The organism is Spiroplasma taiwanense CT-1 (genome assembly GCF_000439435.1).
Lineage (GTDB): Bacteria > Bacillota_I > Bacilli_A > Mycoplasmatales > Mycoplasmataceae > Spiroplasma_A > Spiroplasma_A taiwanense.
On sequence record NC_021846.1, the window covers coordinates 230,687 to 288,357 of the forward strand.

A 57,671-nucleotide genomic window follows, 5' to 3' on the forward strand; every position below is an offset into this window, starting at 1 on the left:
CATTGCAAAAAATTTAGAAATTTATCATTTGGATCCGTTAATAGGTCAAGGTTTACCTATTTGATTACCAAATGGGGCTATTCTTAAACAAGAAATAAAAAAATATTTAATGGAAAAAGAATTTGAATATGATTTTATTCAAATTGAAACTCCTGTAATTGGAACAACAGAACTGTATAAAATGTCAGGGCATTGGGATCACTACAGAGATGAAATGTTTGCACCAATGGTTTTACCAAAAGAGGAAATGGTTTTAAAACCAATGAGTTGTCCTCATCACATTTCAGTTTATAAATATAAACAAAGAAGTTACAGAGATTTACCATTGAGATTTGCGGAGCATGCTACTCAACATAGATATGAATCATCAGGGAGTTTAACAGGAATTGAGAGAGTTAGATCAATGGAATTAACTGATGCTCATATTTTTGTAAGACCAGATCAAATTAAAGAAGAATTTATAAGATGTTTTAATTTAATTAGTGAAGTTTTAAAGACATTTGATATTAAAGTAAGTTATCTGTCTCTTTCTTTAAGAGATCCAAAAGATAAGACAAAGTACTTTAATGATGAAAAAATGTGAAATAATGCAGAAACAGAATTGGAAAATGTTTTAAAAGAATTTAATATCGAGTATAAAAAAATGATTGGTGAAGCAGCATTTTATGGCCCAAAATTAGATATTCAAGCAATTACAGCATTGGGGCATGAAATTACAATTTCAACAATTCAATTAGATTTTCTTTTACCTCAAAAATTTGATATTTCTTATATTGATAAAAATGGTAATGAAGCAAGACCGATTATGATACATAGAGGTCTTGCAAGTACTTATGAAAGATTTATAGCTATTTTATTGGAGCAAACATTAGGTATTTTGCCATTATGATGTACACCTGTTCAAATAGAAATTATACCTGTAAATATATTTAAAAACTCGAAATATTCTAATGAAATAAGAGAAGAATTTAAAAAATATTTTATTAGATCACATATTGATAATAGAGATGAAAGACTAAGTTATAGAATAAGGGAAGCACAAATTAAAAAAATTCCTTTCCAATTAGTAATTGGAGATAATGAAGAAGAAACAAAATCAGTTACATATAGGAAATATGGTTCAGATGAGCAAATTAATGTTAGTTTAGATGAATTCCTAGAAATAATTAGGGAAAAAATAAAACAAAAAATTTATAATTAGTGAATTGAACAGGAGTTTTATCAATGAATAATAACAAAATAAAAAAAATTGAAGAAGAAATTAAAAAATTAAAAGAATTTGATTATAGTTTAATAGAGGCTGAGCATTCATTTATGGTGAATGGAACATTAGGTGGGTTTAAATCAGCAGTACAGAAATTAGAATATACTTTTTTCAAACAAATTTTATTAGGAATTATGAGTGGTGTAATTATTGGGTTTGGGTATATTGCTTGTATTACAGCAATGGTTTCATTACCTGAATCTTGAAATACATTTGGAATAGTATTACTGGGTTTTATTTTTCCGGGTTGTATTATTTTGATAACTTTTTTAGGAGGAGGATTATTTACTAGTCATGTTTTTAGTACGATACCTGTATTAAAGAAATGTGCAAGTAGTAATGCCTATTTTAAAGGTATTTTTGGAGTATTATTGGGAAATATTTTAGGAACATTAGTTTTTGTATTAATTTTTGCAGGAGCTGGAGGTTTACAAAATATTGATAAGGGTTCACTTGCAAATAAAGTATACGATATGGCAATGCATAAACTTTATTTAGTAACTGATGAGATTTCTACAAAAAAATCAATTACTGCTGTAAGTGTTATCTTAACAATTGGGATTGGAATTTGTAGTGGAATTTTATGTAATATCATGGTTTGTGCAACGTTACCATTAACAAATTCTACAAAAAATCCTGTTGCAGTATTTTTATTCTTAATTTTTCCAATTGCATATTTTGCAATTGGTGGTTTTCAACATGGGCCCGCTAATACTTTCTTTTTGTGAATGATGCTTGTTGAAATAATTTTTAGGCCAGATATGCAATTTGGAGAAAATAACATTTCACCTGAATTTATTCATTTTATTTTATTTATATTTTTAAGTACAATTCCTACTTTAATTGGTAATTGAATTGGAGGAGCAATTTTTCTTCCAGGAATTTTATATTTGATAAACAGTAAATATACTTCACTTTTATTTAAAAAAATGAAACTTGAATATTTAGAAAAACAATTATTGATAAAAAATAGTCAACTAAAAACTGGTGAAAATAAAAATAAGAAAATAAATGTATAGGAGATAATTATGTTAAAATTTGTTAAAAAAATAAGTAGAGGCAAATGCAAAGAGTTTAAAAAATTTTGTTAACAAATTTAATAGTTAAATCTTTAGTTTTAGTTCTTAAATAAATTCAGTAATTTATAATATTTTTAATGTAAAAAGCATAAATTATATCAATAGAATGTGAGAATATAAAAAGTGTCAAATAAAAACAATAACAATCATTTTACTAAAAAAAACATAAAGAAAAAACAATTTAACAAAAAATACCAACATCATTTACAAATTTATTTATGGTTTTGGTATTCATCATGATATTGTCATGAATTCTGCACTATAGTGGCTTAACTACTGAAGTTGTTGTAAATAATGAAACTACTACTGAAAAAATTAGAGCTATTGGAATAATTGATTTATTTGTTTCAATCTTTAAGGGATTTGAAGATAAAGTACAAATTATAGTATTTGTTAATGTCAATTGGTGCATTTATTTTTATTGTTATGAAATCAAAGGCATTAGATGCAATGACTCAAAAAATTGCATGAAAATTTAAAGAAAAAACTATTTGGGCAATTCCAATAATTATTGTTTTTTTAAGTTTTTGTGGATCTGCATATGGGATGGCAGAGGAAGCATTAGGATTTCATATGATTGTAATTCCACTTATGTTGGTTGCAGGCTTTGATTCATTTACAGCAATTTTAACAGTATTGTTGGGAGGTGGAATTGGACCAATGCTAGCTACTTTTGATCCTTTTCTAATTTTTACAGCAGTAGATGCATCAAATGCAGCAATTGGAAGTGAAGTTGTTACATCAACAGATGGATTAATTTTTAGAGCAATTTCATGAGTTTTAATAACAACTTTTACATCTGCATATGTAATGACTTATGCTTATAAGGTTAAAAAAAACCCTGAAAGATCATATACTTTTTCTACTTTAGAAGAAGATAAAAAATTTTTCTTAAAAGAGCAAGTAGAAAAAGTTGAATTAACAAAAAAAGAATAGCAATTAATATTATTTTTTTGTCACTATTTCTAATTATGATTGCATATCTTTTTCCATGGGATACTTTATTTAATCTTAATGGAAGTAGTTCATTTTAAGGTATTGGAAATTGAATTAATCAAAATATTCCATTTTTAACTGGTTTAGTTCCAGAAATGGGGATTGGTGGATTAACTGAAGTATCTGGTTTTTTCTTAATTGGTTCATTAATTGTTGCAATAATTAATTGACAAGGTGAGGAAAACTTTGTAAAAGATATGCTTGAAGGTGCAAAAGATATTGTGGGAGTTGGATTTATAATTTCAATTGCAGGAGCAATTACAATTCTTTTAAAAGAAACTTATATACAATCTTTAATGTTAAATGCAAGGCCTACACAAAATGGAAGTAGCTCTATGAATCCATTTTTGTTTATATTAATGACATTCTTTATATTTTTACCTTTATCTTTTGCTTTACCTTCAACTTCTGGATTTTCTTATGCAGTATTTCCTGTTTGAGGACCACTTGCAAACACTGTGGTTACATCAACTGGTGTAAGCATGGTATCAGGAAGTATCACAGCTTTTGCTTTTGCTAATGGAATGGCAAATATGATATCACCAGCATCAGGAATTGTTGTTGGAGCAGCACAAATTGGAAGAACGAGTTATGCAAATATTATGAAAGGAACTTGAAAATTTCATATATCACTTTTAGCAATTAATATTATTTTATTATTAGTTGGAACAAGTATGAATTATATTAATAATATTAAATTCTTTTAAAAAATATCCTTGTAAAGGATATTTTTTAGTTGTATTATAAAGTTAATAAGCCCTACTTGGGCTTTTAATTTTAGGGAGCAACTTTTATGAAGAGGAAAAAATTTCAAAGTGATAAAGCATTTTCAAAGAAAAAATTTATTGATTCACTACTAACAATTTTTGAAGGAATTAAAAAATTTCCAATAACATTTTTAGGACTATTTTTTTTTATTATATTTGATTCATTGCTTTTTTCTTCAACTGCTGTAATTGTCAATAAAATGATTTCAAATATTCAAAATACAGGAGGTCAATTTTTTTTGGATTTAAAAATGACTTGAGAAAGTTGAGCATATTTTGGATTAGTTTTATTTATTGCATTAATAGTTTTTGAATATTTTACTAATTTATTCTCAGGGCTTTTTTCAAGAAAAATGGAAGTCTATTTAAGAATAAGAGCATTAAGAAAATTAATAGAAATTGATATAAGTTATTATTCTAAAACTCAAATTGGTTTAATTATGTCAAGAATTATGACAGATAGTCAAGGAGTTGGAGACGCATTTAATGAATTTCTACTAAATTTTATTTATACATTAGTTAGTTTAATATCAACTCTAATTGTTTTATATTTGATTGATGTTAAGTTAGCTTCAATAATTTTAGGTTTATTTATTTTTATGGTATTTGTAGTTTGATTTTTATTTTTACATTATAGAAGAGCAATAATATATTCTGTTGATGAAAAACAGGCAATTGATGCAGATATTACAGATAGGTTAATTAATATTAGAGCAATAAAAGCAGTAGGTGCAGAAAATAAAGAAGTTTTTAGAAATGCAGAATTACATAAAAAATATGACGAAAAGTTAAGAAAAGTTATTGGCTGGCAATCAATTTTAAGTTTTTTTAGTAATACTTTTGCTTGAACAATGCCTACAATTGTGATTATTTCAGCTGTATTAATATATAATGACATTAATCCTGCAGAATTATCTGTTTTAATTATTTCTTTTTCATCAGCTTGCTACAATATTTTATATTCAATTTTGAGTCTACCAATGTGTATGAGAGGACTTACAAAATTATCAAATTGTGTAATGAGATTAAATTATATTAATAATGCAAAATCATTGATTGAATTTAAAAAAACTGGAACAGAAATTGAAAAAATAGACACAGTTGAATTTAAAAAACTAAGTTTTTCATATCCTGAATCTCCTTCAAAATTAATTTTGCCTGAAATTAATTTTATTTTTGAAAAGGGTAAAAGTTATGCATTTGTTGGAGAAACTGGTGTTGGTAAATCAACAATAGCAAAACTTATATTAAGATTTTATGATCCAACTCATGGTAGTGTTTTAATAAATGGAATTGATTTAAAAACATTAAAAATGTCAAATTATTTAGGCCATGTTGGTTATATTGAACAAGAGCCACAGATTTTATTTGGAACTGTTATGCAAAATATAAAATATGCAAGTTTTCAAAAAACTGATCAAAGTGCAATAGAAGCTTCTAAAAAGGCCAAACTTCATGACTATATAATGTCATTACCAGATAAATATGATACAATTTTAGGGGAACGTGGTTTTATGTTAAGTGGAGGGCAAAAACAACGTCTAGTAATTGCAAGGTTTTTTTTAAAAAATCCTGAATTACTAATTTTAGATGAGGCTACTAGTGCTTTGGATAATGTAATTGAAAAAGAAATTCAAGCTGAATTAGATGAATTAATGATTGGAAGAACAACAATTATTATTGCACATAGATTAAGTACTATAAAAAATGTGAATCAAATAATAGTATTGGATAAAAAAGGCATTGTTCAAACTGGTAGTTTTCAAGAGCTCAAAGAAATTTCCGGAAGATTTCAAAAATTATATAAAATAGGCTTAATGAAATAGAAGAAATTTATGGAAAAAATAAATTTAGAAGAAGTCTCTATGTTTATTATATCAAGTGCTGGAATTGCAAAATCAAATGCAATTTTAGCAATTAAAGCTGCAAAAAAACTTGAATTTGAGAAAGCAGAGGAATTATTAAAAATAGCAGAGCAGGAAATGATTAATGCACACCATGCACACTTTGAAGTAGTTAGTCGTGAAGCAACAGGTAAACAATTGGACTTTAAACTTCTTTTTGTACATGCAGAAGATCAATTTTTAACAACTCAAGCAATGATTGATTTAAGCAAAGAAATGATTGAAATGTATAAAATTGTACATAAAAAATAGAATTTAAATTTTGGGAGGGTTATGAATATGGCAAAAGTTTTTGCAATAGATTTGGGTGCGACTTCAGCAAAATGTGCATTTTTTATAGATGATGAAGTTGTTGCAAATTTTAATTATGATACTACAAGAAGAGAAAACTTATTGGAAAATATAGCAAAAAAAGCAACAGAAATTGCTAAGGAAAATAATATTATAATGGATGAAGTTGATTTTGTTGGAATTGCAGTTTGTGGAATTGTTGATAATTTAAAGGGTTCAGTAGTTTATTCTGCAAATTTGGGTTGAAAAGATTATCCTACAAGAGAAGAATTAAAGAGAATATTTAAAAATGAAAACATTGTTGTTTTAAATGATGCAAAGTCTGCAACTTATGGTGAATGAAGCAAAGGATTAAAAGAAGAACCAGATTCAATGGCTTTATTTACAATTGGAACAGGAGTTGGAGGAGGAGCAATTTTTAACAGAAAATTGGTTTTTGGGGATAATACTGGTTTTCCAAGTGAGCCTGGTCATGGAGGAGGATTTCAAGATGAGGTTCAATGTATTTGTGGATTAAAAGGTTGTATTGAACCTGTTTCTTCAGCAACTGGAATTGAAAAAAAATTAAATGAAGTGGCAAAAAACTCAACAGGAAAATTAGGTAAAGTATACAATGAACTTAATAGAGTTATTCATATTAAAGATATAGCATTTTTAGTTCAAGAAAATGATTCAGAAGTAATGGAAATTTTTAATAGTTGTCTTGAACCACTTGCAAAATGTATTTCTGTTTTAATTCATTTTTTTGATATTTCTATGATTGTAATTGGAGGAGGTCCTTCAAATTTAGGAGATCCACTAATTAAAATTATTAGGGAAAAATTAAAAAATTATGTTTTACCAGAATTTTACAAAAGATTGAATTTAAGAAAAGCAATTTTAGGAGATTTGGTTGGAGCATGAGGAGTTTATCAATATGGAAAAAATTACCTATTAAAAAAATAATAAATATAACAATAAACATATATTTATTTGTAATCTAAATAAGCGAGTTAATTCTCGCTTTTTATATTTGCAGAAATTTTATTCAGACTTTTAAAGTATAGAAAATAATTATTTATATGTCTTATTTTTTATTTTTATTTAAAAAATATCAAAAACATATAAAATTATAAAAAGGTGTGCTTCTATGAAAAAATACTATCTTTAATTAGCGCAATATCATTATCAATTTTTGCTACTGTACAAACACTTTTTGTAGTAGGATGTGAAAAAAAATATTCAACTCAAATTCAAGAAATTTTAAAAAAAGATGTAGAGGGTTTAACTGGTGAAAAATATTTTGAACAAGTTGATACAGAAACTTTTTCATTACAATTAAATCCAAATATTTATGAAAATAGAGAAAAATTGAATTTAATTATTGAAGAGAGTTTAATTTTGTATGAAGAAGTATCAACATATTTTAATTCATCAATTTCTTAAGATATTTTGGATTGAAAGTATCTAGTCTGAGATGATAGAGTTGGTTATGGTCAAGTTTTAAAAATAATGACGTATGAAGCAGAACAAAATTTTTTAAATTTTTTAGGAGATATAATTATTACTCCAGAATTTCAATTAAATACTGCTAAATTAGCAGTTTTAAAAAATAATTATAAATATATTCAAAAATGAATAATAGATACAAGTGCTGTTCCAATTGCAGAAGAAAATTTAAATTTGTAAAAGTAAAGGAAATGGCTAATGTAATAAATAATGATTATTTTGTTCCATTTTTTAAATTTATTCAATTAGAAAAAGTAAAAAGTCATGGTGTTTCTAGAACATCGATTATTTTTGATACAAACCTCAATAAATATTTAAAAGTTGGTATACACAGTGTTTCTGAATTTGCAAGTATTAACAAGTTTATAGATGAAAATAATAATAGCTATGAAATTTTGGATCAAGATGACGAAGATGAAACTACAAAAATAAGAAATAGTTTAGCTCAAATAATTAATAATTTTGAAATGTCTATAATTTATATGTATGGATTTAATTTGGAGGAAATTTTATAATTATGAAAAAATATGAAAAGTTTTCAGAAATTTTTAATCTTTATAATTCATTAAATATATATAAAAATTTAATGAAAGATTTAAAGAAGGAAGTTAATAGTGCAAAATCCGAATTACATAATAAAAAGGTTAAACTTAAAGAAATTAAGCCAATTTTTAATAAAATTGAAAAAGATAAGTTGAAGGAATTAAATACTTCATTAAATATTTCATTATTAAATGCTAAATATTCAAAAACAAATATTAATCAATTATATGAAGATTTTAATAATGATAAAGAAAAATTAAAAAATGAATATATTAAAAAAAAACAAAAAAGAATTGAAAAAACTATGTCAGAAATTGAAATGATAAAGGTTAAAAATAAAACATTATTACAACAATGAAAAGAGATAAAATTAAAAATTAAATCTACAAAAATTGAAATTAAAGATAAATGAAATTCTTTTGAGAACTTAAGATTAACAGAAGAAGTTAAATTAAAAGAAAACTTAAATATTACAAAAAAAGAAGTTCAAAAAAAATAATTGAATTAAAAAATGAATTTAAAAATAAAGAAAGAGAAATTTTTACTAAATGAGAAGAACAAAATACATCAGTTAATAATTATGTTTCAATTCTTAAAAAACAAAAAAGAAAAAAATTAAAATCTTTTAAAAAGGATATTGAGGAAAAATTTTTTGAATTATCTTTAGAGTTAAATTCTTTAAAAATTGAGTATAAAAAGAAAATTTCATTGCAAAAATTAAAAGTAAAAAATGAAAAACTGGAATTAAGATACAATAAAGGTAAAGCAGAGCCTATATCATTTGATGTAATTATTAATCAAGTAATTTATGGTTCTGGTAAATTATCTAATTGAAAATTTATGATAGCTTTAAAAAATGGATTTTTTTCACTTATGCCCTTAGTTATTGTTGGAGCAGTTTTTATATTAATTAATAATATTTTACTTAGTGCGGGAAATGGAGGTATTTTTAATTTTATTAGTTTAACAATAGATCAACTTGATATTTTAAATAAATTTAAAAATATTGGTAGTTATATTTGGAATGGTACTTATGCTTTCTTTGCTTTTTTATTATCAGGAGCAATTGCTTTTCATTTAGCTCCTTATTACAAAGTAAGTCAATGATCTACAGCAGTTGTTGCAATGAGTTCATTTTTAATTATGAATCCAACTTTTTGAGGAGACTTAGGAGTTTTTGGAACAACAGGAATGTTTACTGCAATAGTAATATCTTTTTTATCAACAATTTTATATGGAAATTTATCAAAAAATGAGAAATTGAAAATTAAAATGCCTGACTCTGTTCCAGAAGGTGTTGCAAAATCATTTAATGTTTTAATTCCATATGCAATAACTTTTTCAATATTTGGTTTAGTGGCTTTTGGAATTTCAGAAATTGGTGATTTAGTTGGTGCAATTCAAGTTGGAAAAAATTCAGTAACATTTTCAAGTATTAATGGTTTAATAGTTGTTTTAATTCAAAAACCACTTGTAAATGTTGTTTCTGGATTTGGTGGAATGATAGTAATTGTTTTTGTTTGACAATTATTATGATTCTTAGGAATTCACGCAGGGGGTATTTTGTCTCCAATAATTGAACCTATTCAACTTGACGGTTTAACTCAAAATCAGCAAGCACTAGCAGAGGGTGCAAACCCTGAATATGTTTTTACAAATTCATTCATGAATAATTTTATTCACATTGGAGGTACTGGGGGAACTATAACATTAATTATTGCAATTTTTGTTTTCTCAAAAAGAGGAGATTATAGAACAATGGCAAAAATGATAATAATTCCAGCCTTATTTTGTGTAAATAAACCATCAATAGTTGCTTACCTATTGTACTAAATCCAATATTATTTATTCCTTTTATTATTGGACCATTGCTTGCAGGAATGTTTGCTTATTTTGCAACAATTACTGGAATGATGGAGTATTCAAGTGTTGTTGTTCCTTGAACAACACCACCAATATTAGGTGGTTTATTAGCAACAAAAGATATTTGAGGTGGAATTGTTGTTGACATAAATATGGCAATACTATTTGGTTGTTATTCACCATTTGTTTTATTAGCAAATAAAATTGAACAAAAAGAATTATTATCTAAATTTACAAAAACACAAAATATTGAAGAAAAAAGTATTAATAGAAGTATTTTAAATTAGAAGGAGATTAATATATGAAAAGAATATTATTAGCTTGTAATGCAGAAATGAGCACATCAATTTTACTTAAAAAAATGCAAGATTATATTTTCGAAGATGATTTGGATTTAGAAGTAAAAGCAGTTTCAATTAATGAAGCAAAGTTGATTGGAAATGAATGAAATATAGTTTTAATTGGACCACAAGTGGCTTTTGAGTTGGATGAATTGAAAAGTGTTTTAAATGTACCTGTCTTTGTTATTGATCAAGATGATTATGCAAAAGCAAATGGTAAAGCTTTATTAACTTTTGCCTCAGAAAATTGGAAATAAAAAAATCTCTTTAAAAGAGATTTTTTTATTGTTAAAATTAATTAAAGAGGTATTTTATGAATAAAAAAATTGGTATTTCAATTTATCCAGAGCAATCTTCATTTAAAGAAGATAAAAAATATTTGGATTTTGCAAAATCTTTAGGGTATGAATTTGTTTTTACAAGTATATTACATTTTGTTGGTACAGAAAAAGAAAAAGAAAAGGCTAATATGGTATTAAAGCCTTTAAAATATGCAAAGGAAATAGGTTTTTACACAATTTTAGATGTTGAATATAAATCAATGAAATTAATTGAAATATCTGTAAATGATTTATCAAAATGTATCCAATATGGTATTGATTGTTTAAGATTAGACTCACCAAGTTTACCTGCAGAAATTTCTAATATTACGCATAATAAATATAAAATAAATATACAACTAAATATGTCCAATAATGATAATTTAATTACAAATGTTATGGATTATCAACCTATAAAAAATAGATTGAGTGGTTGTCATAATTTTTATCCATTAGAATATACTGCTTTACCATTTGATTTTTTTACAGAAGCTAATCAAAAATATTTAAAATATAATATTGAAACATCTGCTTTTGTTGGAAGTCATTTTGGAGAAATGACAACAGCTATTGGTTGAAAAGAATTACCAACTTTAGAAGAACAAAGAAATATTCCTATTTCTTCTCAAGCAAAAATTTTATTTTATTCTATTCTAATCAAATTGATAATGTTTTGATTGGTAATGCATATGCAACAGAAGAAGAATTAAAAAAACTTGCCCAAATTAACAGATATGAAATAACTTTTGATTTAAATATTGAAAAAAATTTGACAAAAGAAGAGATAGATATTTTACAATTTGAACATTATAGAAGAAAAGATATAACAAAATTTTTTATTAGATCTACTTTTTCAAGAGTTGCTTTTAAGAATTCACAAATTCCATTAAAGAATGGAAAAAAAATTTTTAATAAAGGAGATGTTGTTATTATTAATGACAATGATCAAAAATATAAGAGTGAATGTCATATAATTTTAAAAGATGGATTTGAAGATAAAAATTCAAAATATAATTATGTTGGTAAAATTGAAAGTTATGAAAATAGATTAATTGATTTTATAAAACCATGAAGTTATTTTAGATTTAGAATAGGAAAGTAATTATGCTTATATTAACAGAAACTACAAGTGTATCATCATGACTATTATTAACATTTGGAATTTTAGGACTACTATTAGGTATTTTTTCAACAATTTTTTTTCTTAGATTTAGAAAGAAAAAAAATTTTGAAAGAGATTCTTTTAATGTAACTCCAGGCAAATATAAATTTTTTAGATTTTGACAATTTTATGAAATTTTTACATTAGCAGCTGTGGGTTATCTTGCAGCACTAATTTTATTACCAATTGCAATAGAACAACTAATCTAAATATTATTTTTATATTGGAAAAATATTTTATAATTTCAAAAAAACCTGGAAATTATTTTTTTTTGTAAAAATAAAATTGTACTTTTATCACTCTAGAAAGGTTCTAAAAAATGGCTGAAGCAAAAGTAAACTTAGATAATTCACTATCTAAGAAAAAAGTAAAATTTTCAAAAAACAACTCAGCTGGGCCAAACACGTGAAGTAGATTTTTAACTCTTCTTCAAGAATTAGGAAAAACATTACAATTTCCTATAGTTGTTTTACCTTTTGCAGCAATTCTAAATCGTTTTGGTGCTTTGGAAATATCTCTTGCAGATGAAGGTTCAGTGGGTTATTGAATTTCATTAATTATTCAAAAACCAGGTTCAATTCCATTTGATAATTTACCATTATTATTTGCAATTGGTTGTGCATTTGGTCTTGCAAAAGACCATAGAGGTGAAGTTGCGTTAGTTGCAGTAATCTTTTATCTTTTAATTGCAGCCTTAACAGGTGAAGGAACTTTACCATAAATCATTTCTGGTAAAGTTATGACATTTAAAGATACAGGGGGCGAAGCATTTTCTGAATTAATTTACGTACCAGTATATGGTGATGATGGAAAAACTATTACAGGGGTAAACTATGTTTTAAATATTGGTGTCTTAGGGGGAATTGTGGCTGGATGTATGTCTGCATATTTTTACAATAAACTCAAAGATATAAAATTGCCAACAGCTTTTTTTTTTTTTTTTGGAGGAAGAAGATTTGTACCAATGGTTGCATTAGCAGCATCAATACCAATGGCTTTTGGTTTTTCAATAGTATGACCTTGAATTCAATTTGGTCTAATTAAATTTGGTACAGCTGTAGCTGATCCTACAAATCCAGCGTTAGCAATACCTGGTACAACAATTTATTCTATTCTAAATAGATTGTTATTACCATTTGGATTACATCAAATAATGAATACATTCTTTTGATTTCAAATGCTAGTAAGTGGTTTTAAAACAGATCCAATTACAGGTAATTATGGTGAATGAATAACAGTAAATGGAGATATTAATGCATTTACAGATGGTGTTTCTACATCAGGGTTATTTCAAGCTGGTTTTTTTCCAAATCCATTATGATTGCTTCTATTAGCAGCACTTGCAGGAGTAACATACTACTTTATTTTCTATGTTGTTATTAAAAAATTAAATCTACCAACACTTGGAAGAAAAGTAAATACTTCTGGACAAGTGGGAGAATTAAATAAGGTAAAAATTTCTGAGTCTGCAAATAAAAAAATAAAAGTTAATAAATTTGAAAATATGGCAATAGAAATTATTGATGCAATTGGCAAAGAAAATTTTGTATCTATAGATAATTGTGCAACTAGATTAAGATTAATTCTTAAAGATAATTCAACAATTGATGATAAAAAAATAAAAGCAGCTGGAACATTTGGAATAAAACGATTGGGAACTGAAAGTTTACAAATTGTTATTGGTCCTGATGTAGAACATGTTGCAAATGAAATGAGAAAATTATTAATTTAATAAATATATAAAAAATGAAATGATAATAACATTTCATTTTTAAAATAAAGAAGAAAATATTAAGGCTTTTAATTTTGAAAAGGATACGGATTGAATTTTTACATTTTGTAAAACTTGTTGAGATTTTAAAAAATTTGTTTTCCAAAAGCAATAAATTTTGAAGCTAAAATTGATTATCAAGGAATTTGTACAAGTTGCAGTGAAGAACAAAGAATAAATTTAAAGGAGGCAAGAGATTATTATGATCATTTAAATGATCATAATAATTAAATAAAATGAATAATTGACCTTTATGAATTATTTTAATAGTATTAGTTATTATTTTAATTTTATATTTTATAATTCCATGAAATAAAATTTATAAAAAGAAAAATGAAAAACAGTCGTTAATAAATGAACCAAAAGAGTATATTAATAAAAATAATAAAATTATTAAAAGACAAAAATTTTAGAACCAATTGAAAATGAAAAAAACAGACCTTTATTAGGCATTTATAATTGATTTGAAAAAAAAGAAGCTTTAAGAGTAAAAACATTAGTTTATGTACAATCAGAAGAAGAATCATGTGATTTATGTATACCCTTTGAAGGTGAAGTATTATCACTTGAACAATACGATAATAAATATATAACAATGAGTGAAGCAATATCAAAAGGTTATCATCATATTGGTTGTAAACATATTGATTTAGATTTTTTCCCAGGGACAACAATAATTGAAAAAAATGAATTTAGTGAGGATATTCAGAAAAAAAATCACAATAAAGTATTAGGTTTATATAAACTGGAAAATGAAATTAGAAATCTTAAATATGAGTTTGATAATATGAAAAAAACTAAGGATATTCCATTTAAAATTGAAAAAAAAGAAAATGAAATTATTAGATATTGTTTAAAAAATAATTTATTAAGAAATTTTGAAAGACAAAATCCTTATATTAAATATATAGACAAATTTAGATAAATATAAAATAAATTTGGTTCATATATTTTTATATATAATAAAGAAGCAAAGATAAAAAAATATACAGAAAAATTTATTTGTTATCGAGAACTTACTACTTAAAATAATATTACTTTGAAAACAAAATTATTGTAGTAAAAACATTTTTTTATATATTAGGAGGGTAGAGTGAATATTATTAATATAGAAATATATTAAAAAAATTTTGAGATAAAGTTGTATTAAATAATTTAAATTTAAAGTTTATTTTAAATAATATTTATGAACTATTAGATAATAATAGAACTGGAAAGAAAACTTTAACAAAAAATATTTTTCCTAAACTTGAAAATAAAAATGGAATAATCTCATATAATGATTTGTCGTAAAAAAAGATAAAATATAAAGAATGATTTTATTTTCAGAAAATGATGATTTCCATTTAAATATAACTGAAAACAATATTTAGAATATAATGAAAATTAATCTACTTTCAAAAAAAATTTGAAAGTAGATTAAAAAATTATTAAAGAAATTGTAAAAATAAATCATTTTTATAATAAAAAGATAACAAAATTATCTTCAGGTCAAAAAAATTACTTACTTTATCACTTTATATAATTTTAAAACAAAAGTATTTTTTTTTATTTTGATGAATCAACAACAAATGTTGATATCAAAATAAAAAAATTTTATTAAATGTTATAAAAGAATTAAAGGACACAGAAACTACAAAGTAGTAATTACTCACTTAATTGAAGAAATTAAAGATATTTTAGATCAAAGTAAAATAATTTACAATAGTCAGTTTGATAGTGAAGAAGAAAAATATCTTTATTATTTGATATGCATACATTAAGTAGTAAAACAATAATTTTGATATTAAAGAGTATATAAAAATGAAAAAAAGTTTATATAGTGTTTGGAATTTATTTTCTACTTTTTTTAGTTTTGATATAAAAAATAAAAAAGTAATAATTTTTTCGTCTTTTTTAATTTTATCTACTTTAATTATGAATGTAATTTGATTAATTATTTTAAATATGAAAATCTTATCTACACAATTATATTTATGATCAATATTTTTCAAATATTAAATTTAATTTTTTAGTTTATATATTTCTTCTAAAATATTTATGTTTTTTTCAGAAATAATTATATTTATTTTAGAAAAAAGATATGATTATAAATTAATTTGAATCTACATTTCAAAAATATTATGTGATTATTTTATTACCTTTTTATTTAATAAGTTTAATAGTATCTTTTATATTTTATTTTAGTATTTCAAAAATTGAATATGACATTTCAATTTATCAAAATTATGTTTCTGTACAGGGATAATATTTTTTAATAATATTTTTAATTCCAATTATATTAATATTTTGAGATTTATTTTCAAAAGGAAATTTGACAATTATCTTATCAACTCTATTTAGGTCCTGAGATTGGTGATTGAAGTAATGCTATTAAATATAATGAATATTATAAAATAGCAATTAAGTAATGTATTCTACATTACTTATGATCAAATTTCATATTTTAGTAATAAAACAGTTAAATTTAAAAAACCAACCCAAATTTTACTAGAAAATATAGAAATTAAAGATAAATTTTCAAAGTTAAATGTAACTTATTTTAAATGCTTTAAATAATTTTATAGTTAAAAAAAACTTATAATATGAAAAAATCAACAAAAAGATAATTTTAAAATTAATAAATGTGGAAATAATATATTTTATTAAATTTACTGTTTTTTATATTATCATTTTCCTTAATTTAGTAAATATTTGTTAAACTTATTATTTAATTTTATATAAATATTAAAAATAATGTACTTTTTTAATAAAAATGTATTATAATAATTTTGGTTTAAAGAAAGAAGCACATGCTCACCGTTACTTTTAGGAATCGGTATTAAAACTTATTTTAAATTTTTATTATTTAATAAAATAAAATAATCTTTTAAGTGTGCTACTAGTCTTTTAACGGCACACTTTTTATTTTGGAGGACAAATGGCGGAAAATAAAAACATAAAAACAGAATTTGTAAATAAAGAAATAAGAGCAAAACAAATTCTAATAATAAAAGAAGATGGTGAAAAAATTGGACCATTAAATAAATTTGATGCTTTAAAATTAGCTGAAGAAAATAATCTAGATTTATTACAAGTTGGTATTCAAGATAATTCTACAGTTATTGCAAAAATGTTAGATCATGGAAAATTTAAATATGAACAGAAACGTAAACAAAGAGAAAATAAGAAAAATCAAGTTAAAGTAGAAAATAAAGAAATTCGTTTAACAGTTGGTATTGGTGAACATGATTTAGACACAAAAGCAAGAAAAGCAAGAGAATTCTTAGAAGCTGGAGATAGAGTTAAAATTTCTTTAAAATTTAAAGGAAGAGAAATTGTTTATCAAGAATTTGGTAAAGTAACTCTAGATAATTTCTTTGCAAAAATTGAAGATATTGCAAAGATTGAAAAGGAAGCCAAGTTAAATACACGTTTTTTAGATATGTATGTAGTGCCTAAAAAAGGATAATAGTTGGAGGAAAATTTATGCCAAAAATGAAGACAAAAAGCTCATTAGCAAAAAGAGTTAAAAAAAATGGTGCTGGTAAATTAAAAAGAGGTCAAGCTTATAGATCACACTTAGCACAAAATAAAACAACAAAACAAAAAAGACATTTAAAAAAGGCAACTTTTGTATCTGCAGGAGATATGAAACGTCTAAAAGGATTATTACAAAATTAATAAGGAGTAGAACACTATGGCAAGAGTAAAATTTGGTAAAGTAACAAGAGCAAGAAGAAAGCGTTGAATTAAACGTGCAAAAGGTTACTATGGAACTAAAAAGACAAATTTCAAAAAAGCACATGAACAAGTAGTACGTTCTATGGCTTATGCATTTGTAGGACGTAAATTGAAGAAACGTGATTTTAGAAAATTATGAATTATTCGTATAAATGCAGCAGTTAGACCATTAGGATTAAGTTATTCAAAGTTTATGAATGGTTTAAAACTTGCAGGAATTGAAATAAATAGAAAAATGCTTTCTGAATTAGCAATTCACGAACCAAAACAGTTTGAAGCATTAGTTGAAACATCAAAAAAATCATTAGATAGCAAAAAATAATAAATAAAGTTAAAAAATCTACACACTATTTGAATGTGTAGATTTTTTTAATATAATAATTAAAAGAGGTTTTTTATGGCAAAAATTTTAGATAATAATGAAATAGAATTTTCATCAATTGATATTGAATCGGCTTGAAATAATTCACCAAAGCTAATTAATAAAGAAATTGATCAATTTAGAATGTGTTTTATATGTAAATTTATAATGAATAAAAAAGATTTTAATAATGGAGAATTTGGATGAGTAGTTGATTTTGTAAATTTAAAAAAAATTACTTTTGAGACAAGTAATTTTATAGCAATCCATTCTGTTTGTTTAGACTTAAGGCCAAATGAAAATTGTAGTAAAGTTTTAAAAAAAGTAAATTCAATTAAATGAGCATTTAATGAAGAAAATAACTAATTATTTTCTCTTATAGTTTAATCCAGTTAAATTCAAAACCTTAGTTAATTTTTTTCTTGCAATATTTTGTGCTTTTTGAGCTCCATCTTCTAATCATTTATCTATTTCTTCAGAATTTAATAATTTATTATACTTTATTTGAATTTTTTCAAGTAATTCTACAACAACTTCGGTCACTTTTTCTTTTAAAAACCCATAATCCTTATTTTTAAAAATTTCTTCAGCAGTTTCCAAGTTAATATTTTTTAGAGAAGCAAAAATTGTAATTAAATTACTAATTCCTGGTTTTTTTTCGGTATCAAATTTAATAACATTTTCTGAATCTGTTACTGCTGACTTAATTTTATTTTTTACTTCATTAATATTATCAAGAAGTCCAATAAAACTTTTGGGATTATTTGACGATTTTGACATTTTTTTTTCAGGATTTTGTAAATCCATAATTTTAGAACCAATTTTTGGAGTATATTCTTCTGGAATTGTAAACATTTCTCCATATTTATTATTCATTCTTTCAGCAATATTTCTTGCTAATTCAATATGTTGTTTTTGGTCTTTTCCTACTGGTACAAATTGTGCGTCATATAATAAAATATCTGCAGCCATTAATGCTGGATAAACTAATAAACCTGTTGGTATAAATTGTGTACCGTTATCTAATTTTAAATTATTTGTTTTATCTTTAAATTGAGTCATTCTTTGCAATTCACCTAAAGTTGTATTGCAAGTAAGTATTCAACCTAGTTCGGTATGTTCTAACACATCACTTTGAACAAAAACAGTAGCTTTTGATGGCTCTATGCCACACGCAAAATAAAGTGCAACCATACTTTTAATATTTTTTCTTAAGATTTCTTTTTCAATTGGTTTTGTAATACCATGAAGATTTGCAACAAAAATATACATTTCAAACTCATCTTGTAAGGCAACAAAGTTTTTCATTGCCCCAATATAATTTCCTAATGTCATCGTACCAGTTGTTGTTATTCCAGAAACCATTCTTTTTTTATCTGACATATTTTAACTCCTTAATTTACAAGTAATATTATACAATTTTTATTTATTTTTAAATAAAAAATAAGTAAAATAAAATTATGTTAAAGGTGGAGTAGTTATGCTTTCATTTAATATAGTTAAAAATGATTATAAAACCACAATTCAATCAATTTCTGATTTTAAAGATAAATTAATTAAAAGAGGTTGAATTTTAAAAGAAAAAAATCCTCAGTTCGTTTTTATTTTTGGTGGAGATGGAACTTTTTTAAAAGCAATTTCCTTATATAAAAAACAAATTGATGATGTTTTTTTTGTACCCTTTAAATCTGGAGGAATTGGTTATTATACTAATAAAAATAGAATTGATGAATTTGATTTAACATTAGATTTAATAGAAAATAATACTTTTTCAATTGATAAATTTGAATTATTGGAAGTTCAAAATAATGGAGATAGTTATTTAGTTGCAAATGAATTAAAAATTTTAAATGAAAAATCAGCGCTTTATATTGAAATATTCATTAATGATGAATTTTTAGAAAAATTTCATGGAACTGGACTTGTAATTTCAACTTCAAATGGAAGTACAGGTTATATGAAATCAGCTGGAGGAGCAATAATTTTACCAAAAAATAGTAAAATTTTTCAAATGCAAGAATTAATTCCAGTTAGTACAAATAAATTTAGAACTTTAAATGCTCCTTTAATTTTAAATGATAGTCATTTTTTAACTTTAAAATTGGAAGAGAAATCAAAAGAAATAATGATTATTGATACTATTGAAGTACCGATTATTGATAAGTATATAAGTATAAAAGTTTCAAATAAAATTATTAAAGTAATAACAAGTTTAGAAGGTAAAAAAAATAGTAAAGTTGAAATATTAAGAGATATCTTTATTAAAGATAAGGAAATTATTGAATAATGGTAACAACAGTTTTAATATTAGTTGCTATTTTATTTGTTGTTTGTTCAATAACTTTATTAATCTATATTTCAACTAGAAAAATTGTAATTCAAAAAAACTCATTAGATAAGTTAGAAAACATTCCTTCAGTTTTTACTTTTAAAAATATAGTCAAAGCTTTAGGTGGTTTTGAAAATATAGTAGAAGTTAAAGATAAAAAAGTAAAAATAGTTGTTCTTTCTTTAATCAATAAAAAACATTTAAAAATTTTGGGAATTAAATGAACTTTAGAAGAAGATTTTATTTTAATGTCTGTAACTGGTTTTAATTTAAATTTATTTTTATTAAAACTTGAAAGAGAACTAAAAAATTTTAAATAATATTAAAAAACAACTTTCAATTTAAAAGTTGTTTTTATTTTTACTTTATCTTTTTATAGTATTTATAAACACCACCAGATAAAGTTCTTGCATTATAACCATGATCTAATAAGAATTGTGCAGTTTGCCCACTTCTATTTCCGGCATTACATACTGTAATAATTGGTTTATTATTTGGATTAAATTTTTCCAAATAATAATCATAATTTGAGATAAAATCACTATATTCAATATTTGTAGCTCAACTAAAATGTGGTAAAGTTTGAAATTCTCTTTTTGTTCTTACATCAAGTGTAAAGACTTCCTCTTTTATTTCAAAATATTCTTCTGGTTGGATATCCATTTTTTCACTTCTTTCATTCAAGTTTATTTTATAGTTAATTCACTTTTTTTAAAAGAATTTTTAAATATTTCTTATCTAAATTACTTTTTTTTTGGAATTAAATAAATTATAATAAAAAAGTAATTAATTCTGATTTAATCATGACCTTTTAAGAATGATTGAAAAATAAATATAATTAGATAATATTTTTGAAAAAGATAGGAGAAATAATATGGCAGAAATTAAATTTATGGCCCTTGGTGGTCAAGACGAAAGAGGAAAAAATATTTTTATTATCAATATTAATGAAGAACTATTCATATTTGACGCAGGTATTAAATTTCCAGAAAAAAGTGTTTTGGGAATTGATGTAATAATACCTAGTTTTGAATATTTAAAAAGTAATGTTAAAAAAATTAAGGGAATATTTTTATCAAATCCAAGCTCAAATAATGCAGGTGCTATTAGTTATATTCTGCGTGAAATGGATATACCAGTTTATTGCAATGAACTAACATCAACATTATTGAAGTATAGAAATTTGAAATATAGAATTAAAAATAGAGATAATAATTTTAAAATTATTAATGATAAAGATATTATAAAATTTGGAAATATTAGTATTGAAGCATTTAGAACAACTGCAAGTTTTCCAGAATCATATGGATATGCAGTTCATACTACTGATGGAACTATTGTTTATGTTGGTGATTATATAATTGATGGTAATGAACAAGCAAACTTTTCAACAGATATGAAGCATTTAACACAAATTTCAAAAAAAGGCGTATTAACTTTAATTAGTGATGCAGAATATGCTTCCAGAATAGGTTATACTGTACCAAATCATAAAATTGAAAAATATATTTCAGCTCCAATGAAAGATAAAAAAAGAAGATTAATTATTGGAATGTTTGAAGAGGATGTTTTTAAATTATTTGAAATAATTAAACAAGCAAAACAAAATGAAAGAAAAATTGCAATTTATGGAAAAACAATTGTAAAAGTTGTTGAATCAAAAATTATTCAACAAAGTATACAAATTAGTAAAGATGATATTTTTTCTCTTGAAGAATTTATGAAGTCAAATGATGGAATATTATTAATTACTGGAGCTGGAGACTTATTATACTCAAGACTTGCAAAAATAACAGCAGGAAATGATGAAATAATAGAATTTACTGAAAACGATACTATAATTTTGGCAACTCCCCCTGCAGCTGGTGTTGAAAAAAGACATGCAGAAATTTTAGATGAACTTGCAAGAAGTAATGCAAAATTAATTTCTTTAAGTGATAGAAATATTTGATCAATGAGAGCAAGTTATGAAGACATTAAATTAATGACAAGGATTATGAAACCTAAAAGTTTTATTCCAATTAAAGGTTTATATAAAGACTTTTTAAATGCTGAAAGAGCAGCAATTGAAGCAGGAGTTTCAAAAGAACATATTCAATTAATAAATAATGGTCAAGTATTAAAAATTTCCAATTCTGGAAAATTAGTAATTTCAACAGAAGTTGTTAAAACTGCTGATGTATATGTTGATGGTATTGGAGTTGGGGATATTGGAGCTGTAGTTTTAAATGAAAGAAAGCAACTAGCAACTGATGGCGCTGTTATTATTGGAGCAAACATTAATGAAAAAACTAAGGATTTAATTTCATTAATTGATATTCAAATGCGTGGAGTAATTTATATAACTGATGAAAATCCAATTTTTAAACTTATGCAAAAATATATTGTAGATATTCTTGAAAAACATAAATTGCAAATAAAAGAAAATCCAAAATCATTTGATATTAATATTATTAAAAAGGAAATTATTTCAAAAATAAGAACTACTTTAAAACAAGAAACAGGTAAACAACCAATAGTGCTTGTAGTTATCAATGAAATAGGTAGTTTTGCTTATCAACCAAAGAATAATAAAATAAAAAACTCATAGTAACTAAAATAACTATGAGTTTTTTAAATATATGTAAATAAAGTAAAATATATATTAAAATCATAAAGTAAGGCAATAAAAATAAGGTGATAATATGAACGATTATAATGGGCAAAATAATAATTCAAAAGATAATGATAGAACTATTGCTTTTACTGTCCAAAAAAAAGAAAGAAAAGCAGATTCAATTTCTTGAATAGTAACAGCATTAATTTTATTTTTTATTAATGTTATGTCAGTAGGAAGAATAACAATTGTTGGACAATTCATTGACGATATTTTATTTACATTACCATTTGGTTGATTTAAATATTTTTTATATCTACTTTTTTTTATTTTGGATTTCTCTATTTATTTTGGGATCAAATTTAATCCTAAAAAAAGATTTATTGCAATGGTAATTATTACCTGATTTGTAATGTGTTGATTGATAAGTTCGATACTTTTTATTGTAGCAAATTTAACAAATTCAACTGATTTTAATATTGAAAATGTTTGGTCAAATTCAATTTTAAAAGATTCAATAGTTTCTTATGTTAATAATTGATATTCACATTCACTTTGAAAAACTACAGGTGATTTTATAATTGCTGCTCCTGAAAGTTATTTTACTTTATGAGCAGGTGGAGGTATGATTGGGACAGTATTGGCAGGAATATCTTCATATACTTCAATTTATGGAGGACTAGTAATTTGTCTTTTTTTCTTTTTTATAAATATGTTATGAATTTTTACAGGAGATCCATTTTTTATATTTAAACCAAAGAACAAAAGAATTGGTAAAAGGTTAAGAATTTTATCTTTAAAACAAAAAAATCCACTTTTATATCAAAATCAAAAAAGACATAATAATTATAAGAGTATTTTTAAAATTATAAATGTGAGTGATGATGATACTTTCGATGAAAAACAAATTTTAGCATCAATGAAGGAATCAGATATTACAATTGAATTACCAAGTTATAATAAACATTATAACTATAATATTTATGATGATGTAAAAGAAGATTTTTATCATGATAATTTTGAATCAAATTTTTTTGATGAAAATCAATTTAGTAATGATCACCAAAATCAAAGTTTAAATAATTCTAACTTGGATTTTTATAACCAAAATAAAGGCTATATTGAAAGTAATAGAGGATTTAGTAAAGTAACAGAATTTGATCATGATCAAAAAATATATGAAGCTCAAGAAAGAGTTGCCAATAATTTACAGAAACAAGAAAGCCAAAATTATGTTCCAAGAAGATCTCGATTATTTGAAAATGATTTACCTGCAGAAAGTAAATATGGACAAATTAGTACTGAGGAGGCAAGAAAGGAATTTGAAAAGGAATCTTCTGTTACACCTTTTGGTGCAAATGGTAAAACACAAGAAATTATTTCTTCAAAATTAAATAAAGATAAGAAAAATTCAACTTTAAATAATCAAATTACATTGGAGCAATTTATTAATGAAGTTGAGCAAGAAAAACAATTAGAAAAAAGATATGAAAATTTTCAAGATTATACTTCACCAATGCAAGATAATTTTGCAAAAACTATTATTAATAATTCAAATAATAATTTTTATTCACGAAGTCAAAATAATAGAACCATTGAAGTTAATACTTCAAAAGCAATTGAAAAAGAACAATATGTTAATCTTGGTTATCAACTTCCATCAATTGATATATTAAATCCTGATTTAAATAATGAAAAAGATCAAATTGAGTTAAAAACACAAGCTGATTTAAAAGCAACAACAATTACAAATACTTTTAATCAATTTGGTGTAAAAGCAACCGTTAATCATATGAATATTGGACCAAGTGTAACTAAATTTGAAATTCTTCCAGCACCTGGTACAAAAGTTAATAGTATTACTTCACTAGAAAATGACTTAAAATTAGCTCTTGCAAATCAAAATGTTAGAATTGAAGCACCAATTCAAGGGAAAGCTGCAGTTGGAATTGAAGTTCCAAATGATAAATCCTTAGTGGTACCTTTAAGAAGTGTTATAGAGAAAACTCCAATTCAAAAAATGAATTCAAAGTTATTATTTGCAATTGGTAAAACAGTTACAGGAGATTTACTATTTGGAGAATTGGATAAAATGCCTCACTTATTAGTTGCTGGTTCAACAGGGAGTGGAAAATCTGTTATGATTAATGGAATTATTTCATCAATTTTAATGAGAGCAAAACCACATGAAGTAAAATTTTTAATGGTAGATCCAAAAAAAGTGGAATTATCAATTTATTCTTCAATTCCACATTTACTAGCTCCAGTAATAAGTGATATGAATATTGCAAATAATGCACTTAAAAAAGTAATTAATGAAATGGAAAGACGTTATGCATTATTTACTCAACATAGTGTAAAAAATATTGACGGATATAATTCAAAACAAAAAAAACCTTCAACTAAATTGCCCTATTATGTAATTATTATTGATGAATTGGCAGATTTGATGATGACAGCAAATAAAAGAGATGTTGAAGATTCAATTATGAGATTAACTCAAATGGCTAGAGCAGCAGGTATACATTTAATTGTGGCAACTCAAAGACCCTCAACAGACGTTTTAACTGGTGTTATTAAGTCAAATATTCCAACGAGAATAGCTTTTGCTGTTGCTTCATCAATTGATTCTAGAACAATTTTGGATTCAACAGGAGCTGAAAAATTAATTGGAAGAGGAGATTTATTATATATGCCACCTGGAAGTTCTTCATTAACAAGGGCACAAGGAGCATATATTAGTGATGATGAAATTGAAAAATTAGTTAAATATTGTTCAAATCAACAACAACAAATTTTTGATGAAGAATTTATGAGATCAAATGATGAAATTCAAAATAATTACACTCAATCAGGCAATAAAGATTCAATGTTGGAAGAAATAAAATTATTTGTAATAAAAGAACAAAAAGCATCAACTAGTTTAATTCAAAGAAGATTTAGTATTGGGTATAATCGTGCAGCAAAAATTATTGATGAATTAGAAGAAAATGGAGTTATTGGTCCTCAAAATGGTGCAAAGCCAAGAGAAGTTTTTATTAAAAATGAAGACATTTATTAAAATCAGTTCTTAACTGATTTTTATTTTTAAAATACCATATATAATTAAATATAAGGAAATAGATTCAAATGGAAGAAATAATTAGTAATTTGCCACAAAAACCTGGGTGTTATTTATTTAAGAATAAATTGAATAAAATAATTTATGTTGGTAAAGCCAAAAATCTTAAAAAAAGAATATTGAGTTATTTTAATAAGGCTCATAATTTTAAAACAACAAAATTAGTAAGAGAAATTTTTGATTTAGAAGTAATAATTACTGATAATGAAAAAGAGTCTTTAATTTTGGAACAAAATTTAATTAAAAAATATAAACCGCGATATAATATTGTTTTAAATGATGATAAAAAATACCCATATATAGCAATTACAAATCAAAAAGATCCAACGTATATTTATACTAGAAATTTTGATGAAAAAAACTTAATTTCTTTTGGTCCACTTCCAGATGGAACTAGTGCAAGAAATATTTTAAAAGCACTTGAAAGAATTTATCCTTTGAGGAGATGCAAGGGGAATTTAAAAAAACCTTGCATTCATTATCATATTGAGCAATGCTCTGGTGCTTGTTTTAAAAATGTAGATAAGAAATACTATGATAATCAAATAGAAAAAATTAAGAATGTATTTGAAATTAAAAATGATGAATTTAAAAAGAAATTGGAAGAAAAAATGTTTATTGCTGCTGAAAATTTACAATTTGAAGAAGCACAAAGAATAAAAGAAATTATTAATCATTTAGATTTTTCAATAACACAACAGTTTGTTGATTTTAATGATAATTTAAATAGAGATATCTTTAACTATTATGAGTTTGAAAAAAAATTATGTTTTGCTGTATTATTTTATAGAAGTGGTAAATTAATAATGAAAGATCAAATCGTTTTAGAAAATGAAAATAATCAAATAATTGAATTATTTGAAAGTTTTGTTACACAAATTTACTCTAAAAATATGCTTCCTGATTATATTGTTATTCCAGAAATATTTAAAGAGAGCTCTCTAAAACTATTATTTTTTGACAAATTAACTTTTGAAGATACTATAGTAAATAAAAATTTATTGCAATTGGCAAAACAAAATGCTGAGGAATATTTAAAGCAAAATCAAATATATAAAAATCAAATTTCATTAACTAGAGATGAATTACTTGAAAAATTACAAAAAACTTTAAACTTAAAAACTTACCCATATCATATTGAAATGTTTGATGTTGCAAATATTTTAGATGAATTTGTAACTGGAGCTATGGTAGTATTTAAAGGTGGGCAACCAAGTTTTAATGATTTTAGAAAATATAATATTGCAATTGATCATGCAAGTGATTATCATAGAATGCAAAATATGATTTATAGACGATATCAAAAAGACTTAAACAATTTTTCAAATTTACCAGATTTAATAATAATGGATGGTGGAAAAATTCAAATTTCAGCAGCTAAATCACAATTAGAACTATTGGATTTAAATATTGAAATAATTGGTTTAGTTAAAAATGAAAAACATAAAACAGATTATATTTTGAATTCTAATTTAGAAGAAGTAAGACTAGAAAAAAATGATGAGATATTTAAATTTTTAGAATTAATTCAAAATAGAGTTCATAATTTTGCAATTACGGGTTTTAGAAATAGACAAGCAAAAGCAATTATAAATGATGAACTCATTACTATTCCTGGAATTGGTAAAAAAACGATTGAAAAAATAAATGAAGCTTTTCCAAATAGAAAAGACTTATTTAATGCAAAAAAAGAAGAACTTGGGAAAATTATTAAAAATAATGAAGTTTTATCAAATTTAATTAATTATTTTAATTTAAAAGAATAATTTTATTTTTTTATATAAAATAACTAATGAAAAATAAAGGAAAAAAAATGTATTTAAGAAAAGCAACAATTCAAGATTTTAAAAAAGTTATTGAATTATTAAATAAATCTATAAATTTATTAAAAAGTGAAAATATTGATCAATGACAAGATAATATGCCAAATGAGGATACTTTTAAAGAAGATATTGAAAAACAAAGATTATACGTTTTAGTTTTTGATGGTCAAGTTGTTGGTATGGCAACAATTCATGAAGAAATTGAAGAGAGTTATGAAAATTTAAATTCTGGTAAGTGAATTAATGATGATAGATATGCAACAATTCATAGATTTTCAGTTGATACTGATTTTTCTGGTAAAAAATTTGGGAACTTTTTATTTGCATGTTTAATTTCAGTGGCAGTAAGTAAAGGTTTTAAAACTATAAAAATAGATACACATAAAGATAATTTAAGAATGCAGTATTTGATTCAAAAAAATGATTTTAAATATTGTGGTAATTTTTATATTGATGGAGTAAATGATGAAAAAAATTTTAGATTAGCTTATCAATGAGTAATTTAAAATTATTTTTAATAATTATAAACATTTTTTTTTATTTATTTTTATATATAAACAATGTATAATAACAAAGTTAAATAAAGGGGACAATTATGACAGATAAAGATATTATTTTAACAGCAGAAGGTCTTCAAGAACTAAAAGATGAACTTACTCATTTAATTAATGTTATTCGTCCACAAGTTATTGAAGAACTTGTTGAGGCAAGAGCACAAGGTGATTTGTCGGAAAATGCAGATTATGATGCAGCAAGAAATAGGCAAGCAGAAGTTGAGGCAAGAATTAAAGAAGTAGAAGCAATGCTTTCAAAAGCAAAATTAATTGAAGATAATAAATCAAAAACTAAAGAAGTTAAAATAGGTAGTCAAGTTACTTTTACTAGTCACAAATCTAAAAATGATATGACAATTAAAATAGTTGGTGCTATTGAAGCAGACCCGTTTGAAAATAAGATTTCTAATGAATCACCATTGGCAAAAGCAATGATGGGAAAAATTGAGGGTGACTCAGTAGAAGTTAGAGAATTAAAAGAACCTTATAAAATAACACTTAAAGAAATTAAGTAGGACCTAATAATTTAAATTAGGTTTTTTATATATTTGGAGATAAAATTATGAAAATACAAAAAACTTTTAGAAATCAATTATCAACAATTTATTTGGTAGGAACTCCAATTGGTAATTTAGAGGATGTTTCAACAAGAGTGATTAAAACTTTAAACGAATCTGATGTTATTTATTGTGAAGATACCCGTGTAAGTTTAAAACTTTTTGAGAAACTTAATATTAAGAAAAAACTTAAATCCTTGCATAAATTTAATGAATTATTAATGGTAAATGAAATTTTAAATGATATTAAAATATATAATAAAATTTCAATAATTAGTGATGCAGGCGTGCCTTGCATTTCAGATCCGGGGGCTTTAGTTATTTCAAAAATATTAAATTCTAATGTTGATTTAAATATAACTTCAATTAATTGTGGTCCAGCATATATTCATGCTATTGTTTCATCTGGTTTTGTTGCCTCACAAAATTTATTTTTAGGCTTTTTAGATAAAAAAAATATTCAAAAAAACTTAGTAAATTACTTGAATAATTTTAAAAATTCCAATATTTTAATAACTTTTTATGAATCAGTTCATAGAATTGAATCTTCTTTAAATTTATTATCAACAATTCTTGAAGATGATACAAATATTGTTATTGCAAAGGAATTGACAAAAATTAATGAAGAGTACATAAGAGGAGAAATTATTGACGTTTGCAAATATATTTCAAGTACAAAATTTACTAAAAAGGGAGAATTTTGCATTATTATTAATCCAAATTATAAATTAAAAAATGAAATTGAGATTGATATGAAAAAAATTATTTTTGAAGTAAATAAATTAATTTTGGAGAAATATAGTAAAAAAGATGCAATTAAAATTATTTCAAAAAAATATAGTATTAATAAAAATGAATTAACAAAAATTTTTTATAAATAATTTAACTTTTTAATAAATTTATCGATTATTTTGTTGGAGGTAAATATGGAAAAATTAAATAATAAACAAAAAAGAGAAATAATTGGTGGAAAGGGTGTTACAGGTTCTTTACTTGGTGGCATTGCTGATATTGTTAAACAAACAGGTGGTTTTTTACAAATATGTTTGGAGCTATATCAACGACAGTTTTTGCAAATAAAATGAAGAATAAAAGTGATAAATTTGAATTAAGCATTGGAGATTCTACTTTAAAAGTAGATAATTCTGTTTCAAATAAAACAAAAATTGATTCTAAGAGTTCTTATAATATTATTGATTTAATTTAAAAAAATGTATTTTTTTATCATATTTGTTATAAAATTATTTAGGTTGCTAGTTTCAACCGCTCTTTTGTATGTTACAAAGAAGTTTAAAACTCACATACAAGGCGAGTCTAGACTGGAGGAAAAGAAATGTTTGCAATTATAAAGACTGGTGGAAAACAAATTAAAGTTTCATCAGGAGATGAAATTTATATTGAAAAAGTTTCTGTAGAAGAAGGAAAAGAAGTTATTTTTAACGAAGTATTAATGATAGATTCAAATGTAGGGAATCCTTTTATTAAAGGTGCTGTAGTAATAGGTACAGTAATTAAACAAAGTAAGGAAAAAAAATTATGTGTTGTTAGATATCACCCAAAGAAAAATGTAAATAAAGTATATGGACATAGACAACCGTTTACTAAGGTTAAAATTGAAACAATTTCTGCATCTGGGGTAAAAACAACTAAAGTTTCAGAACCCAAAGAAATTTCAACTACTACAAAAACAATTACAAATGCTAATGCAGCAAAAACAACAACTGTAGCAAAAACAACAACTGTAGCAAAAACAACAACTGCAGCAAAAAAACCTGTTGCTAAAAAAATAGAGGAATAATTTTGTGATATTGGCTAAAATTTTTAAAACTAATAATGAAATAATATCATTTAATATTAGTGGTCATGCAGAAAGCAATAAATTTGGTGAAGATTTAGTTTGTGCTGCGGTCACTGGTATAATTAATGGTGCATTAAATGCTTTAGATTTAAAATTTGGTAATAATTTAGAATTAATTGTTAAAAAAAATGAAATTGTTATTAATGTTAAGGAAAATAATAACTTAATTCAAGAATTATTGGAATTTCTAATGATTCAATTAGAAACAATTTCTATTCAATATCCAAAAAATTTTAAAATAGAAGGGATGATTTAATATGCGTTTTTTATTAGGCTTACAGTATTTTGCTTCTAAAAAAGGAGTAGGTTCAACAAGAAATGGACGTGACTCTGAATCAAAACGTTTAGGAGCTAAAAAAGCTGATGGACAATTTGCAAATGCTGGTTCAATTATTTTTAGACAAAGAGGAACAAAAATCCATCCAGGGGCAAATGTTGGTCGTGGTGGAGATGATACACTTTTTGCTTTAGTATCAGGTATTGTAAAATACCAAAAATTTGGTAAAAATAGAACTAGAGCTGTTGTAATTCCACAAGAAGCTAAATAATTTTAAGGCTCCAGTTTATGGAGTTTTTTTTTTAAAAAAAGAAAGAGGAATAAAATGTTTATATATGTTTCTTTAGGATTATTACTATTAGTTGCATTAATAGTAACTATTGTTATGATCTTTAAATCAAAAAAAACTGAGGCAAATAAATTAAAACAACAACTTTATAATTTCAAAAAAATTTTTCAAAATCAGGAAAATAAAAAAATTAAATTGAAAAAATTTGAATATATTGAAGTTTTTAATAAATTTCCATTTTTGTCAAATTTTTCCGAAACAAGTATTAGATTAGAAAATAAAAATATTAAAGAAATATTATTAAGAATGCAAGGAAATTTCTATAATTATTGAGCAAATACCGAATATGATTTTTTTTTACTTTTTGAAAAAATTTCAAATGAAGCAAAAGTGCCTCTAAATCAAGAAGAAATTTTAAAAATTTACAATGTTTTTGCACAAGAGAGTTTTGAAATATTTAAAAAAACTTTTATTAGTGAGGTAATGCCAGCTTTAATTTGTAAAAGTCAAAATAAAGTTTATAAATCTTTTAATGAAAATGAAATTAACAATTTTGTTGATAGTCAATTTTTATTTTTTTGCAAAGAAATTGATAATCTATTTAAAAAAATAGAAGAAGATATAATTTTTGAGGATAATAAAAAAAGTAGTTCAAATAATCAATATTTTAAAAAAGAAACTAATTTATCAATTAATAATGCATACAAAATACTTGGCTTAAAACCATCTGATTCAGATGAAAAAGTTAAAAAAACTTATAGAAAATTAGCAAAAGAATTTCACCCCGATAGAAATAAAAATGAATCTGCAAAAAAGAAAATGGCAGAAATTAATGATGCTTATGATAAAGTTATCAGTGATAGAACAAAAAATAGAAAAGGATAAATAGTGAAATGAATATAGATAAAGAAAAATTATTAGGAGAATATTTTAACAATGTATTAATAGAAACAAAAAAATTAATAGCAATACCTTCATATAGAAAGGATTTAACAAAGGGAGCTCCAGTTGATAAAGATATTAGAAATGCGTTAAAACATTGCATTAATTTATGTAAAAGTTTTGGTTGAAAGACTTTTACAGCACCAGATTATAGATATGGTTATGCAGATTATGGTTATGGTGAAAAATTATTTGGAATAATTTGTCATTTAGATGTTGTACCTGCAGGAAATTTAGATGAATGAAATACAAACCCATTTGAACCAGTTGAAATTGAAGGAAAATTATTTGGTAGAGGTTCTTTTGATGATAAAGGGCCAACCATGGTTAATTTATTTGCATTTAAATATTTAATTGATAATGGTTTTGAGCCTGATTATAAAATTAGGTTTATTTTTGGTACAAGTGAAGAAACTAATTGAGAATGCATGGAAGCATATGTTGCAAATGAACAATTATGTGATTTAGGATATGTACCTGATGGTCATTTTCCTGTTGTTTATGCAGAAAAATGAATTGTAGATATGGATTTAATTGGAGAATTTAACTCAGAATTTACAATAACAGGTGGAGAAGTTTATAATGCAGTAAATGATTTAGTTAAGTATGAAGGGCCAAAAATCAACGAAATTCAAAACTTTTTGAAAAGTAATAATATTCAAACATACATAGAAAAAGAAAGCCTTTTTGTTAAAGGAATTTCAGCTCATGGAAGTTTACCTTTTAAAGGAGTTGCAGCATCATCGTGATTGCTAAAAGCAATTAATGAGGTTGGAATAAATCACCCACTTGCTTTATTTATTTCTAAATACTTTCATTTAAATTATGATATGAGTGATATCTTTGGTGATTTAACAGATGAAACTGGTTCTCTTACTACTTGCAATGGTATTATAAATGTTTCTAAAAAAGATTTTAGATTTACTTTAAATTTTAGGGTTCCATGTACAAAAGACCCTCAAAAAGATATTATGGATGTCTTAAATAATTCTGTAAAAAATTATAATTTAAAAACTAAATTAATTTCAATTGAAGATAGAGTATATTTTCCAAAAGATAGTGATGTTGTAAAAAATATTATGCAAGTTTATAGAGAAGTCACAGGAGATAATAATGCTGAACCAATTGCAATTGGTGGAGGTACTTTTGCTAAATCAATGCCAAATATGATAGCTTTTGGAGCAGAATTTGATTTAAATGAATCAACAATGCATGCTTATAATGAATATGTAAAAATTGATGACTTAAAAAAAATGATGGAAATTTATGCAAAATCTTTAATTAAACTAACAAAATTTTAGTTTTTAAAATAATTTTTTAAACTTTATAAAGTTATAATCTTTAAAGGAGGTATAAAAATTATGTTAAATAAAAAAATTCAAAAAGACTTACAAAAATATATTGATGAGCATGCAATAATGCAAAATAAATGCTTTAATTTAAGTAAAAATTGCAATGAACTAGGTTATCCAGGTTTCACACATTTTTTTCAAGTTCAGGCACAAGATGAATTCTTACATCAAAGAAGAATAATGAATTATCTTTTAGGAAGAAATTCAACTTATATAATGAATACACTTGATTTACAATATAAAAATTTTGATTCAATTATTGAAATTATTGAAGAATATAAGAAATGTAGGGAGCATTTTGCATTAATTTCTAATGAATTTTGAGTAAATGCTCAATCTTTAAAAGATATTGCTTCTGTTAAATTTTATGAATGATTCATTATTGATTTTTATGAAGAAATTTCAGAAATAAATGATTTGTTAGATTGGATTAAAATGTCAAATGGCAATTTTTATAACATTGATAAAAAATTAGCAAAAAGAGAAAATCCTGATACAGAATTAGTTGTCGATCCATTTTCACCTCATAGTTAAAAAAAAAATTAATTGTAATTATTTTTCAATTAATTTTTTTTCTTTTTAAGAAGCTATTTTTTACTATTAGTTAGTTTTTAAAAATGTTATACTAATTATGTTTGTATATTTGATTTTTAGGGTATGCAATCACATTTGGGAATTTTTTATCCTAGTGCTTGTTATTTTAATAAAACAAGTGGATAATTTTTGAACCATATGGAAGTTTAACGAATTTAATTATGAAAGGAGCCTTAAAATGGCAAAAGACTTAACAAGAGAACAGCTTTGAGATGCTGGAGCGCAATTTGGTCATCAAACAAAACGCTGAAATCCAAAAATGAAACCATACATTTATGGTGCAAAAAATAAAAATCATATTATTGATTTACAACAAACAATTTGAAGATTGGAAGATGTTAAAAAAATTGTAACTTCAATTGGTCAAAGAAAAGAAAAAATTATTTTTGTTGGTACAAAAAGAAGCGCAAAGAGTGCTGTTAAAGAAGCAGCATTAAGAAGTGGAAATTTCTTTGTAAACTCAAGATGGCTTGGTGGAACTCTTACTAACATGAAAACTATTTCATTAAGAATTAAAACTTTATGAGATATCGAAAATGAAGAAAAAACAGGAAAAATTAATTTAAGACCTAAAAAGGAACAAATTTTAATTAAAAAAGAAAAAGCAAAATTGGAAAAATCTTTAGGTGGAATTAAACAAATGCATAAATTGCCTGCAGCAATGTTTGTAGTTGATCCAAAAACAGATGAAATTGCTGTTAAAGAAGCAAGAAAATTGAGAATCCCTGTAATTGCAATTTGTGATACTAATGTTGATCCAGATATGGTTGACTATGTAATTCCAGCAAATGATGATATTCAAGAATCAGTTAATATAATTACAAATTATGTAGTTGATGTTTATGCTGATGCAGCAGGAATTAAAATGCAACCAAGTAATTTAAAAATAATTGCTCCTAAAAAAGAAGATAGACCTGTAAGAGATGAAAATAGATCTTTTTCAAATAGAGGAGAAAGAGATTCAAAATACTCAGGTCCAAAAAAAACTTTTGATAAAAGACCAGAATCAAAAGAAGTTGCAAAACAAGAAAAAGTTGGGGAGGAATAAAAATGGCAGTTACACCACAATTAATTAAAGAATTAAGAGAAATAACATCAGCTGGTATGATGGACTGTAAAAAAGCTTTAGAAACTACTGAAGGAAATATTGATGAGGCAATTGTTTGATTAAGAGAAAATGGTCTTGCAAAAGCAGCTAAAAAAGCAGATAGAGTTGCAGCAGAAGGAGTTGCTTTTGCAAAAGCAAATGATAAAAAAGCAATAATTTTTGAAGTTAATTCTGAAACAGATTTTGTTTCTAAAAATGATAAATTTATGTCTCTTATTGAAGATATTTCAAATTCTTTATTAAATTCAAATGCGTCTACTTTAGAAGAAGCATTAAATGTAAAATTATCAACCAATCAATCAATAGCTGAAGCTTGTGTAGAAGCAACAGCAACAATTGGGGAAAAAATTGAATTAAGAAGAATGGAAACTACTGAAAATGGAGTTTTATCAATTTACAATCATGCCAATAAAAGAATTGCAGTTCTTTTAAAATTTGATGGGTCAATCTCAAATGAAGATGCATATAATATTTGTATGCATGTTGCTGCTATGGCACCAAAATATCTTTCATCTGATGAAGTTCCTCAAGAATTTAAAGATCAAGAAATGCATATTATAAAAGAAACAACAGATTTATCAGATAAACCTGCAAATGTAGCAGAAAACATTTTAAAAGGTAAATTAAATAAAAGAATTGCAGAAGTAACATTATTAGAACAATTATTTGTTATAGATGATAAACAAACAGTGGGAAATTTTATTAAATCAAAAAATTCAACTTTGGTAAAAATGTTTAGATTTGAAGTTGGGGAAGGAATTGAAAAAGTAACTACTGATTTTGCAGCAGAAGTTGCTGCTCAATTAAAGGGGAATTAGAAAATGAATTTTAATCTTTTGGCCGCAATATCAGGTGGAGAACAGCTTTTAATTTTATTAGTAATTTTATTAATTGCAGCACCCTTACCAGCCATGGTTTCTTGAAATTTAGCTTTAAAATTTAGAACTAATAAATCTGAAGAAAAATATATTAATAAAACTTTATTTTCAATAGTAGTTTTAATTCAATCGCTAGCAATATTAACTTCAATTTTAGGAATTATATTTTATTTTGTTTCAATAGATAATGAAAGTTTATCAAAAACTCTTGTAATTGTATTTATTGTTTTAACATTTGTACTTTGTGCATCTTGATATTCAATAATTCTATTTGTGCCTCAATATATATGATTTATCTTAGAAGAAGAAAAAATGACTACAATTGGAGATACTTTAAAATTTTTAAAAATTAGAAAAATTATTGATGATGAAGAAAAAGGAATAGTTTATATAAATTATTCTGAAGGTAAAAAAACATTAAAAAAATTAAAATTTAGCAAAAAAACAGAAATAGGTTTAAATTTTATTAGATTAGCTGATAAAACAGGAGTAAAAATTGAAAAAGGTAACCAAATAGAATATTTTAAAGAAGAGTTATTAAAATTAAAGGGTATTAATATTAATAATGATAGTAAAATTATAGAAGATAATTCAAAACAAAAAGATTCAACTAATTTAGAAAAAGAAAATAAAAATAGTGAAAAAAATACTATAAAAAATGAACCAAAAAAATCTAAAGATGTTGAAGATAAAAAAGATTAATAAAATAGTTAAATATGTGAAAATAATTTTCAAAAAAAAATATTTTCACATATTTTTTATTTTTTTAATAAAATATAATTGAAAAAGGCAGAGGTAGCAATTGCTTGAGAAATACTCTTAGAACCTGATCTAGTTAATACTAGCGTAGGAAGTCCTTTATAAAGACAATTCTGCTTTTTTCATGGAGGAAAATTCATGAATAAAAAAGTTATATTAAATATTATTTTTTCATTAATTAGAATGATATTATTTTTTGGAGTAGCAATTTGATTAAATATTGAAACAAAAAATAATGCAGATGCTGTTGAAAATTTGGCTTCTGTTATATTTACAACTATTCTAATTTTAATATTATTATTGTTATTTAATATTTTAGCAACAATTTTAAATGTCTATTCTGAGATTACAAATAAAAAATCATATATCATAATTTCATTATTAGCTCTTAATATAGAAAATTTATTTTTTATAAAATTAAATTTTTATCAAAAACATAATTTTATGAAATGAAAAACTTTAGATATTGCAATGATAGGTTTATTATTAGCATTATTTTGTTCAATAAATTTGATTACAGATATAATACCACCAATGCCTTTTTTTGTTACATTATCTTTTAAATTTTTACCTTTATTTTTTGGAGCATATATTTTAACTTTTAGTCAAACCACACTATTATGCTTTATTGCAGCAATATTTACTTTTATTTTTCCAGGCACATATAAAATATCATTTGAACAATGATTATTTGATTATTTTTTTACTGTTTTTAGTCCTTTTATTGCAAGTTGCTTAAAACCAATTAAAAATAATAAAAAAATTTTCGAAACTGTAGATTGATTAATTTTTATTACAGTTCCTTTATTAATGATATATTTGTCAAGAGTTGTTGCTGGTGCATTATTTTGATTTGAAAATGCTTGAGCTGGTTTTGGTTCATGAGGCTATTCATTGATTTTCAATTCTTTTAATACAATTTTTGATTATATTTTATTAATAGTTTTAGTTCCCCCAATGTGTATAACATTGGATTTCATAAAATACAAAATGAAATCATTTCATAATAATGAAATATTAGAAGATAAAAGTAATATTATTAAGGATAAAGATTAATATTAAAAAATAAATTTTTAAAGATTTATTTTTATTTTTCTATACTAAAAATTACCTTTTTGTTATAATTTATCTAGCGAGGTAAATATGGCACTAAAATTTAAAAGAGTTTTATTGAAAATTTCTGGTGAAGCTTTGAAGGGAAATGATGATATTTATGCAAAAGATAAATTAGATGATGTTGCAAAACAAATCATAAATCTTTCAAAAGAAGGTCTTCAAGTTGGAGTTGTAATTGGAGGAGGAAATATTTGAAGAGGTAAATTAGCAGGTACTTTAGAATTACATAGAATTGAAGCTGACTATATGGGCATGCTTGCAACAATTATGAATGCTTTGGCTTTTGAAGCTACTCTTAGGAAGTTAGGTTTCGATAAAGTAAAAGTTTATTCATCTTTAGAAATAAAAACTGTAACAAGTTCTTATAATTATAGAAATGCAAGAGAAAAACTTGAAGAGGGTTATATTGTAATTTTTGCGGGAGGTACCGGATATAGTTATTTTACAACTGACACAGGAGCTTGTATAAGAGCTATTGAAATAAAAGCGGATGCTTTATTAATGGCAAAAAATGGAACAAAAGGCGTTTATGATTCAGATCCAAACATAAATCCAAAAGCAAAATTTTTAGAAAATTTAACGCATGATGACTTAGTTGTTAAAAATTTACAAGTAATGGATTCAACAGCTGCAATGTTATCAAGAGATGGAAAATTGGAAATAGTTGTATTTGATATGAATGGAAAAGATAATATAGTAAAAGTTGCACATGGTAATTTAGAAGCAACAAAAATTAATTAGAATGGAATTTTTTATGCAAAAAGAAATATTAGAAATGACAGAACTAGATATGCAAGAAACTATTGAGCATTTCAAAGATTATTTATTAAAAATAAGAACAGGTAGAGCAAATTCAAATATGTTAAGTAGTGTAATGGTTGATTTTTATGGAACATTAACACCTATAAATCAAACATCACAAATTTCTTCTCCTGAACCACAACAATTAGTAATTAAACCATATGATAGAAGCCAAATTGCAAATGTTGTTGCAGGAATTAATAAAGCAGCATTAGGATTAAATCCAATTGGTGAAGGTGATTTAATTAGAATTAATATTCCACCATTAACCGAAGAAATTAGAAAAGATTTAGTTAAAAAAATGTTAAAGGAATTAGAGCAATTTAAAATTAGAGTTAGAAATGTTAGAAGAGATTCAAATGATAAGATAAAAAAAGATAATTCTATTCCTGAGGATGCAAAAAAAGATTTGGAAAATGAAATTCAAAAATTGACAGATAAATATATTTCTCTACTTGATCAATTTTCAAAAGAAAAAGAAAAAGAATTAATGAAAATATAAGATACTATTAAAAATAGTATTTTTTTTGTTATTATATTAGTAATTATATTTTAGAGGTTATATTTATGTTTCAAAAAAGTAGAGAATTAAAATTTCTACTTATACCAGGAATAATCTTCTTTTGTATTACTTTTATTAGTTTTGGTGTTAGTAGTTTTTATGATTTAGAGGTTCAAGAATTTTTAGCAAAGGGATTTCAAATTTTTAGTTCGAAAATGTGAATAATATTTTTTGATGTATTAGGGAATTTTCAATTTTTTCTTGTAATTTTTATTTTTTTATCGATATTATGAAAATCTTTTTTTACCTTTTGAAAAAATAAAACAAAAAAACATTTTTATTAGAAAATCAATGAATCTTATATATTTTTTATATTATTTTTTTACTATTTTGGGGTTTTTACTCATATTTGTTTATTGAAAATTTATATACAAAGGATGAGGGATTTGGAATTGGAAATGATGCTCTTTTGCTTTTACCAATGGAATACAGAATTATAATTGCATGATCAATTATTTCATTTACTTCAATAATTATTTGTTTTTGTTTTTATTATTTAAGATTTAAATTTCCAAAAAGAAATGATATTTTTATTCAAGAGTATTGATTAGATAGTATAAAAGGTTTGCTTTTTATTTTCTTATGCTATTTAATGATTGCATTTTTTAAACCACTTTTTGGAAGACCATATTATTATTCAGTTATATTCAATGATATATTAACTGAGTATTTACCAAAAAACTGAATTTATGATAGTAGTAAATATATATGAGGCTCAGGAATTGATGGTACAGGAAATGTAGAATATAAAAATTGATGAGAAATTAATGATTTTTTAGAAAATCTAAAATATTGATTTAGTGACACAGCACATTTATTTCAAACAGATGGTTGAATTAATCAAGATTTTCCTTCAGGTCATACAATTTCAACTTTTTGTGTCGCTACAATTATGTTTTTATTTGTAAATCAACAAAAAAATAGAGAATTGACAAAAATTAAAATTTCAATTATTTGAATATGATTTACTTTTATATTATTTTCAATGAAATTTTCACTAGTTGTCGCAATGACCCATTGGTGAACTGATTTTGAATTCTCAACTTTATTTGGTCTTTTAATGTTTTATTTAATTTCGAAAATAGTTGATTCAACTTGAAATGGAATTCTAATTAAAATAAAAAAATAATAAGAGAAATTAAAATATCAATATATAACTAATTTTCAAGAAATAAAAGTCATTTTTTAATTTCACTTCCAAATCTAAAATTAATTATATTTTTATTTTTTGATATAACTCTGTGAGATGAAATTAATAATAAAATTAAATTTTTACTAACAGATGATGCAATAGCTCTTGTTGAATTTCTTAAATTTAATTTTTGTGCAAGTTCGCTATAATATATTGTTTCTTCATTTTTAATTTCTATAATTTTTTTTCACACTTTAATTTGAAATTCACTTCCTATTAAATAGAGCAAATTAATATCTGTATTTTTTTTTCAAAAAAATCATCAATTATATTATTTATTCATGTAGGACATTTTTCATTATTTTCAATAATAAGAAATTTGTTTCTAGGAAATCAATTAAAAATATCATCATTTGGAAAACCAATAAAACATATTTTTTCATCAATGATTCCAATATTTATGGAAAATTTGTAATTATCATTTTTAAATATATTTATTTTTTTCATGTTTTTCTCATTTCTTATTTTAAATATCAAATATTTGTAAATATTAATGTTTAATATATACTAATTATATAGGAGATGTTAGTATGGGCTTTAAAATAGGGGTTATAGTTAATTATAACAATGAAAACTATATAATAATTGATGTAATAAATAAAGAAACATCTAGTGGAAAAATCACATTTTTAAAAATAAAAAATATTTTAAATCAAGAAATTTTTACTGTAGACTCAAGAAATGTTAAAGAAATTAAACTAAGAAATAATAAAATTAAAGAAGAAAATATAACAGATACAGGCTATATTGAATCTCTTTTTGATTCAGTTGGAAACTTTGAAGATAAACAAGAAAGTATTTTTGATTTATCAGGAGAAAATACTTATACATTGGATGATACTTTCCTAGAAGAAGAAATAGAAACAAAAAGATTAGAGCAATTTTCAAATTTAATTCAAAGTTTTCAAAAACCTGAGCATAATACACAATTAACTCCAAGAAGAAAAAAAGAGCAAATTGCTTTTGAAAGCTCTCCAGTTATTAATGAGACATTTAGTAATTTAAATGTTATTGGTGAGATTGAAACTACAGAAATAATACCAAGAAGAGTTTTAGAAGAAAAAAAAGAGAAAAATTTTAATTTTAATAATGATCAAAATAATATATATATTTCAAGAAATACACAAAATGAAACTCTATTAAGTGAAATTAAAAATAATCAAGTGCTTGAAAAACTAGAAGATACAGCTGATTTTAATAATGATATTCTTAAAAATTCTAATTCAAAAATAAATATTGAGGGAACAAACAATTCTTTTAAAAATGATGTGAATACTAATCAAATTAAAATTAATGACTTAGAAGAAGAAAAATTAGAATTAGATATGTTAAATCAAAAACATAAAGCAATAGATAATTCAGTTATAAATTTGGTTCAAAAAATCAATGAAAATTCAAATATTAATGAAGAATATAGTAGAAAAATTGCAGTTAATATGGAATATGAAAAAAATTTAACTGAAACATTAGATTCTAATGAGGTGGAACAAGAAATTTTAAGAGATAATTTAAAACATAATAATAGGTATTTGGACAGCAAGCAATTAGATACACTAGAAACTGGCCCATTAAATACAAAAAAATTTATGGTTAGTTTTACAAAGCAACAATCAATTCAACAAAATTTAAAAAATAATTTTGAAAATAATAATGATACAAATACTTTATTTGGATTGACTGCAGGTTTTGACAAGGAAACTTTAAAAAAATCAAAAATTTATAAAAAGTTTAAAGTAATGAATTCTTGGTTAATTATTTTATTTACTTTAATGATATTGACTCCTTTATTAAATTATTTTGCAAAAACAGTCTTAGTATGATTGGACGAAAATTTAGAATTTTCTTTAATTAATATTTTTTCATTATTTAAATTGGAGCAATTTTTTATAAATGATATATTGTTAATAGCTTTATCTTTACTTTTTATGCTTGTATTTCTTGTTTATCTTATTATTTATCTAATTTTAGTTGGAGATAAACAATATAAGAAAATTGCATATTATAATTTTCAACTAGAAAATAAAATTGAAGTAATTGATTCAATTCAAAATTATAATAGTGAATCAAGCTTATATTTAATTAAAGTTCACAATGAAATAAAAAAAATGAGAAAGGAAATTAAAGAATTAAAAAGGAATAAGATTTCTTCTGATTTTTTATCTTCAAAAAAAGAAATTTCAAAAGTTTCACATTAAAGGTTTTATAACCTTTTTTATTTATATTTTTTTAAAAAAATTTGTTCAATGTAATAAAATAATATGTGAGGTGCAAAATGCAAAATTGAGACTTATTAATATTTTTTCCTATATTATTTATTTTTGCAATTTTTGCAATTTCTTTTATGTGTTATAAAGAAAAAATGCCTAAAAAAAGTTATATTTTAATTACGCAAATAATTTTATTTTGATTAATAATTGGATATATTGGAAATAGCTTATCCAATAATATTTCAGCTAATAAAATTAGCTCACTTTCAACATATATTATTTTAATTATTTTTAGTTCATCTATGTTTTTAATTTTCTTAAAACCATTAGCAACATGAACTACTGGTATTTTAAAAAATAGAAAAATTTGAATGCAAATTTCATATACATTAACTGCTATAAATTTAGTACTTTTGATTTTCTTTAGTAATAATTTAACTTTATGAAATATATTTCTTATTTCAATTTTCTATTCACTTTCTTTATCAACTTCAACATTATATTATTTATACTTTAATGAACAATTTTTTTATAGAATTTATACTTTGCCAACAACATGAATTATTTTTACATTAATATCTTTTTCAACTACTTTTGGATTGTATTTAAATATTTTAAATTTTGAAATTATAAGTTTGAAATTTAATATGGCAATTCCAATATTTCTTATTTTATTATTAATTATTTGTTTTTTATTTTCTTTTTTACAAAAAGAAAATAAAAATTTAGTTGGTTCCTTTGATACAGAAGTAATTTCTCAGTTACCTAAAAAAAATAATTTAATTTTTATATCAATTTATCTACTTGTATTTTTAACATCAATAACAGGTGCACTAAATAATTCATTAATTATAAAAATATATATGGCACTAAATTTTATGAAATTAGATTATTTAAATTCTGATATTGAAATATTTTTAAGAATTAATAATTTTATATATTTAATTCCCTCAATAATAGTTTCATATTTTTTATATAAATATGCTTTAAATTTTTTAACTCAAAGAGATTTTTTATTTATAAATATTTTTTTATTATTCATTTTTTATACAATATTGGCTTTTGCTAATAATCCTTTCATTTTTATTGCTGTTAATTTTTTTACAGGAATTTGTATAAATCAAATTTTATATTCTTTATTTTCTATATGCATGTTTTGAAATTATAGAACACCAAAAAATCCTGTAACTGGTTTTTGAGGTAGTGCTTATTTTGGAGGACAATTTTTAGTTATTTCAATTGAAGAAATTCTTTCAAAATTAAAAATTGGAATTTTTAAAGATTTTTCAAGTGTAAATGAATTACTTTCATTAAGAGATAATCAAAATTGGCAACAGTTTTATTCAAAATTTAATGATGCTTCAACTTTATGCATGACTTTAGCTTGTGTATTTTCATTAATTGTTTTATTAATATTTTATTTTAGAAATGCACAAATATTTGCAGATTTCTTAAATTATAGATTAGCTATACAAAATTTAAAAATTATATTAAAAAAACGTGTAATTGAAAAAACAAAAACACAAATGAAGATTTCAATAGAAAATTTTGAGGAGAGTTCTTAATATGTTAGTTTTGGAAAAGGATAATATAAAAATTTTGGTTTCAATTAATCCATTTGAAATAAAAAGTATAAAATTTGAAAATAAGGAAATTCTTTATCAACAAGAAAATAATTGAAAGAAAACTTGACCTATTCTTTTTCCAATTTGTGGAACTTTAAAAAGTAATTTAAAAGTAGATGGAAAAGAAATTTTTTTAAAAAGACATGGTTTTTTTAATGAAATTATTGATTGAAAAATTTTAGAACATTCACAAAAAGGAATATTAACTGAATTTATTTCAAAAGACAAACTTATTAATCAATTTCCATACAAATTTAAGATTTTATTAGATTTGCAAATTATTAATAATCAAATTAATTTTGATATAACTATTGAAAATATAGATAATAAAAAAATGTTTTTTTCATTTGGACATCATCCAGGTTTTATTATAAATGATAATACTGAAATTATTTTTAATAAGAAACAACAGTATTGTTCTGATTTTAAACGTGGATTAATAATTTCCAAACAAAGTAATTTTTTTGAGATAGAAAAATTAAATAAAAATGACTTATCCTTTAAAAATTCAGATTCTTATTTAGTAAGAGAAAATAATTGTGATAGAGTATCTATTAAAAATGATTTTGTAGAATATGAATTAATTTTTGAAAATTATAAAAGTCTTATTTTATGATCTGAAAGTAATGAAGCAAATTTTTTATGTATTGAACCATGAAATGGACTTCCTGACTTTGAAGAAAAAAAATCTGATGAATTAAAAGATAAGGAAGGTATTTTAAAATTAGAAGTAAATGAAATTAAAAAATTTGAATATAAGATTATTTTTAAAAATGGAGAACAAAATTAATTTTGCTCTCCATTTTTTCATATATCATAATATTCTAAAATTAATTCTTTAAGTTCAGGAACAAGTAAATCCTGAGATACAGTCTTATAAATTTTTCCCTTCTTAAAAATAATTCCACCTTTATTTCCACCAGCAATTCCAATATCTGCTTGACTTGCTTCACCAGGTCCGTTAACTACACATCCCAAAATTGCAACTTTTAGGGGGAATTGCAATTTTTCTACAAATTCTTCAATTTCTTTAACGACATCTCTTAAAGCAAATTCTAATCTCCCACAAGTTGGACACGCAATAACCTCAACCATATTTTCAAAGAGGCCCATAGAATTTAATAATCTTTTAGCTACTTTTATTTCTTCCACTGGATCTTCACTTAAACTGATTCTTATTGTACTACCAATACCCTTAAAAAGCAGATAACCTAATCCAAAACTTGATTTAATAGCACCATTTAGTAGACTACCTGCTTCAGTAATTCCTAAATGTGCGGGATAACTTCAATATTGACTTGCTAATTCATATGCTTCAATTGCCATTAAAGGGTCTGTTGCTTTTAAAGAGTAAATTATATTTGTAAAATTATATTTTTCAAGAATTTCAATATGTGTTCTAAGAGATTCAACCATTGCTTTTGGAGTTCAACCATATTTTGCTACCATATTTTTTGGCAAGCTACCTGAATTAACACCTATTCTAATTGGAATATTTTTTTCTTTACATTTCTCAACAACAGCAATTGTATTTTCTTCAATTCCAATATTCCCAGGATTAATTCTTATTTTTGCACATCCTGCATCAGCTGCAATTAATGCAAATTTATAATTAAAATGGATATCTGCAACTACAGGAATTGGAGATTTTTTAACAATTTCACTTAAAGCATTTGCATCATCAATTCCCAATACAGCAACTCTTGCTATTTGACAACCTTCTTTGAATAATTCATTAATTTGGTCTACTGTCTTTTCAATATCATGAGTTTTTGTTGTGGTCATTGATTGAATTACCACTTTGTCATTTCCACCAATTTGAACATTTCCTACCATAACAGGTTTTGTATTTTTTCTTAAATGCATACTTAATCTCCTTAAAAAAATTTACTTTATTTCTTTTGTTATTATACACTTAGTTTGTTTTAAGAGTGTTTAAGACTATAAATAAATTATTTTATGTATAATCTAAATAGGAGTGGAAAAAAGTGTCTGAAAAAACAACATTAAAAGATATCGTTGAAATAAATAAAGTTTTAACAATTAAAAAATATGATTCCTATAAGGAATTTTTGGTATATACAGATATAATTCAAGAATATATAGATGATACTTTTTTTAGAAATGATGTAATTATTGAAAGATTAGTGGAGTATGCACAAAAAAGTGCCCGTTATTTAGATATCACTTTTAAAGAAAAAAGTGATATAAAATTAACAGTAGAAAATATTCATGATTATATGTTACATACAAAAAGAGCTGTAGAAAAAGCACTTTTTATTGAAGATGAAGCATTTAATTTTTCAATTTTTGTTGAAATAAGAAGTATTGTTAGATATTTTTTGGAAAAAACTTATGAATTTGAATCACTTAGAAATTATGAAATTTTATATGGAATAAATACAATGGAATTTCATCAACAAAATGAATCTTTTAAATATCTATACACAGTTTTTGATAAGTTTACATATATTTCAAAACATTTAAATGAAAAATATGTAAAGAAAAATGAAAAATTATCATATCAGGATGTGCAGTTAAAATTTTTTACACATTTTTTAAAAGATATTTCTTTTCTTTCAAAAAGTACTAGTGATTTTCAAAAATTAAGTGATATTATTGAATTAATTACATACTCAAAGGCTTGACATTATATTAGAAGATTAAGAAATTCAATTGAACACGATTTTGTAGATCCAACATATAAATATAATATTTCACTTTCTCTTGAATTACTTTTTATAATTATTGGTAGAATAATGCTTGGTTTAACAAAATATTTAAAATCAGAAAATGAAATTAGAGAAACTTTAGATTCTTTAAAAAGTGAAAAACTTGAATAAAAGGAAAAAATATGCAAAAATGAAATGAAATACAATTAAATAATTTTAATGGTCCATTAGATCTTTTGCTTCATTTAATTAAAGAAAAAGAAATTAATATTATGGATATTAATTTACTTGAATTATCAAATCAATATGTAAATTATATTAGAGAAATTGAACTTTTAGATTTAGAAATTGCAAGTGAATATTTAGTTATGTCAGCTTATTTAATTGAGTTAAAATCAAAATTATTAATTCCAAAAGAGGAAGTCAATATTGATGATAATTATGAAGAATTAGAAAGACAAGATTTAATCAGAAGATTAATTGAGTATCACAAAATTAAAGAAGTAACAAATTTTTTTAAAACAAAACAAGAAGATTATTTAAAGGGTTTTAGTAAAATAAAAACAATAATTAGAATTGCAAAAATCGATGATAATGAGTTGCCATTAGCAGAAAATAATATTAATATTGATAAATTTTCAAATATTTTTTTAAAAGCAATAGAAAAAAATAAATTTAAAAAAATGGAAATTAATACTATTAAAGCAGAAGAAATTTCGCCAGAAAAAATTTCAGAAGAAATTAAATTATTTTTAAAAAATAATAACGTTAGTGAAATTGATTTAGTGAAATTGATTGAGTTAAAAGAATTTTCAATAAAAGTAATGGTTGCAACTTTTTTAGCAGTATTAGATTTAGCAGCTAAAAAAATAATTACAGTTTCTCAAAATGAAAATGAAGTTATTGTAAAATATATAGGTTAAGGAGTTTCATATGGATAACATAAAAAAAATATCTGTTATTGAAGGATTAATATTTGTTAATGGTGATGAAGGAACAACAATGGACGATTTAAAAATTATTTTGGAAGAAAGTAATGAACAGTTAATTGAAAAGTTAATTGAAGAAATTACTCAAAAATATAAAAATGATAAATCTTGTGGATTGGAAATTCAAAAATTTGCAAAAAATAAATATAGAATGATTACAAAGAAAGAGAATGCAGATTTTTATTCAAAATTAGCAAACGTAAAAACAGAATCAAAATTATCAACAGCAAGTATAGAAACTTTATCAATAATTGCTTATAAAGGCCCAATTACAAGAGCAGATGTTGAAGACATTAGAGGTGTTAATTGTGAATCAATATTCCATAAATTAAAATTAAGAAACTTAATTATTGATGCAGGAAAATCAATGGAACTTGGAAAAGCAACTTTATATAAAGTTACTGATGATTTTTTAAAGTATTTTAATTTAAATAGTTTAGATGAATTACCAAAATTAAAAGAGGTAATTGATGAAGAAAAAGAAATATTTAATAGAGGTTAATTATGATAGAAGAAAGATTACAGAAAATAATAGCTTCAAGAGGTTATTGTTCAAGGCGTCAAGCTGAAAAATTAATTGAACAAGGTAGAGTAAAAGTTGAAGGAAAAATAATTAAAGAATTAGGAACAAAATTTGAATCTAATGTAGAAATATCTATTAATAATAAACCTTTATTAGAAGTAAAACAAAAAGTTTATTATTTATTTAATAAACCAAGATTAGTTTTAACAACAATGGATGATCCCAAGGATAGAAAAACAGTAGCTGATTTTTTTAATGATTCAAAAATAAGAGTTTTTCCCGTGGGAAGACTTGATTATGATGTATCAGGAGCATTAATAATGACAAATGATGGAGAATTTGCAAATTTTGTTATGCATCCAAAATTTGAATTTAGAAAAACTTATCAAGCTTTATGTAATGGAAAAGTAACTAAATATCAAATAAGAGATTTAATTAATGGAGTTACTATTGACGATGATTATAAAACAAAAGCTATATATGCAAAATTATTAAAATATGATGATGAGTTTAATGAATCTGTTATTGAACTAACAATTGCAGAAGGAAGAAAACACCATGTTAAAAAAATGTTAGTTGCAGTAAACATTTATTTAAAAAAATTAAAAAGAACACAAATTGAATTTTTGGAAATAAATGATATTGAAATAGGTAAATTTAGAGAACTTAAACCCCATGAAATAAAGCAATTTTATGGAATTTATAATTCTTTAAAAAACAGAAAAGGAAATTAATATTATGAGAATAGCTATTTTTGGTACTGTTGGTGCTGGAAAATCAACAATTTCAGAAAAAATTTCAAAAAAATTAAATTATGAAATTTTTCCTGAACCAATTGATAATAATCCATATTTTGATGATTATTATAAAGACATGGAAACAAATGTTTTTAAAATGCAAATTTATATGCTTACAGCAAGAAGTCAACAATTAATTAAAGCAAATTCTATTAATAATGTTATTTTTGACAGAACTATCTTAGAAGATCCAATTTTTGTGGCTGTAAATCATGATTTAGGCACAATGAATGATATTGATTATAAAACTTATACAGATTTTTATGAACAAGTTGTAATTCCAAATTTAACACATAGAGTCGAATTTGATTTGGTTATATATTTAAAAGTTTCAACAGATAAAGCAATAGAAAGAATTAAAGAACGTGGTAGAATTCAAGAATTAGAAACTCCAAGAATCTATTGAGACACTTTGAATAAGAGATATGATGATTTTTTTAATATAAGAAAAGATATGTTTAATTTTTTAGTAATTGATGCAGAAACAGATGATATTGATTTAAAAATTAATCAAATTTTAGATAAAATTAATGAATTGGAAAAACTTTAAAAAAAGGAGAAATAATTATGGGAAGAGCACATGAAGTTAGAAAACAAAGTATGGAAAAAACTGCTGCAATGAAATCTGCAATCTATGGTAGGGCTTCAAAAGAAATTTATATGGCAGCGAAAAATGGAAGTAAAGATCCAGAAGCAAATTTAGCATTAAGAAGTGCAATTGATAAAGCAAAATCTAAACAAGTACCTGTTGATGTAATTCAAAGAGCAATTAAAAAAGCAGAAGGTATGGATGGAGAAATTTTTTTTTCAAACAGATATGAAGGTTATGGACCAGGAAATTCAATGATAATTGTAGATTCATTAACAAGCAATGTGAACAGAGCAATTGCAGAGATTAGAGATGCGTTTAATAAGAATGGGGGAAAAATTGCAACAAGCGGTGCTGTTTCTCATTCTTTTCAAGCAACAAGTATATTTGCTTTGGAAGGACAAACAGTTGAAGAAATTTTAGAATTTTTAATGATTGAAGAGTGTGATGTTAATGATGTATTTGAAGACGAAGAAATGCTATTAGTTTATGCTCCTTTTCAAGAATTTAATAAAGTTAAAATAACATTGGATAAGTTTGGTATTAAAGATTATAAAATGGCAGAAACTACAATGTTAGCTGATGAAAATATAGTTATAACAGATAATGAAGCAAAAATTAAATTTGACAAATTAATTAACAGACTTAATGAATTAGAAGATGTTCAAGATATTTATCATAATGTTGAAAATTAATAAGTAATTTTAATTAAAAAAATCATACACTTGTATGATTTTTTTAATTATCAAATTTTAATTCTATTTTCTTTTTCCAAAAACATTCCATCACCTTTTTTTGTTTCAAAAGTTTCGTGAAATTCGTCAATATTAATTAAAACACCGTTACATCTAAATTCTTCTGGAGAATGTGGATCAATTAGAAGTCTTGTATTTTTTAATTCATCTGTAGATTTTCTTTTTCAAATAATTGCATAATTCTCAAAAAATAATTTTAAATCATTTGGAAATTGCTCTTTACAAATATCTAAAGCAGCAACAACTCCACTTAAATCACCAATATTTTCACCAAGAGTTAATTTTCCATTTACTTTTGAACCATTAACCTCATAATTACTATATTGTTCTACTAATTTTTGAGTTCTATTGCTATATTGCTTATAATCTTCATCAGATCATCAGTTTTCAAAATTTCCATCTTTATCAAATTTACTTCCTTCGTCATCAAACCCATGGCTTACTTCATGACCAATTACAGCACCAATTCCACCTAAATTTTTAGCTTTAGGTTCATTAATGTCATAAAATGGAGCTTGTAGTATTCCAGCTGGAAAACAAATTTCATTTGATGTTGGATTATAATATGCATTTACTGTTTGAGGATACATATATCACTTTTCTTTATCCACTGGAAGATTAATTTCTTTAATTTCTTTTTTTGTAAAGTATTGTGAAATTTTTGTTAAATTTTCATATAAATTTCCACCATCTTTATAATCTCTTATATCAATGCTACTAAAATCTTCTCACTTATTTGGATAACCAATTTTAATTTTAAATGTATTTAATTTTTCAATTGCTTTTTCCTTAGTTGTATTTGACATTCATTCTAAATTTTGAATTCTTTTTGAGTATACTTTAATTAAATCATTTACAATTTTTAGAACATCTTCTTTTGCTTTTTCAGAAAAGTGTTTTGAAATATATGCTTTTCCCAAAATTTCTCCTAGATGTGAATTTGTAAATTCCACAGCTCTATCAATTTCAGGTTTCATTTCTTTCATACCGCTAAAAACAGATGAGTATTCAAAACTAATTTTATATAAATTTTCTGTTAATAAAAAACTAAAAACCATAATTACTTTAATTTTTAAAATATCTTTAAGGTCATCTAATTTAATATTTTCCAACATTTCACCTAATTTTTTCAAAAATTTAGGTTCACTTAATATAATCACTTCTGCTTTTGAATATCCAATTTTTGTTAAATGTTCTTTTCAATCAATAAAATTACACAATTCATTTAGTTTATCTAATGTAACTACATTATAAATATTTTCTGGACTACGCAATTCCTCTTGTTTTAACATTGCATGAGAAATTTCTTCTTCAAATTTATAAATTAAGTTAAAAACATTTTCATTTGAAAATTTAATTTGACTCTCTTTTATTAAATCATTTATATATTTTTGATATCCACTTTTAATTTCTTTATGTCTTGGATGGCTTTCATCATAAAAATCCCTATTTGACATTCCCAAACTCATTGCAGAAATTCCTAAAGCTCTTTTATTACTGTTTTTAAAGTCTGAATCTACTCCTTTTGAATGAAAAAAACTAATATTAAATTCTTCAAAACATTCAGTTAAAAAATTTGAAAAATCCTTTTTATCATTTAAATTATTAATTTTATTAATAATTGGTTCTATTGGTTTAATTAATTGACTATTTCTTTCTTTTCAATTTAAATAGTTATTAAAAATATTGACAATTTTCTTTTCTTCTGAGTTAAGAGAATTGTAATTTTCTTTAAAATCTAGAATTAAATTTTTGATATCATCAATTGATTTTTTATGAAGCATTTCAAAACTTCCTCATGATGGATAACCATCGGGAAGTTGAGTATTATCAATTCATTCTTTATTTAAATAATCATAAAAATTATCTTGAACTCTTATTTTGTTTGACATTTTTATTTCTTCCTTTCTAAACATATTATATTGTTAATTTTAAAATAAACAATAGATAGTATAAAAATCTAAATAGAAAAATTTGCTATAATTAAAATTGATTTAGAAAAATTTATTTTATGAATAAAGATATTGTTTTATTAAGAACTGTTGAAGTTGCTGCAATTGCTTCATATAAATATATTGGAAAGAAAAATAAAGATTTAGTTGATCAAGCTGCTGTTGAAGCGTTTGAAGTAATGCTTAAGAATGAAAAAGGTTTTAAATTAAAAGTTGTAAATGGTGAAGGGGAATTAGATATGTTATACGTTGGTCAAATTCTTGGTGATACTACTGACCCATCTGTAAATACTTTTGATGTAAGTGTTGATCCAGTTGAAGGCACTAATCCTGCAGCATATAATTTTGCAGAAAGCATTTCAACAATTGCAATATCGGGTGAAAATACAATGTTACAATTGCCAGAAATGTATATGGAAAAATTATTCGTAAGTGATGAATTTAGAGATGTTATTAATTTAAATAATGGAATTATAGAAGTTGTTCGTGAAATGCAAATTTTTGCAAGAAGAAAAGATTTAAAATGTATTATTTTAGATAAACCAAGACATCAAAAAATAATAGCAAAATTAAATGATATGGGAATAATAACAAGACTTATACAAGATGGGGATGTTTTAGCAGCAATTGATGTTGTTAATGGTACAGCAGATTTTGTTTATGGTATTGGTGGAGCTCCAGAAGGTTCACTTATGGCTGCATTGTCAATTTCTTCTGGATGTAAAATGCAATGTAAGTTAATATCTTATAAGGAAGTTTGACCAAATGAATCTGAAACTGAAAGTAGAGTTTTAATTGAACAAGCTTGATTACAAAAACATAATTTAGATTTTTCAACAATTTTAAGTGATTTTGATCTAATTGCAGATAAAAGAGCATGTTTTTTTTGCAGCTGGTTTAACAGCTGGGGGAAGTTTGAAACCTATAGATTATAAAGGTGAAAAATTTTACGTTAATGCTTTTATGTCTTCTCATGGAATTACTAGAAATATTAAAACAGTTTATGACGTTAAAAAAGTTAATGATTTAAAACCAGGAATTAAGTATTTATTTGATAAATATAAAAGATAATTTAACTAATATTTTGTAATATAATATTGCTAGGTGATATTTGTGGAGTCATTAACAAAAATACTTTTAATTGCATTAATATTGGCTTTTTTGACTTTATTAACTATAAAAATTTTAAATACGTTATTTTGTTCTAAAGTAGAAATTAGAGAAATACAATCAGCAGATAGTAATATTTCATCTTCAAAAATTGAAGAAATAATTAAAAAATTTCAGCATTATTTAAAAATTGATGATTTAAAAGTTAATTATGCAGATACAGATACATATATTAGAATTACAGATATTTTAAGAAAAAGAAATAAAGAAATAAATATTCCAAAATGAATAATGCCAAGTGTTGGTTATGAATTAGATTATATTCTTGCAAATATTTGATATAGTGCAAAATTATATCAAAAAAATAAACAAGTTAAAAAGGCTCAATTATTTATAAAGTGACTACCATTAATTTTTAGTAATCTATTTTACTTAAATTTTTTAATATCAATCTTTTTATCTATATTGTATATATCTTTTTTTACTTCAACTTATCCTGGTGAATTTTTATTATTTTTATTTAGAATTCCAATATTTGAAGTATTTGGTTTAGTTTCTTTTTTAATTTTAATTACTATTATATTTTTCTTAAATAATATTAAAAGTCATTTAGAACTGAAATATGAAAGAGAAATTATTTCTTTTGTAAATAATGAATGTGCAGGATATAAATCAGATATTTCTGCTGCAAGAGTATACGCAACGGGTTTTGAAAAATTAATTTTTAAAATTTTTAGATGAAATAGCAAAACTTCTAATTTAAAATTTTTAGGACCTTTTACAATATTATAAAAAAAATGAGATTATATAAATCTCATTTTTTTTATCCTTTGCCAAGTCCTTTAATTTTTCATTCTTCCATTATTTCTTCTTTTCCACCAGGCTTTAAATATCTATCTTTGTAATGTTCAAATCTTTCTTTACATTCAACTAACTCATGCATTGCTTCATCAACATTACCTCAACCATTAATTTTTACTTCTTTTTTTTGTAATGCCTTATATTGTAAAAAGAAATTTTCTATCTCATCTTTCAAATGTTGTGGAACATCTTTTAGTGTTGTAAATTCTTTAAATCTTGGATCATCTGAAAAAACCCCAAATAGTTTTGTATCAATTTCTCCAGCATCAATCATTTTAATTGAACCAAGAATTCTAACATTAACAGCTACACCTGGTAAAGTAGGGTGAGTTGCTAAACTAATTACATCCAAAGGATCTCCATCTCAGTCTAGTGTTTCAGGTACAAAACCATATTCTCCTGGGTAAAAATTTGCACCATATAAAACTCTATCTAAACTAATTTGATTTGAATTAATATCGTACTCATATTTATTAGAGCTACCCTTTGGAATTTCAACGATCATTTTTATAATATTACTTTTCATTTTTAATTTCTCCTTTTACAAATTTATTTTATAGTAAAATTATTATTGTTAATAAAAAAATTTGGATTATTAGAAATTGGAGTGTAGAAATATGGAAAAATCTGATATTAAAAATGAAAAGCAACTTTTAAATTTAGATAATCAGGATAATTTTGATTTAGTTTTAATAAAACAAATAAAAATAAACAAATGAAAAAATTATTTTAAACTTACTTCTCACAGAATTGCGCTATTAGCTATTGTTTTAGCATTAAATATTTGTTTATCTTTTATAAGTGTATATTTATTTCAGGGTTTTGCTTTTTTAGGTTTTTTAAGATATGAAATTACATTTATAAGTTATTTAATTTGTTTAAAAGCAATTAATTTATTTTATAGTAGCTTAATTGTTATTATTGCTTCATGAATGAGGTTTATTGGAATTGACCCAATGGCAGAATGAGTTGGGGTATTAACAATGAATCTTTCAGACTTATTTGCAATTTGTATTTTTGCATTATTTTTTTATTTTTCAAATATTTTTTTTAAAAATAAAAATTATGAAGTTTTGAAAACCTTTATAATAGCTTTAATTGTTAGTATTTTAGTTTCCTTTTGAAACATAATTTTAAACTTTAGTTTTATTCTTTATCTTTATGATAAATTTTATGGTAATTCTAGCGGTGTTTTTTTAGAATTTAAAACTTGATGATATGCAGGAGTTTTATTTGGTTTTAATATTAGTAAATATATGTTTAACTTTATTATTTTTTTATCATTAATTAAACCTTTAAATAGAATAAAAAGTAACTCTAATTTATAAAAATTATAAATTTAATTTATAATTTTTATAAATTAGTTTATAATTATTTTATAAATAGGAGGTCAATATGTCTGATAACAAACATTCAGTTCCTGATCATTTAGATGAAAAGGAAAATAAAAAAGATCATTACCACAATGAACATCATTATGATAACAAAGGAAATCATGACGATATTATTGATGATGATTTTAATTTCAAATATTCAATTTATATCAATAAAAAAAATCTATTATATAGATTAGCAGCTGCTGGTGTATTTTTAGCACTTGCATCAATATGTACTTTTTTTGATTCCATGCTTGAAAGGATTTTTACTTTACCTCTTGATGGTGTAATTTTATCAGTTAGATATTTAGATATTTTTGTTATTACACTATCAATTGGGGTTTTAGGCCCAGTATTTTCAAGTTTAATTGCTTTTATTGTTCCATGAATTCATTTATTAATGGATGCAGAACATGGTCCATTACCATCATTAATTGATTCATTAGGTTATTTTGCAATAATATGAATTTTATGATTATTGTATTATGTTATATTTAAAAATTCATATATTCATAAAGATCCAAGTAAAAAAAAGGATTTAATTAAAAGATGAGTACCTATTGCAATTTTTATTCCAATAACTTTAATTCTATATGTTCCTTTAACAATTTTAATGATATATATTTCTAATCCTGATCATGAAGTTGAAGAAGTAAAAAATCAAATTTTAAAAATTGTTAATTATCATGAAACACATGAACATGGTCACTGAACGGATTTTAAAGAAAAATATGTAGTATATACTTTTATAGTTATAGGTTTTGAAACACTTAGATTTACAGTATGTTACTCATTATTCGCAGTTATTGAGCCACAAATGAAAAAATTAAATCATATTTATAAATAAAATTAAAAGATTTTATTTTTTTTCTTTAATTTTGATAAAATCATTAATGATAATATATAGATTAGTGAGGAAAAAAAATGGCAAACAAAAAACCAGTTTATATTTCAATGGATTTAGGAACAGCTTCAACTTTAGTTTATATTTCAGGACAAGGTATTGTTTATAACGAGCCTTCAATTGTTGCATATAAAGTAAAAGAAAATCGTATTATTGCGGTTGGTGAAGAAGCATATAAAATGATAGGTAAAGGTAACAAAACATTAAAAATTGTTAGACCAATGGTTGATGGTGTAATAACAGATATAAAAGCAACACAAGCACAATTAAAATATATTTTTGCAAGATTAAGATTAGAAAAAACTTTAAAGGGTTGTGTAATGTTATTGGCTTGTCCATCAGTAATTACAGAACTTGAAAAATCTGCTCTTAAAAAAATTGCAGAAAGTCTTGGAGCAACAAATGTATTTATTGAAGAAGAAGTAAAAATGGCTGCTCTTGGAGGAGGTGTTAATATTAATACACCATCTGGACAATTAATTGTTGATATGGGTGGAGGAACAACTGATGCAGCTGTTATTTCTTCAGGTGATATTGTTTTATCTAAGTCTATAAAAATTGCAGGAAATTACTTAAATGAAGAAATTTTAAAATTTACAAGAGCTCAATATGGATTAGAAATTGGAATTAAAACAGCTGAAACAATAAAAATTAAAGTTGGTTCATTGGCAAAATTCCCTGATGAAAAAACTATGAAAGTTTATGGACGTGATATTGTTTCGGGATTACC

General features: G+C 23.7%; 69 protein-coding genes, 2 pseudogenes, 1 riboswitch and 1 other annotated feature (2 of these 73 running past the window's edge). Of the genes and pseudogenes, 63 read left to right on the forward strand and 8 right to left on the reverse strand.

Annotated features, from left to right (window positions below; genetic code table 4):
* Both thrS and STAIW_RS01130 read left to right on the forward strand, forming a co-directional pair.
* Positions 1 to 1,201 carry the 3' portion of a threonine--tRNA ligase gene (gene thrS, locus STAIW_RS01125; protein WP_020834034.1) on the forward strand. 749 nt of this gene lie to the left of the window's left edge, so the window shows 1,201 of its 1,950 coding nt (coding positions 750–1,950); its start codon lies off the left edge, out of view; it ends in the stop codon at positions 1,199 to 1,201.
* Positions 1,202 to 1,224: 23 nt separating this feature from the next.
* Positions 1,225 to 2,283 carry a formate/nitrite transporter family protein gene (locus STAIW_RS01130; RefSeq protein WP_020834035.1) on the forward strand — a complete coding sequence of 353 codons (1,059 nt, stop codon included), beginning with the start codon at positions 1,225 to 1,227 and terminating at the stop codon, positions 2,281 to 2,283.
* Between the two features lie 319 nt (positions 2,284 to 2,602).
* On the opposite strand, the gene STAIW_RS06150 is transcribed toward STAIW_RS01130, so the two are convergent.
* Positions 2,603 to 2,746, reverse strand: coding sequence for a hypothetical protein (locus tag STAIW_RS06150; protein ID WP_169522256.1), 144 nt, complete (start codon positions 2,744 to 2,746; stop codon positions 2,603 to 2,605).
* Between STAIW_RS06150 and STAIW_RS05905 the strand changes: the two genes are divergently transcribed.
* From STAIW_RS05905 to STAIW_RS01235, 23 genes and pseudogenes are all read left to right on the forward strand, one after another.
* Positions 2,740 to 3,279, forward strand: coding sequence for a hypothetical protein (locus STAIW_RS05905; RefSeq protein ID WP_053228495.1), 540 nt, complete (start codon positions 2,740 to 2,742; stop codon positions 3,277 to 3,279). The two genes, STAIW_RS06150 and STAIW_RS05905, sit on opposite strands and share 7 nt — an antisense overlap.
* A 155-nt stretch (positions 3,280 to 3,434) precedes the next feature.
* Complete coding sequence (locus tag STAIW_RS05910) at positions 3,435 to 4,046, forward strand: hypothetical protein (RefSeq protein WP_053228496.1); 612 nt, start codon at positions 3,435 to 3,437, stop codon at positions 4,044 to 4,046.
* A gap of 86 nt (positions 4,047 to 4,132) precedes the next feature.
* Complete coding sequence (locus STAIW_RS01140) at positions 4,133 to 5,932, forward strand: ABC transporter ATP-binding protein (RefSeq protein ID WP_020834036.1); 1,800 nt, start codon at positions 4,133 to 4,135, stop codon at positions 5,930 to 5,932.
* Between the two features lie 9 nt (positions 5,933 to 5,941).
* Positions 5,942 to 6,262: a PTS lactose/cellobiose transporter subunit IIA gene (locus STAIW_RS01145; protein ID WP_020834037.1), complete on the forward strand. Its 321-nt coding sequence runs from the start codon at positions 5,942 to 5,944 to the stop codon at positions 6,260 to 6,262.
* A 27-nt stretch (positions 6,263 to 6,289) separates the two neighbouring features.
* On the forward strand, positions 6,290 to 7,246 hold the full coding sequence (locus tag STAIW_RS01150; protein ID WP_020834038.1) for an ROK family protein: 957 nt from the start codon (positions 6,290 to 6,292) through the stop codon (positions 7,244 to 7,246).
* Between the two features lie 174 nt (positions 7,247 to 7,420).
* Positions 7,421 to 7,726 carry a hypothetical protein gene (locus STAIW_RS01155; RefSeq protein WP_020834039.1) on the forward strand — a complete coding sequence of 102 codons (306 nt, stop codon included), beginning with the start codon at positions 7,421 to 7,423 and terminating at the stop codon, positions 7,724 to 7,726.
* Between the two features lie 6 nt (positions 7,727 to 7,732).
* Complete coding sequence (locus STAIW_RS01160) at positions 7,733 to 7,969, forward strand: hypothetical protein (RefSeq protein ID WP_020834040.1); 237 nt, start codon at positions 7,733 to 7,735, stop codon at positions 7,967 to 7,969.
* 11 nt (positions 7,970 to 7,980) lie between these two features.
* On the forward strand, positions 7,981 to 8,304 hold the full coding sequence (locus tag STAIW_RS01165; RefSeq protein WP_020834041.1) for a hypothetical protein: 324 nt from the start codon (positions 7,981 to 7,983) through the stop codon (positions 8,302 to 8,304).
* Positions 8,305 to 8,306: 2 nt separating this feature from the next.
* A complete protein-coding gene (locus STAIW_RS01170) occupies positions 8,307 to 8,831 on the forward strand; it encodes a hypothetical protein (RefSeq protein WP_041618782.1) in 525 nt (174 codons plus the stop codon).
* Positions 8,832 to 9,040: 209 nt separating this feature from the next.
* Positions 9,041 to 10,165, forward strand: coding sequence for a PTS sugar transporter subunit IIC (locus STAIW_RS01175; RefSeq protein WP_041618784.1), 1,125 nt, complete (start codon positions 9,041 to 9,043; stop codon positions 10,163 to 10,165).
* A 47-nt stretch (positions 10,166 to 10,212) separates the two neighbouring features.
* The gene (locus tag STAIW_RS01180; protein ID WP_041618786.1) at positions 10,213 to 10,482 is read left to right on the forward strand and encodes a hypothetical protein; all 270 of its coding nucleotides are present in this window, start codon (positions 10,213 to 10,215) and stop codon (positions 10,480 to 10,482) included.
* Between the two features lie 14 nt (positions 10,483 to 10,496).
* Positions 10,497 to 10,793 (forward strand): PTS sugar transporter subunit IIB, encoded by a 297-nt coding sequence (locus STAIW_RS01185; protein WP_020834042.1) that lies wholly within the window; start codon positions 10,497 to 10,499, stop codon positions 10,791 to 10,793.
* 56 nt (positions 10,794 to 10,849) lie between these two features.
* Complete coding sequence (locus STAIW_RS05915; protein WP_020834043.1) at positions 10,850 to 11,566, forward strand: MupG family TIM beta-alpha barrel fold protein; 717 nt, start codon at positions 10,850 to 10,852, stop codon at positions 11,564 to 11,566.
* A complete protein-coding gene (locus tag STAIW_RS05920; RefSeq protein ID WP_053228497.1) occupies positions 11,530 to 11,958 on the forward strand; it encodes a DUF871 domain-containing protein in 429 nt (142 codons plus the stop codon). The genes STAIW_RS05915 and STAIW_RS05920 overlap by 37 nt, the downstream gene beginning before the upstream one ends.
* 2 nt (positions 11,959 to 11,960) lie before the next feature.
* Positions 11,961 to 12,227, forward strand: coding sequence for a hypothetical protein (locus tag STAIW_RS01195; protein ID WP_041618788.1), 267 nt, complete (start codon positions 11,961 to 11,963; stop codon positions 12,225 to 12,227).
* Between the two features lie 110 nt (positions 12,228 to 12,337).
* Positions 12,338 to 13,168 (forward strand): annotated as a pseudogene (locus STAIW_RS06450) (PTS transporter subunit EIIC); the annotation flags it as partial.
* Positions 13,169 to 13,522: 354 nt separating this feature from the next.
* Entirely contained in the window at positions 13,523 to 13,750 is a 228-nt protein-coding gene (locus STAIW_RS06455) for a PTS transporter subunit EIIB (protein WP_236608530.1), read from the forward strand.
* 275 nt (positions 13,751 to 14,025) lie between these two features.
* Positions 14,026 to 14,202, forward strand: coding sequence for a hypothetical protein (locus STAIW_RS06155; RefSeq protein ID WP_020834044.1), 177 nt, complete (start codon positions 14,026 to 14,028; stop codon positions 14,200 to 14,202).
* Between the two features lie 83 nt (positions 14,203 to 14,285).
* Entirely contained in the window at positions 14,286 to 14,714 is a 429-nt protein-coding gene (locus STAIW_RS06160; RefSeq protein WP_334198886.1) for a phage minor capsid protein, read from the forward strand.
* Between the two features lie 1,995 nt (positions 14,715 to 16,709).
* The gene (infC, locus tag STAIW_RS01220) at positions 16,710 to 17,240 is read left to right on the forward strand and encodes a translation initiation factor IF-3 (RefSeq protein WP_020834047.1); all 531 of its coding nucleotides are present in this window, start codon (positions 16,710 to 16,712) and stop codon (positions 17,238 to 17,240) included.
* Between the two features lie 17 nt (positions 17,241 to 17,257).
* On the forward strand, positions 17,258 to 17,452 hold the full coding sequence (gene rpmI, locus STAIW_RS01225; RefSeq protein ID WP_020834048.1) for a 50S ribosomal protein L35: 195 nt from the start codon (positions 17,258 to 17,260) through the stop codon (positions 17,450 to 17,452).
* Positions 17,453 to 17,468: 16 nt separating this feature from the next.
* Positions 17,469 to 17,834 carry a 50S ribosomal protein L20 gene (gene rplT / locus STAIW_RS01230; RefSeq protein WP_020834049.1) on the forward strand — a complete coding sequence of 122 codons (366 nt, stop codon included), beginning with the start codon at positions 17,469 to 17,471 and terminating at the stop codon, positions 17,832 to 17,834.
* Between the two features lie 75 nt (positions 17,835 to 17,909).
* Entirely contained in the window at positions 17,910 to 18,239 is a 330-nt protein-coding gene (locus STAIW_RS01235; RefSeq protein ID WP_020834050.1) for a hypothetical protein, read from the forward strand.
* On the opposite strand, the gene trpS is transcribed toward STAIW_RS01235, so the two are convergent.
* Complete coding sequence (trpS, locus tag STAIW_RS01240; RefSeq protein WP_020834051.1) at positions 18,240 to 19,256, reverse strand: tryptophan--tRNA ligase; 1,017 nt, start codon at positions 19,254 to 19,256, stop codon at positions 18,240 to 18,242.
* Positions 19,257 to 19,353: 97 nt separating this feature from the next.
* Here trpS and STAIW_RS01245 point away from each other — a divergent pair, with 97 nt between their 5' ends.
* Entirely contained in the window at positions 19,354 to 20,160 is an 807-nt protein-coding gene (locus STAIW_RS01245) for a diacylglycerol kinase catalytic domain-containing protein (RefSeq protein WP_020834052.1), read from the forward strand.
* Entirely contained in the window at positions 20,160 to 20,522 is a 363-nt protein-coding gene (locus STAIW_RS01250) for a hypothetical protein (protein ID WP_020834053.1), read from the forward strand. The genes STAIW_RS01245 and STAIW_RS01250 overlap by 1 nt, the downstream gene beginning before the upstream one ends.
* Before the next feature lie 40 nt (positions 20,523 to 20,562).
* Here the strand turns inward: STAIW_RS01250 and STAIW_RS01255 are convergent, their stop codons facing one another.
* Positions 20,563 to 20,865, reverse strand: coding sequence for a rhodanese-like domain-containing protein (locus STAIW_RS01255; protein ID WP_020834054.1), 303 nt, complete (start codon positions 20,863 to 20,865; stop codon positions 20,563 to 20,565).
* A gap of 211 nt (positions 20,866 to 21,076) precedes the next feature.
* On the opposite strand from STAIW_RS01255, the gene STAIW_RS01260 reads away from it, so the two are divergent.
* From STAIW_RS01260 to STAIW_RS01360, 21 genes and pseudogenes are all read left to right on the forward strand, one after another.
* Positions 21,077 to 22,792 carry a ribonuclease J gene (locus STAIW_RS01260; protein ID WP_020834055.1) on the forward strand — a complete coding sequence of 572 codons (1,716 nt, stop codon included), beginning with the start codon at positions 21,077 to 21,079 and terminating at the stop codon, positions 22,790 to 22,792.
* Between the two features lie 94 nt (positions 22,793 to 22,886).
* The gene (locus tag STAIW_RS01265; RefSeq protein ID WP_020834056.1) at positions 22,887 to 25,859 is read left to right on the forward strand and encodes a DNA translocase FtsK; all 2,973 of its coding nucleotides are present in this window, start codon (positions 22,887 to 22,889) and stop codon (positions 25,857 to 25,859) included.
* Between the two features lie 68 nt (positions 25,860 to 25,927).
* The gene (gene uvrC / locus STAIW_RS01270; protein WP_020834057.1) at positions 25,928 to 27,685 is read left to right on the forward strand and encodes an excinuclease ABC subunit UvrC; all 1,758 of its coding nucleotides are present in this window, start codon (positions 25,928 to 25,930) and stop codon (positions 27,683 to 27,685) included.
* 26 nt (positions 27,686 to 27,711) lie between these two features.
* Entirely contained in the window at positions 27,712 to 28,248 is a 537-nt protein-coding gene (locus tag STAIW_RS01275) for a GNAT family N-acetyltransferase (protein WP_148285963.1), read from the forward strand.
* Positions 28,249 to 28,337: 89 nt separating this feature from the next.
* The gene (gene greA, locus STAIW_RS01280; protein ID WP_020834059.1) at positions 28,338 to 28,811 is read left to right on the forward strand and encodes a transcription elongation factor GreA; all 474 of its coding nucleotides are present in this window, start codon (positions 28,338 to 28,340) and stop codon (positions 28,809 to 28,811) included.
* Positions 28,812 to 28,858: 47 nt separating this feature from the next.
* Positions 28,859 to 29,734 (forward strand): 16S rRNA (cytidine(1402)-2'-O)-methyltransferase, encoded by an 876-nt coding sequence (gene rsmI / locus STAIW_RS01285; protein ID WP_020834060.1) that lies wholly within the window; start codon positions 28,859 to 28,861, stop codon positions 29,732 to 29,734.
* A gap of 45 nt (positions 29,735 to 29,779) precedes the next feature.
* Complete coding sequence (locus STAIW_RS01290) at positions 29,780 to 29,965, forward strand: hypothetical protein (protein ID WP_041618798.1); 186 nt, start codon at positions 29,780 to 29,782, stop codon at positions 29,963 to 29,965.
* The gene (locus tag STAIW_RS06655; RefSeq protein ID WP_269077205.1) at positions 29,935 to 30,060 is read left to right on the forward strand and encodes a hypothetical protein; all 126 of its coding nucleotides are present in this window, start codon (positions 29,935 to 29,937) and stop codon (positions 30,058 to 30,060) included. Before STAIW_RS01290 ends, STAIW_RS06655 begins: the two co-directional genes overlap by 31 nt.
* A 44-nt stretch (positions 30,061 to 30,104) precedes the next feature.
* Positions 30,105 to 30,179 (forward strand) — a sequence feature (ribosomal protein L21 leader region).
* Positions 30,180 to 30,186: 7 nt separating this feature from the next.
* Positions 30,187 to 30,483, forward strand: a pseudogene (gene rplU, locus STAIW_RS06460) (50S ribosomal protein L21); the annotation flags it as partial.
* Positions 30,484 to 30,661: 178 nt separating this feature from the next.
* On the forward strand, positions 30,662 to 30,967 hold the full coding sequence (locus tag STAIW_RS01300) for a ribosomal-processing cysteine protease Prp (RefSeq protein ID WP_236608526.1): 306 nt from the start codon (positions 30,662 to 30,664) through the stop codon (positions 30,965 to 30,967).
* Position 30,968: 1 nt separating this feature from the next.
* The gene (gene rpmA / locus STAIW_RS01305) at positions 30,969 to 31,259 is read left to right on the forward strand and encodes a 50S ribosomal protein L27 (RefSeq protein ID WP_020834064.1); all 291 of its coding nucleotides are present in this window, start codon (positions 30,969 to 30,971) and stop codon (positions 31,257 to 31,259) included.
* A gap of 54 nt (positions 31,260 to 31,313) precedes the next feature.
* A complete protein-coding gene (locus STAIW_RS05615; protein WP_020834065.1) occupies positions 31,314 to 32,162 on the forward strand; it encodes a J domain-containing protein in 849 nt (282 codons plus the stop codon).
* Between the two features lie 8 nt (positions 32,163 to 32,170).
* Positions 32,171 to 33,520 carry a Sapep family Mn(2+)-dependent dipeptidase gene (locus tag STAIW_RS01315; RefSeq protein WP_020834066.1) on the forward strand — a complete coding sequence of 450 codons (1,350 nt, stop codon included), beginning with the start codon at positions 32,171 to 32,173 and terminating at the stop codon, positions 33,518 to 33,520.
* 60 nt (positions 33,521 to 33,580) lie between these two features.
* Positions 33,581 to 34,105 carry a ferritin-like domain-containing protein gene (locus STAIW_RS01320; protein ID WP_020834067.1) on the forward strand — a complete coding sequence of 175 codons (525 nt, stop codon included), beginning with the start codon at positions 33,581 to 33,583 and terminating at the stop codon, positions 34,103 to 34,105.
* Positions 34,106 to 34,343: 238 nt separating this feature from the next.
* Complete coding sequence (rpsB, locus tag STAIW_RS01325) at positions 34,344 to 35,213, forward strand: 30S ribosomal protein S2 (RefSeq protein ID WP_020834068.1); 870 nt, start codon at positions 34,344 to 34,346, stop codon at positions 35,211 to 35,213.
* A gap of 2 nt (positions 35,214 to 35,215) precedes the next feature.
* Entirely contained in the window at positions 35,216 to 36,091 is an 876-nt protein-coding gene (gene tsf, locus STAIW_RS01330) for a translation elongation factor Ts (protein WP_020834069.1), read from the forward strand.
* Positions 36,092 to 36,094: 3 nt separating this feature from the next.
* Positions 36,095 to 36,853 carry a hypothetical protein gene (locus STAIW_RS01335; RefSeq protein ID WP_020834070.1) on the forward strand — a complete coding sequence of 253 codons (759 nt, stop codon included), beginning with the start codon at positions 36,095 to 36,097 and terminating at the stop codon, positions 36,851 to 36,853.
* 79 nt (positions 36,854 to 36,932) lie between these two features.
* A riboswitch (TPP riboswitch) is annotated at positions 36,933 to 37,021 on the forward strand.
* Between the two features lie 27 nt (positions 37,022 to 37,048).
* The gene (locus tag STAIW_RS01340) at positions 37,049 to 37,966 is read left to right on the forward strand and encodes an energy-coupled thiamine transporter ThiT (protein WP_020834071.1); all 918 of its coding nucleotides are present in this window, start codon (positions 37,049 to 37,051) and stop codon (positions 37,964 to 37,966) included.
* 87 nt (positions 37,967 to 38,053) lie between these two features.
* Positions 38,054 to 38,767, forward strand: a complete 714-nt coding sequence (gene pyrH, locus STAIW_RS01345) for a UMP kinase (protein ID WP_020834072.1) — start codon at positions 38,054 to 38,056, stop codon at positions 38,765 to 38,767.
* A gap of 13 nt (positions 38,768 to 38,780) precedes the next feature.
* A complete protein-coding gene (frr, locus tag STAIW_RS01350) occupies positions 38,781 to 39,329 on the forward strand; it encodes a ribosome recycling factor (protein WP_020834073.1) in 549 nt (182 codons plus the stop codon).
* 409 nt (positions 39,330 to 39,738) lie between these two features.
* A complete protein-coding gene (locus tag STAIW_RS01360) occupies positions 39,739 to 40,518 on the forward strand; it encodes a phosphatase PAP2 family protein (RefSeq protein WP_020834075.1) in 780 nt (259 codons plus the stop codon).
* 28 nt (positions 40,519 to 40,546) lie between these two features.
* Here STAIW_RS01360 and STAIW_RS01365 read toward each other — a convergent pair whose 3' ends face one another.
* The gene (locus STAIW_RS01365; protein WP_169522257.1) at positions 40,547 to 40,774 is read right to left on the reverse strand and encodes a methylated-DNA--[protein]-cysteine S-methyltransferase; all 228 of its coding nucleotides are present in this window, start codon (positions 40,772 to 40,774) and stop codon (positions 40,547 to 40,549) included.
* Positions 40,775 to 40,797: 23 nt separating this feature from the next.
* Positions 40,798 to 41,028: a hypothetical protein gene (locus STAIW_RS01370; RefSeq protein ID WP_020834077.1), complete on the reverse strand. Its 231-nt coding sequence runs from the start codon at positions 41,026 to 41,028 to the stop codon at positions 40,798 to 40,800.
* An 83-nt stretch (positions 41,029 to 41,111) separates the two neighbouring features.
* On the opposite strand from STAIW_RS01370, the gene STAIW_RS01375 reads away from it, so the two are divergent.
* The 3 genes from STAIW_RS01375 (at position 41,112) to STAIW_RS01385 (ending at position 45,203) form a co-directional block, all read left to right on the forward strand.
* Positions 41,112 to 42,776 carry a hypothetical protein gene (locus tag STAIW_RS01375; protein WP_020834078.1) on the forward strand — a complete coding sequence of 555 codons (1,665 nt, stop codon included), beginning with the start codon at positions 41,112 to 41,114 and terminating at the stop codon, positions 42,774 to 42,776.
* Between the two features lie 77 nt (positions 42,777 to 42,853).
* Positions 42,854 to 44,353: an MFS cation transporter gene (locus STAIW_RS01380; protein ID WP_020834079.1), complete on the forward strand. Its 1,500-nt coding sequence runs from the start codon at positions 42,854 to 42,856 to the stop codon at positions 44,351 to 44,353.
* A 1-nt stretch (position 44,354) separates the two neighbouring features.
* The gene (locus STAIW_RS01385; protein ID WP_020834080.1) at positions 44,355 to 45,203 is read left to right on the forward strand and encodes an aldose epimerase family protein; all 849 of its coding nucleotides are present in this window, start codon (positions 44,355 to 44,357) and stop codon (positions 45,201 to 45,203) included.
* Here the strand turns inward: STAIW_RS01385 and ispG are convergent.
* On the reverse strand, positions 45,200 to 46,279 hold the full coding sequence (ispG, locus tag STAIW_RS01390) for a flavodoxin-dependent (E)-4-hydroxy-3-methylbut-2-enyl-diphosphate synthase (protein WP_020834081.1): 1,080 nt from the start codon (positions 46,277 to 46,279) through the stop codon (positions 45,200 to 45,202). The genes STAIW_RS01385 and ispG overlap by 4 nt on opposite strands.
* Before the next feature lie 122 nt (positions 46,280 to 46,401).
* Here ispG and STAIW_RS01395 point away from each other — a divergent pair, with 122 nt between their 5' ends.
* Genes STAIW_RS01395 through STAIW_RS01420 form a run of 6 tightly spaced genes read left to right on the forward strand, consistent with a single transcriptional unit; the run spans position 46,402 to position 50,678 of the window.
* Positions 46,402 to 47,256: a hypothetical protein gene (locus tag STAIW_RS01395; RefSeq protein WP_020834082.1), complete on the forward strand. Its 855-nt coding sequence runs from the start codon at positions 46,402 to 46,404 to the stop codon at positions 47,254 to 47,256.
* An 11-nt stretch (positions 47,257 to 47,267) separates the two neighbouring features.
* Entirely contained in the window at positions 47,268 to 48,008 is a 741-nt protein-coding gene (locus tag STAIW_RS01400) for a segregation and condensation protein A (protein ID WP_020834083.1), read from the forward strand.
* A gap of 10 nt (positions 48,009 to 48,018) precedes the next feature.
* Positions 48,019 to 48,576, forward strand: coding sequence for an SMC-Scp complex subunit ScpB (gene scpB, locus STAIW_RS01405; protein ID WP_020834084.1), 558 nt, complete (start codon positions 48,019 to 48,021; stop codon positions 48,574 to 48,576).
* Positions 48,577 to 48,578: 2 nt separating this feature from the next.
* Positions 48,579 to 49,331 (forward strand): pseudouridine synthase, encoded by a 753-nt coding sequence (locus STAIW_RS01410; RefSeq protein ID WP_020834085.1) that lies wholly within the window; start codon positions 48,579 to 48,581, stop codon positions 49,329 to 49,331.
* A gap of 4 nt (positions 49,332 to 49,335) precedes the next feature.
* On the forward strand, positions 49,336 to 49,944 hold the full coding sequence (locus STAIW_RS01415; RefSeq protein WP_020834086.1) for a deoxynucleoside kinase: 609 nt from the start codon (positions 49,336 to 49,338) through the stop codon (positions 49,942 to 49,944).
* A gap of 17 nt (positions 49,945 to 49,961) precedes the next feature.
* Positions 49,962 to 50,678 (forward strand): YebC/PmpR family DNA-binding transcriptional regulator, encoded by a 717-nt coding sequence (locus tag STAIW_RS01420; RefSeq protein ID WP_020834087.1) that lies wholly within the window; start codon positions 49,962 to 49,964, stop codon positions 50,676 to 50,678.
* A 47-nt stretch (positions 50,679 to 50,725) separates the two neighbouring features.
* On the opposite strand, the gene STAIW_RS01425 is transcribed toward STAIW_RS01420, so the two are convergent.
* Positions 50,726 to 52,630, reverse strand: coding sequence for a M13 family metallopeptidase (locus STAIW_RS01425; protein WP_020834088.1), 1,905 nt, complete (start codon positions 52,628 to 52,630; stop codon positions 50,726 to 50,728).
* A 119-nt stretch (positions 52,631 to 52,749) separates the two neighbouring features.
* Between STAIW_RS01425 and STAIW_RS01430 the strand changes: the two genes are divergently transcribed.
* Genes STAIW_RS01430 through STAIW_RS01435 form a run of 3 tightly spaced genes read left to right on the forward strand, consistent with a single transcriptional unit; the run spans position 52,750 to position 54,592 of the window.
* The gene (locus tag STAIW_RS01430) at positions 52,750 to 53,625 is read left to right on the forward strand and encodes a fructose-bisphosphatase class II (RefSeq protein ID WP_053228498.1); all 876 of its coding nucleotides are present in this window, start codon (positions 52,750 to 52,752) and stop codon (positions 53,623 to 53,625) included.
* Positions 53,606 to 53,761 (forward strand): hypothetical protein, encoded by a 156-nt coding sequence (locus STAIW_RS06165; protein ID WP_169522258.1) that lies wholly within the window; start codon positions 53,606 to 53,608, stop codon positions 53,759 to 53,761. The genes STAIW_RS01430 and STAIW_RS06165 overlap by 20 nt, the downstream gene beginning before the upstream one ends.
* Before the next feature lie 42 nt (positions 53,762 to 53,803).
* Positions 53,804 to 54,592, forward strand: a complete 789-nt coding sequence (locus STAIW_RS01435) for a hypothetical protein (protein WP_020834089.1) — start codon at positions 53,804 to 53,806, stop codon at positions 54,590 to 54,592.
* Positions 54,593 to 54,623: 31 nt separating this feature from the next.
* Here STAIW_RS01435 and STAIW_RS01440 read toward each other — a convergent pair whose 3' ends face one another.
* Positions 54,624 to 55,187 (reverse strand): inorganic diphosphatase, encoded by a 564-nt coding sequence (locus STAIW_RS01440; protein ID WP_020834090.1) that lies wholly within the window; start codon positions 55,185 to 55,187, stop codon positions 54,624 to 54,626.
* A 91-nt stretch (positions 55,188 to 55,278) separates the two neighbouring features.
* On the opposite strand from STAIW_RS01440, the gene STAIW_RS01445 reads away from it, so the two are divergent.
* The 3 genes from STAIW_RS01445 to mreB all read left to right on the forward strand — a co-directional run.
* Positions 55,279 to 55,989: a hypothetical protein gene (locus tag STAIW_RS01445; RefSeq protein WP_020834091.1), complete on the forward strand. Its 711-nt coding sequence runs from the start codon at positions 55,279 to 55,281 to the stop codon at positions 55,987 to 55,989.
* A gap of 67 nt (positions 55,990 to 56,056) precedes the next feature.
* Entirely contained in the window at positions 56,057 to 56,884 is an 828-nt protein-coding gene (locus tag STAIW_RS01450; protein WP_020834092.1) for an ECF transporter S component, read from the forward strand.
* 77 nt (positions 56,885 to 56,961) lie between these two features.
* A protein-coding gene (mreB, locus tag STAIW_RS01455; protein WP_020834093.1) for a rod shape-determining protein crosses the window boundary here: on the forward strand, positions 56,962 to 57,671 show its 5' portion. Its footprint extends 301 nt past the window's final position; the window shows 710 of its 1,011 coding nt (coding positions 1–710); it begins with the start codon at positions 56,962 to 56,964; its stop codon lies off the right edge, out of view.